49 protein-coding genes and 1 riboswitch (1 of these 50 cut by a window edge) are annotated in these 56,503 nt (G+C 72.6%); of the genes, 23 read left to right on the plus strand and 26 right to left on the minus strand.

The features are described from left to right. Window positions 1-115: 115 nt before the first annotated feature. Window positions 116-781: an MSMEG_1061 family FMN-dependent PPOX-type flavoprotein gene (locus ABD330_RS24355; RefSeq protein ID WP_344468111.1), complete on the minus strand. Its 666-nt coding sequence runs from the start codon at window positions 779-781 to the stop codon at window positions 116-118. Between the two features lie 60 nt (window positions 782-841). Further along, entirely contained in the window at window positions 842-1,090 is a 249-nt protein-coding gene (locus ABD330_RS24360) for an SCO4226 family nickel-binding protein (RefSeq protein WP_344468112.1), read from the minus strand. A 350-nt stretch (window positions 1,091-1,440) separates the two neighbouring features. After that, a riboswitch (FMN riboswitch) is annotated at window positions 1,441-1,568 on the plus strand. 222 nt (window positions 1,569-1,790) lie between these two features. Between ABD330_RS24360 and ABD330_RS24365 the strand changes: the two genes are divergently transcribed. The 7 genes from ABD330_RS24365 to ABD330_RS24395 all read left to right on the plus strand — a co-directional run bounded on the left by ABD330_RS24365 (window position 1,791) and on the right by ABD330_RS24395 (window position 6,806). After that, complete coding sequence (locus tag ABD330_RS24365) at window positions 1,791-2,453, plus strand: riboflavin synthase (RefSeq protein ID WP_344468113.1); 663 nt, start codon at window positions 1,791-1,793, stop codon at window positions 2,451-2,453. Then, entirely contained in the window at window positions 2,450-3,097 is a 648-nt protein-coding gene (locus ABD330_RS24370; RefSeq protein WP_344468114.1) for a nicotinamide mononucleotide transporter family protein, read from the plus strand. Before ABD330_RS24365 ends, ABD330_RS24370 begins: the two co-directional genes overlap by 4 nt. Further along, complete coding sequence (locus tag ABD330_RS24375) at window positions 3,094-4,380, plus strand: bifunctional 3,4-dihydroxy-2-butanone-4-phosphate synthase/GTP cyclohydrolase II (RefSeq protein WP_344468115.1); 1,287 nt, start codon at window positions 3,094-3,096, stop codon at window positions 4,378-4,380. The genes ABD330_RS24370 and ABD330_RS24375 overlap by 4 nt, the downstream gene beginning before the upstream one ends. 64 nt (window positions 4,381-4,444) lie before the next feature. Then, window positions 4,445-4,930: a 6,7-dimethyl-8-ribityllumazine synthase gene (gene ribH / locus ABD330_RS24380; RefSeq protein WP_344468116.1), complete on the plus strand. Its 486-nt coding sequence runs from the start codon at window positions 4,445-4,447 to the stop codon at window positions 4,928-4,930. 197 nt (window positions 4,931-5,127) lie between these two features. Beyond that, complete coding sequence (locus ABD330_RS24385) at window positions 5,128-5,400, plus strand: phosphoribosyl-ATP diphosphatase (RefSeq protein ID WP_344468117.1); 273 nt, start codon at window positions 5,128-5,130, stop codon at window positions 5,398-5,400. A 64-nt stretch (window positions 5,401-5,464) separates the two neighbouring features. Further along, window positions 5,465-6,313 carry an ATP phosphoribosyltransferase gene (gene hisG, locus ABD330_RS24390; protein ID WP_344468179.1) on the plus strand — a complete coding sequence of 283 codons (849 nt, stop codon included), beginning with the start codon at window positions 5,465-5,467 and terminating at the stop codon, window positions 6,311-6,313. A 52-nt stretch (window positions 6,314-6,365) separates the two neighbouring features. After that, window positions 6,366-6,806: a PH domain-containing protein gene (locus ABD330_RS24395; RefSeq protein WP_344468118.1), complete on the plus strand. Its 441-nt coding sequence runs from the start codon at window positions 6,366-6,368 to the stop codon at window positions 6,804-6,806. 18 nt (window positions 6,807-6,824) lie between these two features. Here ABD330_RS24395 and ABD330_RS24400 read toward each other — a convergent pair whose 3' ends face one another. Then, on the minus strand, window positions 6,825-7,226 hold the full coding sequence (locus ABD330_RS24400) for an SH3 domain-containing protein (protein WP_344468119.1): 402 nt from the start codon (window positions 7,224-7,226) through the stop codon (window positions 6,825-6,827). Window positions 7,227-7,573: 347 nt separating this feature from the next. Here ABD330_RS24400 and ABD330_RS24405 point away from each other — a divergent pair, with 347 nt between their 5' ends. Then, entirely contained in the window at window positions 7,574-8,935 is a 1,362-nt protein-coding gene (locus ABD330_RS24405; protein ID WP_425555627.1) for a hemolysin family protein, read from the plus strand. Further along, the gene (locus ABD330_RS24410) at window positions 8,932-9,978 is read left to right on the plus strand and encodes a hemolysin family protein (protein WP_344468120.1); all 1,047 of its coding nucleotides are present in this window, start codon (window positions 8,932-8,934) and stop codon (window positions 9,976-9,978) included. Before ABD330_RS24405 ends, ABD330_RS24410 begins: the two co-directional genes overlap by 4 nt. A gap of 162 nt (window positions 9,979-10,140) precedes the next feature. Here the strand turns inward: ABD330_RS24410 and ABD330_RS24415 are convergent, their stop codons facing one another. Continuing rightward, window positions 10,141-12,168 (minus strand): AAA family ATPase, encoded by a 2,028-nt coding sequence (locus ABD330_RS24415; protein WP_344468121.1) that lies wholly within the window; start codon window positions 12,166-12,168, stop codon window positions 10,141-10,143. A 288-nt stretch (window positions 12,169-12,456) separates the two neighbouring features. Continuing rightward, window positions 12,457-13,068, minus strand: a complete 612-nt coding sequence (locus tag ABD330_RS24420; protein ID WP_344468122.1) for a uridine kinase family protein — start codon at window positions 13,066-13,068, stop codon at window positions 12,457-12,459. A 196-nt stretch (window positions 13,069-13,264) separates the two neighbouring features. Here ABD330_RS24420 and ABD330_RS24425 point away from each other — a divergent pair, with 196 nt between their 5' ends. Further along, window positions 13,265-14,428, plus strand: a complete 1,164-nt coding sequence (locus tag ABD330_RS24425; protein WP_344468123.1) for an acyl-CoA dehydrogenase family protein — start codon at window positions 13,265-13,267, stop codon at window positions 14,426-14,428. Window positions 14,429-14,530: 102 nt separating this feature from the next. Here ABD330_RS24425 and ABD330_RS24430 read toward each other — a convergent pair whose 3' ends face one another. Beyond that, window positions 14,531-14,944, minus strand: a complete 414-nt coding sequence (locus tag ABD330_RS24430; protein ID WP_344468124.1) for a hypothetical protein — start codon at window positions 14,942-14,944, stop codon at window positions 14,531-14,533. A 235-nt stretch (window positions 14,945-15,179) separates the two neighbouring features. Between ABD330_RS24430 and ABD330_RS24435 the strand changes: the two genes are divergently transcribed. The 4 genes from ABD330_RS24435 (at window position 15,180) to fxsA (ending at window position 19,744) form a co-directional block, all read left to right on the plus strand. Then, entirely contained in the window at window positions 15,180-15,620 is a 441-nt protein-coding gene (locus ABD330_RS24435) for an Lrp/AsnC family transcriptional regulator (protein ID WP_344468125.1), read from the plus strand. 100 nt (window positions 15,621-15,720) lie between these two features. Further along, entirely contained in the window at window positions 15,721-17,319 is a 1,599-nt protein-coding gene (locus ABD330_RS24440) for an amidohydrolase (RefSeq protein WP_344468126.1), read from the plus strand. A gap of 150 nt (window positions 17,320-17,469) precedes the next feature. Further along, window positions 17,470-19,119 (plus strand): apolipoprotein N-acyltransferase, encoded by a 1,650-nt coding sequence (gene lnt / locus ABD330_RS24445; protein ID WP_344468127.1) that lies wholly within the window; start codon window positions 17,470-17,472, stop codon window positions 19,117-19,119. Between the two features lie 58 nt (window positions 19,120-19,177). Beyond that, complete coding sequence (gene fxsA / locus ABD330_RS24450) at window positions 19,178-19,744, plus strand: FxsA family membrane protein (protein WP_344468128.1); 567 nt, start codon at window positions 19,178-19,180, stop codon at window positions 19,742-19,744. A gap of 120 nt (window positions 19,745-19,864) precedes the next feature. On the opposite strand, the gene ABD330_RS24455 is transcribed toward fxsA, so the two are convergent. The 3 genes from ABD330_RS24455 to ABD330_RS24465 all read right to left on the minus strand — a co-directional run bounded on the left by ABD330_RS24455 (window position 19,865) and on the right by ABD330_RS24465 (window position 22,364). Further along, window positions 19,865-20,239, minus strand: coding sequence for an RNA polymerase-binding protein RbpA (locus tag ABD330_RS24455; protein ID WP_030396357.1), 375 nt, complete (start codon window positions 20,237-20,239; stop codon window positions 19,865-19,867). Window positions 20,240-20,491: 252 nt separating this feature from the next. After that, window positions 20,492-22,042 (minus strand): hypothetical protein, encoded by a 1,551-nt coding sequence (locus ABD330_RS24460; protein WP_344468129.1) that lies wholly within the window; start codon window positions 22,040-22,042, stop codon window positions 20,492-20,494. Between the two features lie 127 nt (window positions 22,043-22,169). Continuing rightward, the gene (locus ABD330_RS24465) at window positions 22,170-22,364 is read right to left on the minus strand and encodes a hypothetical protein (RefSeq protein WP_344468130.1); all 195 of its coding nucleotides are present in this window, start codon (window positions 22,362-22,364) and stop codon (window positions 22,170-22,172) included. A 229-nt stretch (window positions 22,365-22,593) separates the two neighbouring features. Here ABD330_RS24465 and ABD330_RS24470 point away from each other — a divergent pair, with 229 nt between their 5' ends. The 3 genes from ABD330_RS24470 (at window position 22,594) to ABD330_RS24480 (ending at window position 24,796) form a co-directional block, all read left to right on the plus strand. Continuing rightward, a complete protein-coding gene (locus tag ABD330_RS24470) occupies window positions 22,594-23,022 on the plus strand; it encodes an ankyrin repeat domain-containing protein (protein ID WP_344468131.1) in 429 nt (142 codons plus the stop codon). A gap of 63 nt (window positions 23,023-23,085) precedes the next feature. Beyond that, a complete protein-coding gene (locus ABD330_RS24475) occupies window positions 23,086-23,562 on the plus strand; it encodes a GNAT family N-acetyltransferase (protein ID WP_344468132.1) in 477 nt (158 codons plus the stop codon). Between the two features lie 220 nt (window positions 23,563-23,782). Further along, window positions 23,783-24,796: a polysaccharide deacetylase family protein gene (locus tag ABD330_RS24480; protein ID WP_344468133.1), complete on the plus strand. Its 1,014-nt coding sequence runs from the start codon at window positions 23,783-23,785 to the stop codon at window positions 24,794-24,796. A gap of 296 nt (window positions 24,797-25,092) precedes the next feature. On the opposite strand, the gene ABD330_RS24485 is transcribed toward ABD330_RS24480, so the two are convergent. The 3 genes from ABD330_RS24485 to ABD330_RS24495 form a co-directional block, all read right to left on the minus strand. Continuing rightward, a complete protein-coding gene (locus tag ABD330_RS24485; protein ID WP_344468134.1) occupies window positions 25,093-27,945 on the minus strand; it encodes an AfsR/SARP family transcriptional regulator in 2,853 nt (950 codons plus the stop codon). Between the two features lie 264 nt (window positions 27,946-28,209). Then, window positions 28,210-31,698, minus strand: coding sequence for a S8 family serine peptidase (locus ABD330_RS24490; protein ID WP_344468135.1), 3,489 nt, complete (start codon window positions 31,696-31,698; stop codon window positions 28,210-28,212). A 390-nt stretch (window positions 31,699-32,088) separates the two neighbouring features. Further along, window positions 32,089-33,288 (minus strand): AI-2E family transporter, encoded by a 1,200-nt coding sequence (locus ABD330_RS24495; protein WP_344468136.1) that lies wholly within the window; start codon window positions 33,286-33,288, stop codon window positions 32,089-32,091. A gap of 451 nt (window positions 33,289-33,739) precedes the next feature. Here ABD330_RS24495 and ABD330_RS24500 point away from each other — a divergent pair, with 451 nt between their 5' ends. After that, on the plus strand, window positions 33,740-34,960 hold the full coding sequence (locus ABD330_RS24500) for an aromatic acid exporter family protein (protein ID WP_344468137.1): 1,221 nt from the start codon (window positions 33,740-33,742) through the stop codon (window positions 34,958-34,960). Between the two features lie 130 nt (window positions 34,961-35,090). On the opposite strand, the gene ABD330_RS24505 is transcribed toward ABD330_RS24500, so the two are convergent. Beyond that, window positions 35,091-37,184 carry an alpha-galactosidase gene (locus ABD330_RS24505; protein ID WP_344468138.1) on the minus strand — a complete coding sequence of 698 codons (2,094 nt, stop codon included), beginning with the start codon at window positions 37,182-37,184 and terminating at the stop codon, window positions 35,091-35,093. A gap of 664 nt (window positions 37,185-37,848) precedes the next feature. Here ABD330_RS24505 and ABD330_RS24510 point away from each other — a divergent pair. Then, window positions 37,849-40,407 (plus strand): collagenase, encoded by a 2,559-nt coding sequence (locus tag ABD330_RS24510; RefSeq protein ID WP_344468139.1) that lies wholly within the window; start codon window positions 37,849-37,851, stop codon window positions 40,405-40,407. A 109-nt stretch (window positions 40,408-40,516) separates the two neighbouring features. On the opposite strand, the gene ABD330_RS24515 is transcribed toward ABD330_RS24510, so the two are convergent. The 4 genes from ABD330_RS24515 to ABD330_RS24530 all read right to left on the minus strand — a co-directional run bounded on the left by ABD330_RS24515 (window position 40,517) and on the right by ABD330_RS24530 (window position 43,024). After that, on the minus strand, window positions 40,517-40,804 hold the full coding sequence (locus ABD330_RS24515; protein WP_344468140.1) for a hypothetical protein: 288 nt from the start codon (window positions 40,802-40,804) through the stop codon (window positions 40,517-40,519). A 129-nt stretch (window positions 40,805-40,933) separates the two neighbouring features. Continuing rightward, complete coding sequence (locus tag ABD330_RS24520) at window positions 40,934-41,431, minus strand: hypothetical protein (protein WP_344468141.1); 498 nt, start codon at window positions 41,429-41,431, stop codon at window positions 40,934-40,936. 185 nt (window positions 41,432-41,616) lie between these two features. Further along, window positions 41,617-42,393, minus strand: coding sequence for a PIG-L deacetylase family protein (locus ABD330_RS24525; RefSeq protein WP_344468142.1), 777 nt, complete (start codon window positions 42,391-42,393; stop codon window positions 41,617-41,619). 70 nt (window positions 42,394-42,463) lie between these two features. After that, window positions 42,464-43,024 (minus strand): MepB family protein, encoded by a 561-nt coding sequence (locus ABD330_RS24530; RefSeq protein ID WP_344468143.1) that lies wholly within the window; start codon window positions 43,022-43,024, stop codon window positions 42,464-42,466. Between the two features lie 63 nt (window positions 43,025-43,087). Between ABD330_RS24530 and ABD330_RS24535 the strand changes: the two genes are divergently transcribed. Continuing rightward, on the plus strand, window positions 43,088-43,228 hold the full coding sequence (locus ABD330_RS24535; protein ID WP_344468144.1) for a hypothetical protein: 141 nt from the start codon (window positions 43,088-43,090) through the stop codon (window positions 43,226-43,228). A gap of 141 nt (window positions 43,229-43,369) precedes the next feature. Here ABD330_RS24535 and ABD330_RS24540 read toward each other — a convergent pair whose 3' ends face one another. Next, entirely contained in the window at window positions 43,370-44,596 is a 1,227-nt protein-coding gene (locus ABD330_RS24540; protein ID WP_344468145.1) for a hypothetical protein, read from the minus strand. Between the two features lie 373 nt (window positions 44,597-44,969). Continuing rightward, window positions 44,970-45,110, minus strand: coding sequence for a hypothetical protein (locus ABD330_RS24545; protein WP_344468146.1), 141 nt, complete (start codon window positions 45,108-45,110; stop codon window positions 44,970-44,972). 398 nt (window positions 45,111-45,508) lie between these two features. Between ABD330_RS24545 and ABD330_RS24550 the strand changes: the two genes are divergently transcribed. Further along, a complete protein-coding gene (locus ABD330_RS24550; RefSeq protein WP_344468147.1) occupies window positions 45,509-46,639 on the plus strand; it encodes a PLL family lectin in 1,131 nt (376 codons plus the stop codon). A gap of 358 nt (window positions 46,640-46,997) precedes the next feature. Here the strand turns inward: ABD330_RS24550 and ABD330_RS24555 are convergent, their stop codons facing one another. Continuing rightward, a complete protein-coding gene (locus ABD330_RS24555) occupies window positions 46,998-48,608 on the minus strand; it encodes an MFS transporter (protein ID WP_344468148.1) in 1,611 nt (536 codons plus the stop codon). A gap of 127 nt (window positions 48,609-48,735) precedes the next feature. Beyond that, window positions 48,736-50,847, minus strand: a complete 2,112-nt coding sequence (locus tag ABD330_RS24560; RefSeq protein ID WP_344468149.1) for an MMPL family transporter — start codon at window positions 50,845-50,847, stop codon at window positions 48,736-48,738. Between the two features lie 77 nt (window positions 50,848-50,924). Here ABD330_RS24560 and ABD330_RS24565 point away from each other — a divergent pair, with 77 nt between their 5' ends. Then, window positions 50,925-51,485, plus strand: a complete 561-nt coding sequence (locus ABD330_RS24565; RefSeq protein WP_344468150.1) for a MarR family winged helix-turn-helix transcriptional regulator — start codon at window positions 50,925-50,927, stop codon at window positions 51,483-51,485. 25 nt (window positions 51,486-51,510) lie between these two features. Here the strand turns inward: ABD330_RS24565 and ABD330_RS24570 are convergent, their stop codons facing one another. From ABD330_RS24570 to ABD330_RS24590, 5 genes are all read right to left on the minus strand, one after another. After that, on the minus strand, window positions 51,511-51,795 hold the full coding sequence (locus ABD330_RS24570) for a hypothetical protein (RefSeq protein ID WP_344468181.1): 285 nt from the start codon (window positions 51,793-51,795) through the stop codon (window positions 51,511-51,513). Window positions 51,796-52,622: 827 nt separating this feature from the next. Next, window positions 52,623-53,495, minus strand: coding sequence for an oxygenase MpaB family protein (locus ABD330_RS24575; protein ID WP_344468151.1), 873 nt, complete (start codon window positions 53,493-53,495; stop codon window positions 52,623-52,625). 513 nt (window positions 53,496-54,008) lie between these two features. Continuing rightward, window positions 54,009-54,377, minus strand: a complete 369-nt coding sequence (locus ABD330_RS24580) for a hypothetical protein (RefSeq protein ID WP_344468152.1) — start codon at window positions 54,375-54,377, stop codon at window positions 54,009-54,011. Beyond that, a complete protein-coding gene (gene scnC, locus ABD330_RS24585) occupies window positions 54,374-55,120 on the minus strand; it encodes a thiocyanate hydrolase subunit gamma (RefSeq protein WP_344468153.1) in 747 nt (248 codons plus the stop codon). Before scnC ends, ABD330_RS24580 begins: the two co-directional genes overlap by 4 nt. Window positions 55,121-55,180: 60 nt before the next feature. Continuing rightward, a complete protein-coding gene (locus ABD330_RS24590) occupies window positions 55,181-55,999 on the minus strand; it encodes an SH3-like domain-containing protein (RefSeq protein ID WP_344468154.1) in 819 nt (272 codons plus the stop codon). A gap of 299 nt (window positions 56,000-56,298) precedes the next feature. Here ABD330_RS24590 and ABD330_RS24595 point away from each other — a divergent pair, with 299 nt between their 5' ends. Beyond that, window positions 56,299-56,503, plus strand: the 5' portion of a protein-coding gene (locus ABD330_RS24595; protein ID WP_344468155.1) for an ATP-binding protein. The gene runs 335 nt beyond the window's last position; the window shows 205 of its 540 coding nt (coding positions 1-205); the start codon lies at window positions 56,299-56,301; its stop codon lies off the right edge, out of view.

Below are 56,503 nucleotides of genomic sequence, written 5' to 3' on the forward strand. Positions count from 1 at the left end.
GCGGGGAACTGCGCGAAGTCGGAAGGCAACGGTCCGCACCTTCCGACTCGCGCAGTTCCCCGCGCCCCTGGGGTCAACCAGTTGCCCGCCTCATGGTGCGCGCGAAGCGCATGCCTCACTCGTAGCGGTGGAGCAGCGAGTCCTGTTCGTCCTGCTCGATCATCTCGACGGTCAGCGAAGCGTCCCTCAGGTGGGAGAGGGTGATCCGGGCGGAGCTCGGGGCGGCGTCGGGGGCGGGCCAGTTCTCGGGCTTCCAGGCCGAGCTGCGGAGGAAGGCCTTGGGGCAGTGGCCGTAGACCTCCTCGACCCGGACGACGATCGCGCTGCGCGGCGGCTTGCCGACGGCGGTGAGCTGCCGCAGCAGCTCGCCGTCGGTGGAGACGCAGGCCCGGCCGTTGACCCGCAGGGTCGCCTCGCGGCCGGGGATGACGAAGATCAGCCCGATCCGCCCGGTCTCGACGATGTTGTGCAGGCTGTCGAGCCGCCGGTTGCCGGTGGCGTCGGGGATGGCGAGCGTGTGCTCGTCCAGGGCGGCGACCAGCCCGGCCGGGCCGCCCCGCGGCGAGACGTCGCAGCGGCCGTCCGCCCCGGCGGTCGCGACGAAGACCAGCGGGCAGCAGGCGATCAGCTGCCGGGCCACGTCGTTGACGTGGTCGACCTGCTTGCGCGAGGCGTTGGCACCGGGCTGCTCGTAGATCTCGCGCAGCTCGGACACGTCCCGGACCGCGGTCGAGGACAGGGCGTCGAAGAGTTTGGCCGTGGCAGGCGTCGAGGTGGTCACGTACCGGAAATCTAGCGGACTGTGGATCTTTACGGCAGGGGGTCCGGGGGCCGGCCCCGGTCAGACGCTCAGCGGCACGGCGTGGATCTCGTCGGCGGCGTGTCCGGCGCGTTCGTGCACGCGCTGGACGGCCTCCTTGGAGGGCGCCTCGGAGAGGCAGTACACGGTGCCCGAGTCCGGGTCGGCCCAGGCCTGCTTGAAGTGGACGCCCTCGGCGGATTCGACCGCGAGGTCGGCCTGGTGGGCCGCTGCGAGCTGGTCGGCGGTGATGCCGTTCATTCCGTGGTGGACGTCCATGAAGGTCGCCATCGTCGTCGCGCCTCCCTCGATCGGTGGCGCCGGGCCGGCTGCCCGGGGCCCTTGATATCTCTCCAGGGTGCGCCTGCCCGCCCGCCGGGCGCCAGTCGCAGCCCGGGCCGTGAGCTGGTCGGGCCCGGCTCGCCGCCGTCGACCGCAGCGCGCAGCGTCGGCAGGACGGGGCGACCGGGCCCGCAGACGGGCGGGTTACCCGGCCGCAGGGGTCGGCAATCCTCTTGGGAGCGCGGGTTCTTCACTATTCCCGGCCCGGCGGACCGGCCCAGTGAACCAGGACACAGAAATACCCCCTCCCGCGTTCGGGGCGGATCATGGCATGATGACGGCAGTAAGCAGTGACGTTCAGCGCACTCCGGGGTCGGTGAAAATCCGAACCGGCGGTTACAGTCCGCGACCCGTCCGCAGCCAGCGGCCGGTTGACCAGGTGAAATTCCTGGACCGACGGTTAAAGTCCGGATGGGAGGCGTGCGCGGGCGGTCAGCAGTACCCGTGGTTCCCCGTGGACCGCGGCAGGTGTTGCAGAGGGTGAACTCTCTTTCGGGTTCGGCGTCCCAGGGATGCCGTCCGACGACCGGCGAGGTCTGCCGTTCGGTCCCGTCCGAGGTGTCCCCTCCGGTGACTCCAGCTCTGCTGTCCGTGTCCTCTCCCATGCCACCCCCCGGAGTCCGCGCCCCTAAGCGCGAGGAGAACCCGGGTGTTCACCGGCATCATCGAAGAGCTCGGCGAGGTCGTCTCCATCGAGGAGATCGGTGAGTCCTCGCGGATCCGTCTGCGCGGCCCCGTGGTCTGTTCCGGTGCCCGGCACGGCGATTCCATCGCGGTCAACGGCGTCTGCCTGACGGTCGTCGACAGCCCGGACCAACTGGCCGCCGACACCGGCGAGTTCAGCGCCGACGTGATGGCCGAGACGCTGCTCCGTTCCAGCCTGGGCGCGTTGGCACCCGGCTCCCGGGTCAACCTGGAGCGGGCCATGGCGCTCGGCGACCGGCTCGGCGGCCACCTCGTGCAGGGCCATGTCGACGCCACCGGAACGCTGTTGGGCCGGGCGCCCGGCGACCTGGACGCCGAGGGCCTGCCGCGCTGGGAGGTGCTGCGGTTCTCGCTGCCGCAGAGCATCACCCGCTACCTGGTCGAGAAGGGCTCCATCACGGTCGACGGCGTCAGCCTCACCGTGGTCGAGGCCGCCATCGACAGCTTCACCGTCAGCCTCATCCCGGCCACGCTCGCGCTGACCACCCTGGGCACCAAGGCGGTCGGCGACCCGGTCAACCTTGAGGTGGACGTCCTCGCCAAGTACGTCGAGCGCCTGCTCGACACCCGTACCCTCCCCGCCACCCTTGCCAAGGACGCCTCGTGAACTGGCTCACCGGCATAGCCTTCACCGCCTTCGGCGAGCCGGTGAAGTGGGCCGACATGATCGGCAACCTGCTCGGACTGGGCGCACTCGCGCTCGGCTGGCGCCGCTCGGTGATCACCTGGCCGGTCCAACTGCTCTCCGGCGCCGTGCTGATCGCCGCCTACCTCTCCGGCCACGTGCCCGGCCTGGTCGGCAAGCAGCTGATCGTGATCGCCGCCGCCTCCTGGGGCTGGAGCCGCTGGCAGCGCGACCGCCGGGAGACCGGCGGGATCGCCGTCCGCTTCGCGACCTGGCGCGAACGCGCGCTGCTGGCCGGCGCGACCGCCCTGGGCACGGCGGCGGTGGCGGGCGTCTTCCTCGCCTACCCCCAGCTCTCCTGGAACCCGTGGGCCGACGCCTACATCTTCGTCGGGACGCTGGCCGCGATGTTCGCCCAGGCCCGTGGCTGGGTCGAGTTCTGGTTCGCCTGGATCGCCGTCGACATCGTCGGCGTCCCGCTCGCCTTCGACAGCGGCTACAGCTTCTCCGGGCTGACGTACGCCGTCTACTTCCTCCTGGTGCTGGCCGGGCTCCGCGCCTGGTGGCTGCGCACCCGTACCGCCCGTCCTTCGTCCGCGACCGTCCTGCAGGGAGCAACGGCATGACCATTCAGCCCGTACACGATGTCCGCGACGGCCTCCCCGGCGACGCGCTCGCACTCGACCCGGTCGAGCACGCCATCACCGACATCGCCCTCGGGCGGCCGGTGATCGTGGTCGACGACGAGGACCGGGAGAACGAGGGCGACATCGTCTTCGCCGCCTCCGCCGCCACCCCCGAGCTGATGGCCTTCACCATCCGCTACAGCTCCGGCGTGATCTGCGTGCCGATGACCGGCGACGAGCTCGACCGGCTCAAGCTGCCCCCGATGACCGCCGTCAACGAGGACCGCAAGGGCACCGCGTACGCGGTCTCGGTGGACGCCCGCGACGGCGTGGACACCGGCATTTCGGCCGCCGACCGGGCCCGCACCGTCAAGCTGCTCGCCACCGAGGCGACCGAGCCCACCGACCTGACCCGGCCCGGCCACGTCTTCCCGCTGCGCGCCGTCGACGGCGGCGTGCTGGTCCGCCCGGGCCACACCGAGGCTGCCGTCGACCTGGCCCGCCTCGCCGGACTGCCGCCGGTCGGCGCGATCTGCGAGGTGGTCAACGACGACGGCACGATGGCCCGGCTGCCCGAGCTGGTCGCCTTCGCCCGCGAGCACGGCCTGTCGATCATCTCGATCGAGGACCTGATCGCGTACCGCCGCCGCACCGAGCTGCACGTGGCCCGCGCCGCCGTGACCACCCTGCCCACCGCGTTCGGCGACTTCACCGCCGTCGGCTACCGGGGCACCATCGACGGCACCGAGCACCTGGCCCTGGTGGCCGGCGGGATCGGCGCGGACGGCAAGGTGACCGACGGCGAGGACCTGCTGGTCCGGGTCCACTCGGAGTGCCTGACCGGCGACGTCTTCGGCTCGCTGCGCTGCGACTGCGGCCCGCAGCTCCAGGCCTCGCTGGCCGAGGTCGCCGCGGCCGGCCGGGGCGTGGTGCTCTACCTGCGCGGCCACGAGGGCCGGGGCATCGGTCTGGCGCACAAGCTGCGCGCCTACGAGCTCCAGGAGCAGGGCCGTGACACCGTCGACGCCAACCTCGAACTCGGCCTGCCCGCCGACGCCCGGGACTACAGCATCGGCGCCCAGATGCTCACCGACCTCGGCGTCCGCTCGCTGACCCTGCTCACCAACAACCCGGCCAAGCTCACCGCGCTGACCGTGCACGGCCTCAAGGTCAACGCCCGCCGCCCGGTCGAGGTCGAGCCGGGCGAGCACAACGCGGCCTACCTGCGCACCAAGCGCGACCGGATGGGCCACCAGCTGCCGTGGCTCGACCCCAACTCCTGATCCCCCTGCCCCCACCACGACCTGTCCCACCACGACCTGCCCCACCACGAGAGGAAGTACGCACGTGAGCGGCCACGGAGCCCCCGAGCTGACCATCAAGAACGCCGGCGACCTGCGGGTCGCGGTGATCGCCGCGCAGTGGCACGAGCAGGTGATGGACGGCCTGCTCGACGGCGCCCACCGGGCCCTCAAGGAGCTCGGCATCGACGAGCCGACCGTGCTGCGGGTCCCCGGCACCTTCGAGCTGCCGGTGGCCGCCAAGCAGCTCGCCGACCGCGGCTACGACGCGGTGGTCGCACTCGGCGTGGTCATCCGGGGCGGCACCCCGCACTTCGACTACGTCTGCCAGGCCGCCACCCTCGGCCTGACCCAGGTCAGCGTCGACACCGGCGTACCGGTCGGCTTCGGTGTCCTGACCTGCGACAACGAGGAGCAGGCGCTGGACCGCGCGGGTCTGCCCGGCTCCGCCGAGGACAAGGGCCACGAGGCCGTCACCGCCGCCGTCGCCACCGCGGCGGCCCTGCGGGCGGCCACCGAGCCCTGGCGGTAGCGGCTCGCCGGACGACACCTCGACGGGCGCGGTGGACTGCGGCGACCCGGGAGCGGCGGTGCCGCACCTCCCGGGTCCGCGCGGTCACCGCGCCCGTTGCCGTGCTGCGGCGGGTCTTCGGAGTGTGTCCACCGGAGTGTCCACGGTCCGGGACTGTTTACCGGCCGTCGGCCCGCACCCCGTAAGGTGAGCACATCATGGCTTCGAAGACATTCGAGGAGCTGTTCACCGAGCTCCAGCAGAAGGCCGCCACCGGCGACCCCTCGTCCTCCCGTACCGCGCAGCTCGTCCAGCAGGGCGTCCATGCGATCGGTAAGAAGGTCGTCGAGGAGGCCGCCGAGGTTTGGATGGCCGCCGAGTACCAGTCGGACGCGGAGACGGCCGAGGAGATCTCCCAGCTCCTCTACCACCTTCAGGTGATGATGGTCGCCAAGGGTTTGACCCTCGACGACGTGTACGCCCATCTCTGAGCCGGCCGCCCGTACCGCCAGTACCCCCACCAACGTGATCACCGATCTGAAGGACTCGCCTCTCATGCTGCGCATCGCCGTCCCCAACAAGGGTTCGCTCTCGGGTCCCGCGGCGGAGATGCTCCATGAGGCCGGCTACCGGCAGCGCAAGGACCCCAAGGAACTGGTGCTGGTCGACCCGGAGAACCAGGTCGAGTTCTTCTTCCTCCGCCCGCGCGACATCGCCGTGTACGTCGGCTCCGGCCGTCTCGACATCGGCATCACCGGCCGCGACCTGCTGCTGGACTCCGCCTCCGACGCGGAGGAGGTGCTCGCGCTCGGCTTCGGCGGCTCGACCTTCCGGTTCGCCCGCCCGGTCGGCTCCGCCGTCTCGGACGTCCAGGGGCTGGAGGGGCTGCGGATCGCCACCTCCTACACCGGGCTGGTCGAGCAGCACCTCGCCGAGCGGGGCGTCAAGGCCACCGTCACCAAGCTGGACGGCGCGGTCGAGACGGCCGTGCAGCTCGGCGTCGCGGACGTGATCGCGGACGTGGTGGAGACCGGCACCAGCCTGCGCAACGCCGGCCTGGAGATCTTCGGCGAGCCGATCCTGGTGTCGGACGCGGTCGTCATCCGCCCCAAGGGCGCGGGCGAGGACAGCGGCGTCGAGCAGTTCCTGCGCCGTCTCCAGGGTGTGCTGGTGGCCCGCCGCTACGTGCTGATGGACTACGACATCCGGGCCGAGCACGTGACCGCCGCCGTGGCGCTCACGCCGGGCCTGGAGTCGCCGACCGTCTCCCCGCTGCACACCGAGGGCTGGGTGGCCGTCCGGTCCATGGTGCTCCGCAAGGAGGCCCAGCGGATCATGGACGGTCTGTGGGGCATCGGGGCCCGGGCCATCCTGGTCACCAACATCCACGCCTGCCGTCTCTGATCGTTGACGGGCGGGGGCCCCGGGCCCCCGCCCATTTCCCTGGAGTCCCGCCGTGTCCACCCCTGTCCAGCTCCCGGTCACCTGGGCCCCCCGGCGCAACCGCGCCGTGCTGCTCGTGCTCAGCGCCGTGCTGGTGACGGTCTTCACCGTGATCGCGTTCGCCCTGCCGGACAACTGGCAGCTCAACGACCGCGTCGCGATGGTCTTCAGCGGCCTGGTGTTCGGGGCCGTCGGCCTGATGCTGGCCCGGCCCCGGGTCAGCGCCGACGCCGAGGGCGTGACGGTGGTCAACTTCGTCCGCAGCCGCCGGCTGGCCTGGCCGGAGATCGTCCGGGTCAACTTCCGCCAGGGCGACCCCTGGGTCACCCTGGACCTCGCGGACGGCACCGCGCTGGCCGCGGTCGGCATCCAGCCCGGCGGTGGACGTGAGCAGGCCATCGAGGCCGCACGTGCGCTGCGCGACTTCGTGGACGGTCACGTCCCGGTGGCCTGAGGTCTCCGTCCGGGGCGGTCAGCCGAGCGGAGCGAGGTCCTGGCAGAAGTCCGGGAAGCAGTCCGCCGTGCCCGGGTCGGGCAGCGGGTGGCGGGTGATCAGCGAGCGGTGGATCCAGCCGGTGACCCCGGTGCGGTGGACGGTGGCCTCGCGCCACTGCGCGCCGAGCGGTGAGGTCCAGCTCTCGGCGAGGTCGACCCGGTCGCCCCGCTGCGCGATGCCGACGATGGCCGCGTCCGTGCTGTGGTCCGCCCGGATGTTGGCGGCCGTGGCCGAGACCTCCCACCGCCCGGCCTGCTCGGCCTGCTCGGCCGGAGCGGCCGGGGGTCGTGCCGAGGTGGCACTGCCGCTGACCACGGCGGGGGTGAGGAGGACTGCCAGACAGAGCACGGCCGAGGTCATGGTGCCCGCCAGGCGCATCGGTGCTCCCTCCGACAAAGGTGCGGGTACGTACTACTCAACGACGGAGGATGGCCCCGGGCATGGGGCGGTACCCGGATGGCTCCGCCCGGAGCGGGCGCGCACGCCGCCGGGGGACTCGGCTCCGGCCGGGCCCCGCGCGGGGGCGCCGTGACACGTATCGAACGGATTCGCGGCAGTCGTACGGGTATCGTCTAGGCTGGTAAAGCCGGGGCAAAGCCCCGGCCCGGTCCCCCCCCGGGACCGCTCCGCCCGCGACCTGAGGAGTGACACCTCCCCTCGATGGACGATCCGTCCGGCAGTACCCGCGCCGTCTCGCTTCCCCGCACCGGAAGGCAGGCGGCACTGTGATCACCGCCTGGCTGCTGCTCCTCGCGGCCCTGCTGCTCATCCTCGCCAACGGCCTGTTCGTGGCCGCCGAGTTCGCCCTGATCACGGTGGACCGCGGAACCGTCCGCCGCGCGGCCGCCGCCGGTGACCGGAAGGCGGCGAACGTCGCCACCGCACTGCGGCAGCTCTCCTTCCAGCTCTCCGGTGCCCAGCTCGGCATCACCGTCACCTCGCTGGTGGTCGGCATGCTCGCCGAGCCCGCGCTCTCCGTCCTGCTCGGCCCGGTGGCCACCTGGGCCGGCGTACCCGCCTCCGCCGCCACCGGCCTCGCCGTGCTGGTCGGCATGGCCGGCGCGACCGTGCTGCAGATGGTGATCGGCGAGCTGGTCCCGAAGAACTGGGCGATCTCCCGCCCGCTCCAGGTGGCCCGCGCCGTGGTCGCACCGCAGCGCGCCTTCTCCACCGTCTGCCGCCCGGTGATCGCCTTCCTGAACGGCACCGCCGACCGGCTGGTGCGGGCGCTCGGCATGGAGCCCATGGAGGAGCTGGACCATGCCCGCACGCCCGCCGAACTGGTCTCGCTGGCCCGGCACTCCGCCCGGGAGGGTGCGATGGACGAGGAGTCGGCCACCCTCTTCGTCAGGACGCTCGGCCTCAGCGAGCTGACCGCCGAGAGCGTGATGATCCCGCGCGTCGACGTCGTCGCGCTCCAGCGCGACGCCAGCGCCGCCGACGTCCTCAACCTCACCCGGGCCACCGGCCTCTCGCGCTTCCCGGTCTACGGCCACAGCCTGGACGAGGTCACCGGCACCGTCACCCTCAAGGACGCCCTGGCCGTCCCCGCCGGACGCCGCACCACCACCCGGGTCGCCGAACTCGCGGCCGCCCCCCTGCTGGTGCCCGAATCGCTGCCCGCCGAGCGGCTGCTCGACCGGCTGCGCCGCGCGCAGCCGATGGCGATCGTGGTCGACGAGTACGGCGGCACCGCCGGGGTGGTCACCCTGGAGGACATCGTCGAGGAGATCGTCGGCGAGGTGCAGGACGAGCACGACCCCGCCGACACCCCCGAACTGCGCGCGATCCCGGCCGTCGACGGACTCCCGGCCTGGGAGGCCGACGGCCGGGCCAGGACGGACCAGCTGGAGACGATCGGCCTCCAGGCCCCCGAGGGGCCGTACGAGACGCTGGCGGGCCTGCTGGCCGGCTTGCTCGGCAAGCTCCCCGCCCCGGGCGAGCAGGCCGAACTTCCGGGCTGGCGCTTCACCGTGCTCGCCGTCGCGCGCCACCGCACCAGCCGGGTACTGATCCAGCGCGTCGGGCGCGCCGCCCGTGACCGCACGCACCACCGCTTCGCGCACGACGAGGACGAGACCCGATGACCACCCTGCTCCAACTGGCCGCCTCGATCGTGCTGCTGCTCGGCAACGGCTTCTTCGTCGGCGCGGAGTTCGCGGTGATCTCGGTGCGCCGCAGCCAGATCGAGCCGCTCGCCGAAGCCGGCGACAAGCGCGCCCGGACGGTGCTGGACGCGCTCTCGAACGTCTCCGCGCTGCTGGCCGCCGCCCAACTCGGCATCACCGTCTGCTCGCTGCTGCTGGGCGCACTCGCCGAACCGACCATCGCCCACCTGCTGGAGGGCCCGTTCACCGCGCTCGGCCTGCCCGCCTCGCTGGTCCACCCGGCGAGCTACGTGCTGGCGCTCGCGCTGGTGGTCTTCCTGCACATGGTGATCGGCGAGATGGTCCCGAAGAACATCGCACTGGCCGGCCCCGAGCAGGCCGCGCTCCGGTTCGGCCCGCCGCTGGCCCGGCTGGCCCGGCTGCTCGGACCGGCCATCCGGGCCCTGAACGCCCTCGCCAACCTCGTCCTGAGGCTCTTCCGGGTCGAGCCCAAGGACGAGGTCGAGTCCGTCTACACCAACGAGCAGCTGCTCCACCTGCTCGCCGACTCGCGCGCGGCCGGCCTGCTCGACGAAGGCAGCCGGGAACGCCTGGAGGACGCGCTGGAGCTCGGCCGCCGACCGATCACCGAGGTCCTGCTCCCGGCAGACCAACTGGTCACCGTCGACAGCTCGGTGACCGCCGAGGAGATAGAACGGCTGGCCGTCCGCACCGGCTTCTCCCGCTTCCCGGTGGTCGGCCCCGACGGCACCGTGCTCGGCTACCTGCACGTCAAGGACATCCTGGAGGTCGACGACCCGACCACCCCCGTCCCCGCCCGCCTCTGGCGCCCGGTCACCGTCCTGCGGGGGACGCTGCCGCTGGACGACGCGCTCGGAGCGATGCGGCGGGCGGCCTCCCACCTGGCCGCGGTGGTCGACCAGGACGGCCGCCAACTGGGCCTGGTGGCCCTGGAGGACGTCCTGGAGGAACTCGTCGGCGAGATGCACGACCCCGACCACCGCGAGGTCGCCTTCGGCTGACGATCCCGACGCACACGGGTAACCACAGCAGGGGCGCGGGGAACTGCGCGCGCAACCGTGCACCTCCGTCGTGCCCTGGTCGCGCAGTTCCCCGCGCCCCTGGGGGTGACCCGGTCCTGAACGGTGAGCCCGCGCAGCTGAGTCCGTGGTGCTGCCGGCAGGCTACCCGCGGGCGTCGATCAGTTCGCCGTAGGCCTGGACGAGGTCGGGGAGGCGGAGGGTGGCGAGGTCTTCGCGGGTGGGGAGGCCGCGGAGGGTGGAGAGGCGCAGGTCGCGGTAGGCGCAGGCCTTCTCGTAGAGGGTGCGGATGAAGCGTCCGTTGCCCAGTTCGTCGATCCAGCCCTCGGTGACCACGTGGGCGCAGATGCTGGCGAGTTCGTCCGCCGCGTCCTCGTCCCAGCCGTCGCCGCCGGCCGCGGCCAGGGTGCGGCCGATGGCAGTGAGTTCGACGGGCCGGTAGCTGGGGAAGTCCACCCGGGTGGTGAAGCGGGAGTTGAGGCCGGGGTTGGTGGCGAGCAGGCGGTTCATCCCCTCGGGGTAGCCGGCCAGGATCACCACCAGCCGGTCGCGGTTGTCCTCGGCGCGCTTCAGCAGGACCTGGAGTGCCTCGTCCCCGTAGGCGTCGCCCTTGCTGTAGCCGGAGTTGGAGAGGCTGTACGCCTCGTCGATGAAGAGCACGCCGTCCAGTGCCGAGTCGATCAGTTCGTTCGCCTTCACCGCTGTCTGGCCGAGGAACTCGCCTACCAGGTCGGCTCGTTGGGCTTCCACCAGGTGGTCGCCGGAGAGCAGGCCGAGTGCGTGGAAGACCTGGCCGAGGATCCGGGCGACGGTGGTCTTGCCGGTGCCGGACGGGCCGGAGAAGACGAAGTGCCGCTTCGGCGGCTGCACCGGCAGCCCCTGGTCGGCCCGGAGCCGGGACATCCGCAGTTGGGCCGAGAGTGCTCTGACCTGCCGCTTCACCGGGTCGAGGCCGACCATCTGCTCCAGGGTGGCGAGCGCGGCCTCCAGGCCCTCCCGCCCCCGCACCCGGTCGATCCCGGCGGGCACGGCGACCAGCGGCGCGGGCTCGCCCCCGGCCCGGGCGCCGGGCGCCGGCAGCCCGGCGGCCGACTGGCCGGCCGCGGCCCCGGACCGCTCGGCGGCGGCCCGGGGTGCGGGCGCGTCCAGCTGTCCGGCGCCGTCCTCCGCCGAGCCGTCCGGCTGGTACCCCGTCCGCCGGTCACTGGCGTACCCGGGGTCGTACCCCGTGTCGTAGCCGTAGCCCTGGTCGTCGTCCTCGGTGTCGTAGCCGGCGCCGTCCTCGGTGCCCTCGGGCAGGCCCTCGTCGGCCCGGTCGGGTTCGAAGTCGCTTTCGGGGAGCAGTAGTTCGGGTACGGAGCCGTCGTCGTCCGGGTCCTCGGCCAGCAGGAGGCCGTCCATCACCCCGTCCTCGGTGGAGATCGCCGCCAGCCGTGCGGCGGTGTCCATGAACGCCGGGTCGGCCCGGTGCACCGCCCGGTACAGCGGCAGCGCCGCCGCGCTGCGCCCGGCGCCCTCGTAGGCGCGGGCCAGCCAGTAGCGCAACTCCTTGCGCTGCGGCTGCTCGGAGCGGCAGCGGGCCAGCGAGGCGGCCAGCGGGCGCTGGGCCTGGGCGCACATGTCCAGCCGGACGCGGGCCATGCCGCCGAACAGGCCCGCCTCGATGCCGAGCAGCGGATCGTCCAGCAGCCGGTCGGTGTCCCGGATGAGCTGCTCCCAGTCCTTCAGCAGGTAGGAGCGGCAGGCGTGCAGGAAGCGCACCGAGGGATCCTGGCCGGGGGGCGGGCACTCGGCGAGGGCGTGGTCCAGTTCGGGCAGATGTCTGCCGTCGAGCCAGTGCGAGGCGTGCGCCAGGGCCAGGTCGCGGCTGTCCTCCAGTACGGGTTGCACCCACCAGCCCAGCCAGTACCAGGAGCTGAGCGGCCGTCGGTGCCGTTCCCGCTGTTCGCCGAACCGGGCCTGGTGCCGGTGCATCGCCAGCAGCGCGCCGGAGGTGTCGCAGCGCAGTGCGTGCAGCCCGAGCCAGGCGTCGGCCATGCCGGGGTCGAGCTGGACGGCGGCCCGGAACTCCTCCTCGGCCCGTGCGTACGCACCCGCCGCGTACGCGTCCATGGCGCGCAGCCAGGCGCGGTCGGCCAGTCTGTTCGACCCGGTCGTACTGGAACTCTCCATCGTCACTCACGCCCCCCGGTGTGTGATTCGAGGACCGGCCGAACTCGTCGACAACAGCGCCTGTCAGGAATCGTACCGGCGCCGGGCTGATCCGGAAGGGTGCCGCGCGAGGCCAAATCGAAGCAGCCGCCGGGTTGTTGGGCTTCGCCGGAGCGCAGTGCCGGCGCGCGGGACGCAGAACGGCATCTTCGGCTCACGGGGGAAGGAGTCGAAGATGCCGTGTCTGGGTTGTTGCGGGATCAACGAATCTCGCCACGTCCCGAACCTATTTCTTCGCGACAACCCTGGTCAAGGGTGCGACGCGACTTTGCCGGATCGCCGGAAGATGACAGCTCCTGTCACTCCGTCAACTCGCAGATCGGCCGACGGACGGCTCGGATCGGCCCGGAAGTGGGCCTGCTCCGCCCGCGCCCAGCCCGCCCAGAACTCCGCCAGCGCCGGCCCGTCGCGCAGTTCGCCGCGGGCCCGGGCCTCGGGTGCGTCCAGCTCCATCCAGACCAGCCGGGCCAGCCACGGGCGCAGCTCCCGCCGCCCGGCGCCGACCCCCTCGATCAGCACCACGGGGGCCGCGGGCACCGCCCGCTCGGTGGCGAAGCGCCGCGCCGTCCAGTCGTAGACCAGGTGCACGGCCTGCTCGCCGCGGGCCAGCGGCTCCAGCACCTGCCCGCGCAGCCGCCCGACCCAGCCGAACGGTTCGGCGTGGGTGGCGAGGTCGTCCAGGTGCACCACCGGCGCCCCGCCGAGGGCCGTCGCGAGCCGGCCCGCGAAGGTCGTCTTGCCCGACCCGGCGTGCCCGTCCACCGCGACCAGCCGGACCGGTCCGCAGGACGGCGCGAGGGCACTCAACTCCGCCGCGAGCGCGCCGTACGCCCGTCCGGCGGCGCCCTCCGGATCAACCATGGGCCCCACTCTACGGGCGGCGCCGACCTGGCGGAGACGGCCGCCGCCCCGTGACGGACCGGCCGCCATCAGGCATACTCGCATCGCCACGCCTGTGAACGACCGTTCACCGCAACCCGGTGCCGGTCGGGCGAAACCGCCGTGCCGTGCCTGCTCACCCCAGGGACCGGCGCCCGATCGAGGAGCCCGTACCCTCATGAGCCCCGCCACCGCCAAGCCCGTCGACCGCCAGCTGCCCAGCGACGAGGCCCGAGAGCTGCTCGGCCTCACCCGGGACCTCGTCCAGCGTGAGCTGAACCCCCGCGCCGCCGAGGACGAGGCCGCCGGGCGCTTCCCCCGCGAGGTCTTCCGCACCATCGGCGAGGCCGGTCTGCTGTCGCTCCCGTACGGGGAGCAGTACGGCGGCGGCGAGCAGCCCTACGAGGTCTACCTCCAGGTCCTGGAGGAGCTGGCGGCCGGCTGGCTCGCCGTCGGCCTCGGGGTCAGCGTGCACACCCTCTCCTGCCACGCGCTGGCGACCTTCGGCACCGACGAGCAGCGGGACCGCTGGCTGCCCGGCATGCTCAGCGGCGAGCAGCTCGGCGCCTACTGCCTCTCCGAGCCGCAGTCCGGCTCCGACGCGGCCGCACTGCGCACCAAGGCCGAACTGCAGGGCGAGCAGTACGTGGTGAACGGAACGAAGGCGTGGATCACCCACGGTGGCTTCGCCGACTTCTACAGCGCGATGGTGCGGACGGGCGTGGAGGGCTCGCGCGGCATCAGCTGCCTGCTCGTCGGGGCGGACAGCGAGGGCCTGACGGCCGCGGCGCCCGAGCACAAGATGGGCATGACCAGCTCGCCCACCGCCCAGGTGCACTTCGACGGCGTCCGGGTGGACCGCGACCGGCTGCTCGGCGCGGAGGGCCAGGGCTTCCAGATCGCGCTGTCCGCGCTCGACTCGGGCCGCCTGGGCATCGCCGCCTGCGCGATCGGCGTGGCGCAGGCCGCGCTCGACCTCGCCGTCGACTACGCCGGCACCCGCCAGCAGTTCGGCCGGCCGATCGCCGACTTCCAGGGCCTGTCCTTCATGCTCGCCGACATGGCGACCCAGATCGAGGCCGGCCGCTCGCTCTACCTGGCCGCGGCCCGCCGCCGCGACGCCGGGCTCGCCTTCTCCAAGGAGGCGGCGATGGCGAAGCTGTTCTGCACCGACGCCGCGATGCGGGTCACCACCGACGCGGTCCAGGTCCTGGGCGGCTACGGCTACACCCAGGACTACCCGGCCGAGCGCTACATGCGCGAGGCCAAGGTCCTGCAGATCGTCGAGGGCACCAACCAGATCCAGCGCCTGGTGATCGGCCGCCACCTCTCGGGCAAGTAACGCAACCGGGTACCCCCAGGGGCGCTTGACGAACTGCGCGCGCGACCAGGGCTCTACGGAGCTGCACGGTTGCGCGCGCAGTTCCCCGCGCCCCTGCTGTGGTTACTGTCGGATCATCTGGCGAGGTACGGACCCCGGTCCGCCCGCGTGGGAGAAGGGCTGGGTGCGCCAGTCGAACGCCGTCCGGGGTGCGAGCAGCGCGGCCAGGTCCGGGTCGCCCGCGTGCTCGGGCGCGTCGCACTCCGGGAGGTCGTCCGCGGGCGCGCCGGAGCCCGGGCAGAGGCTGGGGGAGAAGGGGTGCCAGGCGGTCGGCAGCACGGCGTGCTGCGGCAGCCGCTCCTCCTCGCCGACCAGGGCGATCGGGCGGTCGCACGCGGGGCAGTGGACCCGGAAGATCTCCCAGGTGTCCATCTCGCCCGGGTCGACGCCGGGGTAGTCGCCGGGGTCGCCCGGGTACTCCGCGTCGAGGCGTTCGGCGCCCTCCGTGCTGCGGGCACGCTGGTCAGCAATAGGCATGTGATCCCCCTCGGATCGGGCCGGGACCGCGTCGGACCTGGCCACAAGCAGCAATTCCCTTCGTCGCGGGGTCATAACCCTGCGGTCGGGCGTGCGCCGATGCATTCGGTGTGTCCTTCGCCACATTCCACCGGCACATGCCACCGTCGCGCGCCCCCTCGGCCGCGGCCGCCCCCGGCGCCGCCCGCCACCCCTGGTCGGCGACCGGGTGCCCGGGGCAGTAGGTTGGCCAGTTGTGGAGGACCTCGATCAACGCATCGTCCAGCTGCTCCTTGAGGACGGCCGGATGAGCTACACGGACCTGGGCAAGGCCACCGGCCTGTCCACCTCGGCGGTGCACCAGCGGGTGCGGCGCCTCGAACAGCGCGGGGTGATCCGCGGGTACACCGCGATCGTCGACCCGGACGCGGTCGACCTGGCGCTGACCGCGTTCATCTCGGTCAAACCGTTCGACCCCAGCTCGCCGGACGACACCCCGGAGCGGCTGGCCCCGCTCCCCGAGATCGAGGCCTGCCACAGCGTCGCGGGCGACGAGAACTACATCCTCAAGGTCCGGGTCTCCGCCCCGGGCGACCTGGAGGACCTGCTCGCCCGCATCCGCAGCGCCGCCGGTGTCTCCACCCGCACCACGGTCGTCCTCTCGACCCCGTACGAGGCCCGCCCCCCGAAGCTCTGAGCCGGGCCGGGGGCGGGCCGCGCGAACGACCCGGTACGGGCGCGGCGCCCCGCCCGCACCCGGTCCCCGGGCCCCCGGCGGGTTGCTTAGGCTTAGCGCCATGACCACTCGCACCGTGCTGCTCCGCGGCGGTACCGTCCACAGCCCCGCCGACCCGTTCGCCACCGCGATGCTGGTCGAGGGGGAACACATCGCCTGGGTCGGCAGCGACGGCGCCGCCGAGTCGTACGCGGCCTCCGCCGACGAGGTGATCGAGCTGGCCGGCGCCCTGGTCACCCCCGCCTTCGTGGACGCCCACGTGCACGCCACCTCGACCGGTCTGGCGCTGACCGGCCTCGACCTCACCGACTGCACCTCGCTGGCCGAGGCCCTGCACCGGATCGCCGGGCACGCGAGCGTCAACGACGGCGTCCTGATCGGCCACGGCTGGGACGAGACCAAGTGGCCCGAGGGCCGCCCGCCGACCCTGGCGGAACTCGACGGGGCGGCCGCCGGCGCACCGCTGTACCTCTCCCGCACCGACGTGCACTCCGCCCTGGCCTCCACCGCGCTCCGGGAGCTCACCGAGGGCCTCGCCGGGCTCCCGGGGTACGACGGGCACGCCCCGCTCACCCGGGACGCCCACCACGCCGTCCGCCGGGCCGCGCTCGCCCACCTCACCCCGGCCCAGCGCCGCGCCGCCCAGCAGGCGACGCTGGCCCGCGCCGCCGAGCTCGGCATCGCCGCCCTGCACGAGTGCGCGGGCCCGGACATCTCCTCCGAGGAGGACCTGGCCGAGCTGCTGGCGCTCGCGGCCACCACCGACGGCCCGGAGGTCTTCGGCTACTGGGGCCAGCTCGCCGAGCAGGGCGGCGTCGAGACCGCCCGCCGGCTGGGCGCGGTCGGCGCCGGGGGCGACCTCTTCGTGGACGGCTCGCTCGGCTCGCACACCGCCTGCCTGCACACCACGTACCAGGACGCCGCGCACACCGGCACCGCCTACCTGACGGCCGAGCAGGTCGCCGACCACGTCACCGCCTGCACCGAGGCCGGGATGCAGGCCGGCTTCCACGCCATCGGCGACGCCGCGCTGACCGCGGTGCTGGACGGCGTCCGGGCCGCCGCCGACCGGGTCGGCCTGGCCCGGGTCCGGGCGCTGCGCCACCGCGTCGAGCACGCCGAGGCGTTGGACGACAAGGCCGTCGCGGCCTTCGCCGAGCTGGGCCTCACCGCCTCCGTCCAGCCCGCCTTCGACGCGGCCTGGGGCGGCCCGGACGGCATGTACGTGCAGCGCCTGGGCGCCGAGCGGGCGGCCGGGCTCAACCCGTTCGCGGCGATGCTGCGGGCCGGTGTGCCGCTGGCCTTCGGCTCGGACGCCCCCGTCACCCCGCTCGACCCGTGGGGCACCGTCCGCGCGGCGGCCTTCCACCGGACCCTGGAGCACCGGATCTCCGTCCGGGCCGCGTTCGCCGCCCACACCCGGGGCGGCTGGCGGGTGCTGGGCCGGGACCAGGACGGCGTGCTCGTCCCCGGCGCGGTCGCCAGCTACGCGGTCTGGGCCGTCGAGGAGCTGGTCGTGCAGGCGCCCGACTCCCGGGTCGCGGGCTGGTCCACCGACCCGCGCTCCGGCACCCCGGGGCTGCCCGACCTCACCCCGGGCCTCCCGCTGCCGGCCTGCCTGCGGACCGTCGTCCGGGGCCGGACCGTCCACCAGGCGTGATCCGTCCGGGGCCGGGCGGCCCACCAGGCGTGATCGCTGCCACCCCCTTTCCGTCCGCCCGATGATCCGGGGTACCGTCTTCGCACGGTGCCCGGACCCGGGCGGCCGGGAACGCGCGTAGAGCACACGGACCAGAGAGGTGGTGCGCAGGTGGCACTGCCTGACGACCAGGAGCGCTCCGCGACCGAGCCCGGGGCCCCGGCCCCCCGCCCGGGGCGCCTGACCCGGATCAGGGGGGGACTGCCCAGAACGGGCCTGGCGGTCGTCTGCGGCCTGCTGCTCGGCCTCGCCTTCCCGCCGTTCGACCTCTGGCCGCTCTCGATCCTCGGCGCCGCCGGGCTCTCGCTGCTGGTCCGGGGCCGGACGGTCCGTCAGGGCGCCTGGACGGGCTTCGCCTTCGGGTTCCCGTTCTTCCTGCTGCTGCTCGACTGGCTGCGGGTGATCGGCACCGACGCGATGATCGGCCTGGCCGCGCTGGAGGCGCTCTTCGTCGCCGCCATGGGCGCCGGGCTCGCGCTGACCTCGCGGCTGCGCGCCTGGCCGCTCTGGGCGGCCTGCCTCTGGGTCGCCCAGGAGTGGGCCCGCGACCGGCTGCCGTTCGGCGGCTTCCCGTGGGGCCGGCTCGCCTTCGCCAACACCGGCAGTCCGTTCACCCCGCTCGCCGCCCTCGGCGGCGCACCGCTGGTGACCTTCGCCGTCGCACTCTGCGGCGCGCTGCTGGCCTGGGCCTCGCTGCGCGTGCGCGGCCCGCTGCGGGCCCGCCGGATGCCCCGCGCGGCCGCGTTCGCCGGGGTCGGGGCGGTCGCCACCGTCCTCGCCGGGTACGCCGTCCCGGTGCCCACCGCCGCCGACGACACCGTGAAGGTCGCGCTCGTCCAGGGCAACGTCGCCCAGCCCGGGATGGACTTCCTGGGCCGTCCGATGATGGTCCTGAACAACCACGCCGCCGCGACCGAGCGCCTCGCCGCCGACGTCAAGGCCGGCAAGGTGCCCAGGCCCGACGCGGTGATCTGGCCGGAGAACTCCTCCGACCTCAACCCCTTCCTCGACCCGGCCGCGTACGCCCGGATCAACCAGGCCGTCCAGGCGATCGGCGTGCCCACCCTGGTGGGCGCCCTGATCGACGGCCCGGACAACCAGCACGTGCAGAACGAGGGCATCGTCTGGGACCCGAACACCGGCCCCGGCGCCTCGTACACCAAGCAGCACCCGGTGCCGTTCGGCGAGTACGTGCCGTTCCGGGCGGAGCTCTCCACCGTCATCACCCGCCTGCAGCGGATCGCCCGCGACTTCTACCCGGGCACCCACAGCGGCGTGATGCAGCTGGGCCCGGCCCGGATCGGCGACGTGATCTGCTTCGAGGTCGCCTACGACGAGATCGTCCGCGACACCGTCAACCAGGGTGGCCGGGTGATCGTCGTCCAGACCAACAACGCCACGTACGCGCTGACCGGCCAGCCCGAGCAGCAGCTCGCGATGTCGCGGCTGCGGGCCGTCGAGCACGGGCGGGCCGTCCTGATCGCCGCCACCAGCGGCATCAGCGCGGTGGTCGCCCCGGACGGCACGGTGCTCCAGCACACCAAGGAGCTCACCGCCGCCGAGCTGAGCGCCACGGTGCCGCTGCGGGACGGCAAGACCGTCGCGGACCGGGTCGGTGCGGCTCCGGAGTGGGCGCTCGCCGTGGCGGGCCTGCTGGCCTGCGGCGCCGCCCTGCTCGGCGGCGTCCGGCGGCGTCGGTCCGGCGGGATCCCGGACGGAACACCGGCCGAGTCCGAGTCGTTGACCCCAGTGGCGCCGTAGCCGGTCCGGATCAGCCGACCGGCGCAGCGAGAGCGCCGCGATGGAGTGGATTCGTACCGTGAGCCAGCAAGCTACCCCGGCCCCGCCGGCCCCCCGCAGCCGGGTGCGCCGGGTGCTGCCCCTGCTGATCACCGCCTGGCTGGTGCTGGAGATCTGGCTGTTGACGGTGGTCGCCTCCGCGCTCGGCTGGTTCGCCGTGCTGATGCTGCTGGTCGGCGGGGCCTTCCTCGGCGGCTGGCTGATCAAGCGGGCCGGGCTCCGCGCCCTGTCGGCGGCCCTGGAGCAGAGCCGCGCCCCGCAGTCGCAGCAGCCGCAGACCGGCACCAGCCTGACCGTGCTGGGCGGGGTGCTGCTGATCCTGCCGGGCTTCCTCTCCGACGTGCTCGGGCTGAGCCTGCTCTTCCCGCCCACCCGGGCGCTCTGGCGTGCGGCGGGGCGCCGGGTCACCCGTTCCGCCCTGCGGTCGGCCTCGCCGGCCGGGGCGGCGCCGTTCGCGGACGCCGTCCGGCTCCAGGAGCAGATCCGGATCCACCGCCCCGACGGCAAGGTCATCCAGGGCGAGGTCGTCGACCCCGGCACCGGCCCGCGCCCCGACACCGACCACCGGCCCCCGATCTCGGGGTAGGGCCCTTGGGACGTGCATGGCGGGCGAGCTGCGCAGCTGCCCGGCAGGGAGACGACGAAGGGCCCCCGGCTGGTGCCGGGGGCCCTTTCGCTGACCTCCGCCGGGGCGGAGGTGGTGGTGTCAGGCGCTCTTACGGGTGTCCCGCGGGTGGACCGCGAGGTTCATCCCGCCGGAGCGGAGCACGGCCAGCCGTTCGGCCAGCACCTCCTCCAACTCCTCACGCGTACGGCGCTCCATCAGCATGTCCCAATGGGTGCGCGTCGGCTTGGTCTTCTTCTCTTCCGGCTCGTCGCCGTCGAGCAGTACTGCCTCCTGGCCGCAGAAACGGCATTCCCAGGCCGAGGGGATCTCCGCCTCAACGGAGAAGGGCACCTCGAACCGGTGTCCGTTCTGACATGCGTACTCGACGGTCTGGCGGGGAGCCAGATCGATTCCACGGTCGGTCTCGTAGCTAGTGGCCCCGAGTCGCGTGCCGCGGAGAGCTCGCTCGCTCATGAATCGTGCCTCCCGGGCTTATGGCCCACAGGACTAGTGGTCGCTGTCATCGTCGTTCGGTCAACGCTCGGCCTTCGACGAAGATTCCCGTCCCGGGATATGCGTCGCCTGTCGTGCCGCCCCTGTTTGTACCCATCGTGGTCCGATTTGTCACATCTGAGGCAAACTATCACCCTGCGTATCACGGATTGTGCACACAGCGATCAAATTCGCTCGGGGGTCACCCAGCTTATCGGCGCGCGGCCGTCCCGCTCACCACACCGGACCGGGCCGGCCCGCCGAGGGCTCCTTGCTGAGCCGTACGGGGTGCACCGGTGCCTCCGTCCGGGTGTCCCGGTGCGGCAGCAGGGCGATCACCGCGTCCCGGTGCCCGGCCTGCGCCTCGTCGTCCAGCGGGTCCACCGTGACGGGCACCTGGAGCCGGACCGGCGTGGCCGCGCCGAGCCGGGCGTAGCCGCGCCCGGCGGGGGTCTGGGCCGCCGGGGCGATGTCCAGCGGGACGCCCAGCGCCTCCTGGGCGACCTCGGGGCCGGCCGGGCCGAGCAGCACCCGGGCCCGGGTGGTGGCGCGGACGCTGGGGGAGATCCGGTCGCGTGCCTCCAGGTCGTCGGCGATCACCACCGTCACGCGGGCCGCCCGCCCGTGCCGCAGCGGGACCTCCAGGAGGTCCTGCGGGTCCTGGCGGCCCTCCGCGTGGGCCAGCTCGCTGAGCTCGGTGGGGTGGTCGAGCAGCAGCCAGAGCGGGCGGGTGACGTCCGCCGGGGCCGGCACGCCGTGGTGCCGGGCCGCGTTGAGTGCTGTCAGGCGCCGCTCGGTCTCCTTGGCCGCCCACTCCAGCGCGGCCAGCGCGCCGTGCAGGCTGGTCTCCACGGTGTGCACGCCGGGCCGGTTGACCAGGCAGGCGTGCTCGCCGGTGCCCGCGCCGTCGATCACCACCAGGTCGCCGTGCGGCAGGGCCTGGAGGGCGATCGAGCGGAGCAGGCTGGAGGTGCCGTACCCCGCCGCCCCGAGGGCCAGCAGGTGCGGTTCGGCGGCCCGCGCGCCGGTGCGCCAGACCACCGGCGGCTGCTGGGCGGTGGTGCCGCCCTGGCTGACCGGGATGGTCCGCCGGCTGCCGAGCCCGTCGGTGAAGCCGAGCACGATCTCCCCGGGCGCGGTCACGAACGGCTGGGCCACGATGTCGGTGGCGAGCGGGGCCAGCGCGCCGATCTTCAGGCGGTTGGACTCCTCGTCCCAGTCGAAGAGGTACTCCCGTGCCCGGCCGGCCTTGCCCTGGACGACCTGCTCGATCCGGGCCCGCGCGCCCGGCTCGGTGTCGGTGAAGTACGGCGGGTAGCGCAGTTCCAGGGCGGTGAGCCGGCCTTCCTCGTCGAACTGCCAGGAGTCGAAGGCCGTCTTGTACGCGCCGTCCAGGCTGTAGAGCGGCGCGGCGTCGTCGAACCCGCCCAGGTACGGGGTCAGCGCGGCGTAGAGCGCGGTCAGCTTCAGGTCGGCGACGTCCGGCGCGGGGGCGGGCGCGGCCTTCGGCTCGCGGCCCACCCAGGCGGCGCTGGCCATCAGGGCGATCAGGGCGAACAGCGGTCCGTGCGGCAGCAGGGCGATGCCGAGCAGGGCGGCGGCGGTCAGGAAGACCGTCGGCCCGCGCCGTTCCTTCGGGGTGGCCGCCCACCGGCCCTTCGCCCAGTCGGCGTGGCTGCGCAGACCGCGTCCGATGAGGGTGACCGGTGCGAACATGTCGCCGGCGTGGTCGCCCGCGGTGCGGGCGAGGTCGCGGCCTCGGCTGAAGTGACGGGTGAGGGACATTTCCTGGACTCCCCGGGCGGGTGGGACGGCGGGTGGGACGGCGGGCGGGACGGCGGGCGGGACGGGGTGTGGCAGAAGGCCCGGGGCGGTGGGATCCGCGCCCGGGCCGGTGGTGCGGGTGGGGAGCTCAGAACTTGAGGCCGCCGAGCAGGCTGGCGATGCTCGCGCCGCCCGCCTGGATGCTGGGGGCGATCGAGGAGCCGGCGATGTAGAAGCCGAGGAGGGCGCAGACGATCGCATGCGAGACCTTGAGGCCGTCCCGCCGGAAGAAGAGGAAGGCGATGGTGCCGAACAGGACGATGCCGGAGATGGAGAGGATCACGCGTCTGCTCCTCGGAGAGGGGGGACAGGGACAAAAGAGAAAGGTGTTACCGAAAGTGTCCTAATCGTGACAAAAAGTAATAGATGATGGAACGTGGCGAACGGGTGTTTCGCTCCGGAGCTCGGCCGGTCGCGGCGAAGTTCGCCCGAACGGATGCGTTACCCCCCGGCAGTCGTGTCGTCCGCTACGGTGCGATACGGCACGCACCAGACCCGAGAAAGGCACCGTCATGGCAGATTCCGCCGAGCAGACCCCGACCCAGACCCCCGCCGAGACGCCTGACACCGACGTCATCGAGCTGGCCGCCAAGCTCTTCGGCGCGGCCCGCACGGGCGACACGGCGCTGCTCGCCGCCTACCTGGACGCCGGGGCTCCGGCGAACCTCTCCAACGACCGGGGCGACTCACTGGTGATGCTCGCCGCCTACCACGGCCACGCCGATACCGTGCGGGCCCTGGTGGAGCGCGGTGCGGACCCGGACCGGGTCAACGACCGGGGGCAGAGCCCGCTCGCGGGGGCCGTGTTCAAGGGCGAGGAGACGGTGATTGCCGCGCTGCTGGCCGGCGGCGCCGACCCGCTCGCCGGTACGCCGTCCGCCGTGGAGACCGCCCGGATGTTCGGCAAGGACGACCTGGTGGCCCGCTTCGAAGCCCGCTGACGGCAACGGCGTGCCGACCGGGCCCGTCCCGGGCCCCGGGGGGCGCGCCGTACGCTGTCGGCCATGGAGATACGCACGACCGGGTACGGCCACCCCGATGCCGAGAAGCTGACCGCCGAGGTCCAGCAGGAGTACGTCCGCCGCTACGGCGACGTCGACGTGACCGCGATGCACCCCGACCACTTCGACCCGCCGGACGGGCTCTTCGTGGTCGCGTACCTCGACGACGAGCCGGTGGCCTGCGGCGGCTGGCGGGCCAAAGACGGCGACGGCGTCGGCCTGCTCGACGGCGACGCGGAGCTCAAGCGGATGTACGTCGTCCCGGCGGCGCGCGGCCGCGGGCTCGCCCGGGCGGTGCTGCGCCACCTGGAGGTCACCGCCGAGCAGGCCGGCCGGACCCGGCTGGTGCTGGAGAGCGGCACCGAGCAGCCGGAGGCGCTGGCCCTCTACGCCTCCGAGGGCTACCTGCCGATCACCAAGTTCGGCGTCTACCGGGACCACCCGCAGAGCGTCTGCCTGGGCAAGGCCGTCCGGGCCTGAGCCTGCTCCCCGATCCGCCCCGGAGACCGCCGCCGCCGGGGCGGCCGGGCGGGGAGGGGGACGTCACACTTTCGTCCGTATGCGTTCGTATCCGGGCCCGGCTTGCGTAGCCTCGCAGCTGGTGGCGCTGTCGATGGTCCTGCACCATTTCACCCTTCGGGTCCCCGGCCGTTCGGGCCGGACCGTGCGCCGCACGCCGTCCGACCCCAGGAGACGCCGCATGCGTGACCGCCGTACCGCCACCGCCCCCGCCACCGACCGTCCCAAGCGCACCCGCCGCCGCACCGCCGCGGGTGCCGCGCTGCTGGCCGCCGGGGTGGCCGTGGTCGCCACCGGGTGCGGGCCGACGCACGGCATCTCGCAGGACGCCGCCGCGCCGGTGGCGGAGGTGGCCCCCGCCGCTCCGGCGAGCCCGTCCGCCGCCTCCCCGGCTTCCCCGTCCGACACGGCCGGCCCGGGATCCGCGCTGCCCTCCGCCTCCTCCGGGGAGTCCGGGCCGTCGGCGCCGGCGACCTCCGCCACGACGGCACAGGCCAACCGGATCCCGGCCCCCCGGGTCCCCGCCGCGGGGGCCTCGGCGACCGGTTCGCCGACGGCCGGTGCGACGGGAGCCACGGGTGCGACCGGCGGGCCGGTGATCCCGGTCATCGGGCACACCGCCTCGGGCGGCCGGACGGTCGCGCTGACCTTCGACGACGGGCCGGGGCCGTACACCGGCCAGATCCTGGACGTACTGGCCCGGTACGGCGTCAAGGCCACCTTCTGCGAGATAGGCAAGCAGGCCGCCGCCGACCCGGCCGCCGTGCAGCGGATCGTCGCGGCGGGCCACCGGCTCTGCGACCACACGGTGGACCACCCGCAGCCGATGCACACGCTGCCGCACGACCGGCAGGTGTCCGAGATCGACGACGCCGCCGCCGCGATCACCAAGGCGGGCGGGGCCGGCACCAGGATCGGCTGGTTCCGCGCACCCGGCGGTGACTTCAGCGCCGAGAACAAGCAGATAGCCGCCCGGGCCGGGCTGAAGTCGCTCGGCTGGACGGTGGACACCCGCGACTGGTCCCGCCCCGGCGTGCCCGCGATCCTGGCCGCCGTCCAGCAGGAGCTGAAGCCCGGCGGAGTCGTCCTGATGCACGACGGCGGCGGCGACCGCAGCGAGAGCGTGGCGGCCCTCGAACTGCTCATCCCGTCGCTGATCGCCCAGGGCTACACCTTCGACTTCCCCGCGGCGTAAGCGGCTGCCCGTCCGGGCCCCGCGCTCCGGGCCCCGGACCGCAGGTCGCGTGTCGCAGGCCCTGCGCTCCGGGCCCCGCGCTCCGCTCGGGAGCCGTCCGGGGATCAGCGAGGCCCACCCCCGTGAGGCCTCGCTGATCCGGCGGTTCCTCCGCCGTCGGTCCGGCGACCGGGGCGGGGAGTCCGCGCCCGGGGGCCGTGAGCGTCGGCGTCCGGGCGGGAGGTGCCGGCCGGGCCCGATGGGATCCGGCCGGCCGGTGATCACCATCCTGTACCGGTCCGCTACTCACCTGCTGTTCACTCGCTATCCGGAGCGGACGAGGCCAGCCGCGACGCCACCAGCTCGGCCTGCGGGCTGCCGATGGCGGAGAGCACCTGCGCCGCCTCGGTCCAGGCCTCACGGGCCTCGGCGGGCCGGCCCAGCGCGGCGAGGGCGATCCCGATCTCGTCCAGGTTGTGGCCGACCCGCATCGGGTTGCCGTCCCGGCGGGCCGCCGCCAGCGACTGCCGGCCGAGCGCCAGCCCCTCCTCGTACTCGCCCAGCCGCACCAGGACCAGGGCGAGCTGGCCCCGGGTGGTCTCCACCATCTGCTCGTTGCCGTCGGCCTCGGCCACCGCCAGCGCCTCGGTGAGCAGCTCCCGGGCCTCCTCGTGCTCGCCCAGGTCCGTCCGGGCCAGTCCCAGGGCGCCCAGAGCGCGCAGCAGGAGGTAGTCGTCGCCGAGCTCGCGGGCGGCGGCCGTGCCCTCCGCGAGGATGACGGCGGCCTCGGCCAGGCGTCCGAGCATGTACTCCAGGTTGCCGAGGTTGAGCCGTGCGCCGACGGCCCGGCGCAGATCCCCGTGCCGGACGAAGACCGCGATGGCCCGCTCGTACGGCTCCCGCGCCTGCGGGTCGTGCCGCATCGAGAAGGCGATCGCCAGGTTCACGGCGAGGCTGGCGGCGGCGAGTTCGTCGCCCAGGGCCAGCGCCGCGTCCTCGCCGAGGCGCTGGGTCTCGACCATCGTGTCCAGGCGGTGGCGCCGCATCAGGTAGCGCGGGAGCGCCGCCGCCAGCTGCCACACCACCCGGTGGTCGTCGCGCGCCGCGGCCAGCTGGATCAGCGCCGTCAGGTTCGCCAGTTCCTGGTCGAACCAGTCGAGCGCGCTGTCGTTGTCCGTGAACGGCATCGGGCCGGACCAGAGGGTCCGCAGGTCGTTCGGCAGCTGCAGGCCGCCCGGATTGACGGCGACCTGGGCCGCCGAGCCGACGCTGATGTACCAGTCGAACAGCCGGGTGAGCGCCGCGTCCCGCTCGGCGGCGGTGAGCAGCTCGGACTCCCGGCTGTAGAGGCGGACCAGGTCGTGCATCGCGTAGCGGTCCTGCGCGACCTGGTCCAGCAGGTGCACGGTGTCCAGCGCGCGGAGCGCCTGCCGGACGAGGGGCGCGGCCGTGCCGCGCAGCGGTCCGTCCCGCTCGGCCAGGGCCCCGGCCGCCGCCGGGCCGATGCTCGCGCCCGGGTGCAGGCCGAGCAGGCGGAAGAGCCGGTTCTGCTCCGGCGTCAGCCGCAGGCAGGTGTGGTCGAGCGCCCGCGACACGGTGTGGTCGTCACCCGGCAGCCCGAGGCCCGCGAGCCGGTCCTCCTCCGGCGTCAGCTCGGCGGCCAGCCCGGAGACCGGGACAGCCGGGTCCTCGACCAGCCGGACGGCCGAGATCCGCAGGGCCAGCGGCAGCCCGCCGCACAGCCGGGCCAGGTCCCTGGCCGCCTCCGGCGTGGCCGCGACCCGGTCCGTCCCGGCGATCCGGCCGAGCACCTCCACCGACTCCTCCAGCGGCAGCATCCCGAGCGGGACGGAGGCCGCGCCGGTCTCGGCCACCAGCCCGCCCAGCTTTCCACGGCTGGTGACGAGGGTGAGGCAGGTCGCCGACCCCGGCAGCAGCGACCGCACCTGCCGGTAGTCCTGTGCGTTGTCGAGGACCAGCAGCACCCGCCGGTCGGCCATGCAGGAGCGGTACAGGTCCTCGCGCTGCGCCGGGTCGGCCGGGACCTGGTAGCCGGGGATGCCGAGGGCGATCAGGAACCGTTCGAGCACCCGGCCGGGCGCCTCCGGGTCCGCCCGGTCGTAGCCGTGCAGGTCGACGAAGAGCTGCCCGTCCGGGAAGTCGCCCAGACGGCTGTGCGCCCAGGACAGCGCGAGCGCGGTCTTCCCCACCCCGGCAGGGCCGTTGACCACCGCGATCCGGGCGCCGCCGCCGCTCGGGTCCAGCAGGCGGGAGAGCTCGTCCAGTTCGGCCGCACGCCCCACGAACCCGGCGGGCGGGCGCGGGAGTTGAGCGGGGAGCGGCAGGTCGGACCCGGTCCGGGGCGAGGCCTGCGGGGCCGGTGCGGGAGCCCTTGGGGCGGGGGCCGCGGCCGGCTCCGGCGCGGGCTGGAGCACGGGGTCGCCGCGCAGCACCGCGCCCTCCAACTCGACGATGCGGCGGCCCAGATCGAGGCCGTACTCCTTGGCCAGGTGCTTGCGCAGCGCGCTCACCACGGCCAGTGCGTCGGCCTGCCGTCCGCTGCGGTAGAGGGCGAGCGAGAGGCGCTCGGCGATCGACTCGCGGGCCGGGTACTGGTTGGACAGGGCGGTCAGCTCCGGCACCAGCTCCTGGTGCCTCCCGGCTCGCATCTCCAGGTCCGCGAGCAACTCGTGCGCCGCGAACCGCTCCTCCTCCAGCTGCGCACCGGCCGGCCCGGCGAACGGCGCGTCCACCCCGGTCAGAGCCGGCCCGCGCCACAGGCCCAGGCCCTCGCGCAGCACCCGGACGGCCTCGACGGACTGGTGGCGTCCGGCGAGTCCGCGCGCCCGGGCCAGCCGCGACCGGAACTCCGCCGAGTCGAGCGCCCCCTCCGGGACGTGCAGCCGGTAGCCGGCGCCCTCCGAGGAGAGCTGCCCGGCCAGGTCCTCGGGCAGCCCGGCGCGCAGCGTCGAGACGGCGGTGTGGACCTGGGCCCGCGCCGTCCGCGGCGGCTCCTCGGACCAGAGCGCGTCGACCAGCTGCTCGATGCTCACCCGCCGGTCGGCGTGCAGCAGCAGGAAGGCGAGCACCGCCCGCCGTCTCGGCCGTGCCACCTCCACCGGCCGCCCCTGGGAGCGGACTTCGAGCGGCCCGAGAATCGCGTAGTTCATTGCAGCCATCCGTCACCTGGTCAGCCCGTGTGCCGTGGTCCTGGACACCGGCTGTCCGGCGGCGGTCGCGAGTGTAGCCGCCAAGGGGGGTGGTACCGCTGACGGGTCCACGGGGGAGCGGGGCCACCGCGCCGCCCGCAGTGCGCGGCAGGCGTCGGCCGCCCGGCCCTCGCGCGGGCGGCGGCGGGGGAGACGGGCCGAGGCCGCCCCGGGATCGGGACGGCCTCGGCCTTCGGTGCTGTGGAGCTGTGGAGCTGTGGAGCGTCAGTTCACCGTGTAGGTGTACGGGATCGCGGCCAGGACGGAACCGGTGGTGCCGATCTGGTTGTTCGCGGTGGCGATGCCGGTCGGGGCCGACACCAGGTACAGCACGCCGCTGACGACGCTGCCCTTCGCGCCGGTGGGCGTGATGGTGACCTGGAGGCTGCCCTTCGCGCCCGGCTGGACGACGACCGGCGTGACCGCCGGGGCCTGGGCGTTCACCGCGAGGGCGAACGGGTCACCGGTGCTCGACGTGAGCGCCGGGTCGAAGGCCAGGGTGTGTGCCGTCGCGGTGACCGTCGAGCTGCCGGCCGGTGCGCCGGTGGCCGGGAACGGGCCGATCTGCTGGACGTAGGTGCCCCAGAAGCCCGAGACGATCGGCTGCTCGGCGGTGCCGGCGTCCTTGGCGACCGAGATCGTCGAGCCGCCCTGCGCCTTCCTGAGGTCGCCGAACAGGTCCGGCGAGCCCGTCGTCCCGTTGATCTCCAGCTGGGCCGGGACCGTGGAGGCCGACACGGCGGTCAGCCGGTCGGTGCCCGGGGGGACCAGGAAGCCGGGGATCGCCGAGCTCGGGCCGAGCGGCAGCGCGACCGTGCCGGAGGCGCCCTGCGGCACCAGCGGCAGGTCGGCCCGGGTGGTCAGCCGGCCGTCGGCCTGGACGAGCTGCGCGGCGGCGGTGTTGTTGGTGTAGCTGACCGTCAGCGCGGTCGGCCGTCCGGCCGACAGCTTGGTGTGGGCGCTGTTCGGCAGGCCGGGAGCGGTCGCGACGTTCTGGTCGAGGCCGATCCGCCCGGTGAACGGCCGGCTGAGCTCGGCGCCGCTGACCGGGTTGAGGACCACCAGCGCGAAGCGCCAGCGGCCCGCCGCCGGGTTCACCGCGGTGACGGACAGGCCCGCCCCCGTACCGGTGTTGGTGCCCTTGGCGTCGAAGAGCGCGTTGCTCTCCACGTCGGCGGGCGTCCCGTTCGGGCTGATCAGCACACCCTGCATCAGCAGGTTGGCGTCGTGGCCGACAGTCAGGCCGACCCGGAGGTCGCGCTTGCCCTTCGGCACGTCGAAGGCGTAGGTGAAGCTCTGCGCCGGGGAGGACGCACGGGCGTTGCCGCCGGTGATCGTCCCGGTGAAGGTGCCGTTGTCGTGGGCGACCTCGACCAGGCTGCGCAGGATCACCGGCACGCTGGTGGTCGAGCCGTTCGAGCTCGCCACGGTGACCGACTCGGCGGCGTCGCCGCTGTCGGCCGGGGTGGTGAGCTGCACGTGCAGGGTCTTGGACGCGCCGGGCGCCAGGTCCGCCACCTGCGGGCTCACGTTGCCCGCCGGGACGGCGCGCTGGGTCGCGGTGTCCAGGATGACCGGACCGGTGAAGCCGTTGGTGCCGGCCGGGGTGTAGAGCACCGCCGTCCAGTCACCGGCGACCGGGTGCGGGACGTCCACGATGCCGAAGTTCGGCGAGACCGCGCCGCCCTGCGGACGGGTGTTGGTCTCGAACCGGCCGGACGGGTCCAGCAGGGTCATCCGGACGACCGGGGTGACCGTGTTGGCGCCGGACTTCTGTGCCTTGCCCTGCCAGGCGATCGAGGCCGCCAGGCGGTCGGCGCCGGCCGGGACGGTGAACTTCACCTGCTGCTGGACCCAGGTGGCGCCGTTGGTGGCGTACTTGAAGGTCTGCTTCGAGGAGGAGTCCAGCGCCACGGTCTGCTGCGCGTCCCCGAGCGGGGCGAAGCTGCGGGTGGCGGCGCTGACGGTCTGCGGCGCGGAGCTGGTGTTGACCACCGTGACGTCGGCGGTGTGGTTCGAGCCGGCCTTGCCGGTGACGTCGATCTGGGAGGTCGTCACCGCCACGGTCGAGCTGTGCTGCGCGCCGGAGCCGTTCTGGTAGCCCTCGGCCGCCTCGACGGCGGCGCGGACGTTCAGCAGGCCCGCGCCCTGCTCCTGGGCCGGCAGGCCCAGGTCGTGGGCGGTGCCGGTGAGCAGCTTCTTGACCAGCGCGGGGGCCGGGGAGGCGCCCTTGTGGGTGTTGCGGTACGCCTCGATGACGACCGCGGCGGCGCCCGCCGTCATCGGCGCGGCCTGGCTCGTCCCGCCGAACGGCTGGATCGGGCTGGGCGCACCGGCGTAGTTGGTGCACTCGGTGTACTTGGTCACGTCGGGCGTGCAGAGCGCCCAGTCCGACTCACCGGGGGCGACCAGGTCGACGGTGCGGCCGGCCTGGGTGATCCCGCCCGAGGAGAGCGCGGAGACCGTGTTGTTCGCCCAGGTGCCGTTCGAGAACTGCGCCGCCGCGTACCCGGTCTGCTGGTACAGCTGCGAGTCCGTGGACGCACCGGCCGAGATCACGTTCGGGTCGGTCGAGGGCGCGCCGATGGTGCCGTTGATGCCCGCGTCGCCGCTGGACACCGCGACCGTCACACCCGCCGCGACCGCCTGGTCGTTGAAGAGCGAGATGGTGTCGTGCGCCCCGCTGTCGGGCGCGATGTTGCTGCCGAACGACTCGTTCAGCACGTCGACGTGCGCCACCGAGACGGCGTAGTCGATCGACTGCAGGATCGCCGAGTTCGGCAGCGTCTCGCCGCCGGCCTTCAGGGCCACCAGCGAAGCGCCGGGCGCGATGCCCTTGATCCGGATGGTGCAGCCCTTGGGCAGCGGGTGCGTGGGGTTGACGAAGTCCGACAGGTCGTAGGACATCCGGCCCTGCGCGATCATCGCGGAGGCGTCACCGAAGGCCTCCGCCGCACCGGTGGGTGCGGCCGTGCCGTCGCCGGAGAAGTCCTGGTAGTCGACCACCGCGTGCGAGCCGTCGGGCCGGATGAAGTCCGGGTTCAGCGGGTCCAGGCCGTCCGCGATGTAGGCGACCTTCACCCCCGTGCCGTCGGCCAGCTCGTGGGCGCCGGGCGCACCGGGGGTGCTCTCGGTGTGGGTGGAGTAGAGCGCCTCGGGCTCCAGCAGGGGCTTCGAGGGGTCGCTCGGGCAGATCGCGTTCGGCTGCTCGGTGGTGCCCGAGGCCTGCGGCGCGGTCTGCGCCTTCGGGGCCTTGGAGACCGGCGCCGGTGCGGCGGGCGAGCCGGAGCCGGCCGAGCCGGTGCTCGGCGGCGCCACCCGGACGGACTGGTCGGCGACCACGGAGGCCACCGACGGGTCGGCCTCCAGAGCGGCCCGCAGGGCGGGGCTCACCGTGGCGGAGAAGGCATTGCCCACCACGAAGCTCTTGATGTCGCGGCCGCCGTTGGCCTTGACCTTCGCCAGCAGCGGGGCCTGCGCGGAGGCCGTCCGCTGCTTGCGTGCACCCAGGTGAGCCGAGTCCGCGGGGGTGGCCGGTATCTGGTCCTTGAGGATCACGATCACCGCTGCGGGGGCGCCGCTGTCCGAGAGCGCCAGCGCGTTCGGAGCCGGAATGACCGTGGTGCCGCTCGCGGTGGTCCCGAAACCGAGGACCAGCGAGGCGGCGGTGATGGTGACCGCTGTGGTGAGCTGCGCTTTACGCCAGCCGATCATGAACATCCCTTCGCCTGATAAGACGTCAGGGGGCAGGCCAGGGCGCGCGCTCCGGGGTCGGACGCGTGCATGATCCCGGAACGCCGGTCCCGACAAGCTCACGCATTCCAGCGCATGTGGTGCCGCCGGGACAAGGGGGTTGGCGTACGCAGGATGTTCAGCAGCCCAAGCCTTCCCTGGTCGATGCCGGGTTTCCGCAGCTCGCCGGGGGTGGACGGCCCGGGACGCACTGCGAAAGCTTGATCAGTTCGAAACATTCCGCACTGGTCGACAATCGTGTGGACAGAGCCTGACGATATGTCATGATGTCGATAAAAATGCGGTAGCGACACGACGGCGCCGGAATTCCGGGCAGGGCGGTTCCGGTGTCCTGACGCCCGGTCCGCTGCGCTACGCGGAGTCCCCGTCGGCGCGCAGTTCGAGCACGACGGCCCACAGGACGGAGACCAGGGGCAGCGCGACGGCCGCGCCGATCACGCCCGCCAGGATGCCGCCGGCGGTCACCGACAGCGCGACCACCACCGGGTGGATCCGCACCGCCCAGCTCATCACGATGGGGTGCAGCAGATGCCCCTCGATCTGCCCGATCACCACGATCAGGGCGAGCACGATCAGGGCGGTCACCGGCCCCTTGGCCGCCAGCGCGACCACCGCCGCCACCGCCATCGCGATGGGTGAGCCGATCAGCGGGATCAACGTCGCGAAGAACTCCAGGACCGTCAGCGGCAGTGCCAGCGGGACGCCGAGGACGGTGAGCGCGATCCCGACCAGGACGGCGTTGCTGGCCGCGACGATCATGATCCCCCGGGTGTAGCCCGCGAAGCTCCGCCACGCCGCCCGGCCCGCCCGGCCCCAGACCGGCCGGGCGTCGGCGGGCAGCTGGCGCTCGCCCCACCGCCACATCGCACTGCCCGAATGGATGAAGAACACCGAGCAGAACAGGGCCAGCGCCGCCCCCGTGACGGCCTCGACCACGCGCCCGGCCTCGCCCACCGCGGTGCTGATCAGGGTGGACCGGTGGGCGGAGAGGAACGAGCCGAGCTTGCTCTGCAGGTCCGACACGGCACTCGGCCGGACGTGGAACGGCGCACCCTCCAGCCAGCGTTCGATCCGGTCCAGGCCGCCCCGGAACTCGTGGCCCAGGCTGCTCCACTCCCCGGCCACGGTCTCGCCGACCAGACTGAGCAGCCCGGCGAGCAGCAACAGCGCGCCGAGGACGGTCAGCAGGACGGCGACCGTCCGGGGCATCACACGGCCCAGCAGGTCGGCGGCCGGCCGGAGGATCGCCGTGATCACCAGCGCCGCGAACACCGCGACCACGGGCAGCACCAGCCGGCCGAGCAGCACCAGGACGGCGTAGAGCGCCGCCCCCACCACCAGCAGCCGCCAGGCGTACCCCGCCGCGCGCTGCAGGCCGGGCGGCACCCGGGAGCCGCCCGGCCGCGGGCGGGCCGCCGCCACCGTCAGCGCCGCCGACGGGTGGCGGCGCGGGGGGACGGCGCGCGGACGCGCGGCCCGGCGGGCGGTACGCCGACCCGGGGCGGGCCCGGAACGGCGGGCCGGTTCACCGTCCACTGGGTCACCTCTCATGCGGCGGACCTTCCGTGCGAAGCGGCCGCGTACCCGCGGCCCGGGCGGTGCTCGTCCTGCTGTCGCCGCTGCCACCGCGGCTTCCGCTCCCGTTGCCGCCGCTGCCGCTCTGCGGCCGACCCCGGTCGCGTGCCCCGTACGCCGCGTTCCATGTCCTGCGTGGGCTCTGCGTGCTCCGAGCGCCGTGCGGGCCGGGGCAGCGGACCGGGGCACAGGCACCACAGTAGGCCGGACAGCCCGCCGGGGCGCCGTAGGCGGCCGTGGCGTGGCGCGGCCGGGCGAGAGCGTGCGCCCAGATGATCCAACCGGCTCCGCCGCTACGGCTCCGGGCGGCCCCGGGCTGGTATCTGTGGGGACGGCGGTTTCGTACGGCAGAGCCCGGGCAGGCGCCACGGTGTCGGGCCGGGTGGTGCGAGGGTGACCGCGGGTCATGGGTGGGAAGGCTGGGACGATGCCGGATGTCCGCGCTGTGATCGGCTCGCTGCTGGAGCGCCGCAAGGACCCGGTCGTCGTCCAGACGGTCCGGGCGACCGTGGCCGCGACGCTCGCGTACGCCGTCGCCGTCCGGCTCAGCTCCGAGCCGGCCCCGCTGACCGCGCCGCTCACCGCCCTGCTGGTCGTCCAGGTCACGCTGTACTCGACGCTCACCACCGGCATCCGGCGGGTCAACTCGGTCGTGGTCGGGGTACTGATCGCGATCGGGTTCAGCTCGGTGGTGGGGCTGTCCTGGTGGAGCCTGGGCCTGATCATCCTCGCCTCGCTGACCATCGGGCAGTTCGTCCGGGTGGACGAGTTCGTCAACGAGGTCGCGATCAGCGCGATGCTCGTGCTCGGGGTGACCCGGCTGGCCTCGCAGGCCTGGGACCGCGTGCTGGAGACGCTGATCGGGGCCGGGGTCGGACTGATGTTCAACTTCCTGTTCGCACCGCCGGTATGGCTGGACACGGCCGCCGAGTCCATCGAGGACCTCGCCCGCCGGACCCGCCACCTGCTGCTGAGCATCGCGGAGGAGCTGGGCACCGCCGTCCCGGTGGCCCGGGCCGCCGTCCGGCTCCACGAGGCCCGGCAGCTCGACCAGGCCATCGCCGAGGTGGACGCCGCGCTCCGGCAGGCCGAGGACAGCCTCCGGCTGAACCCGAGGATCACCGAGGGGCTGCTCTCCCGGCTGGTGCTGCGCACCGGGCTGGACACGCTGGAGATCTGCGTGGTCGTGGTGCGCGTACTGGCCCGCTCGCTCACCGACCTCGCCAAGCGGCGCGAGCAGGACGAGCCGCTCTTCCCCGCCGAGGTGGCGCTCGCGCTGGAGGAGCTGCTCACCCACATCGGGGCCGCCCTGGTCAGCTTCGCCGTCCTGGTGACGACCCCGGTCAGCAGCAGCGCCGACGAGGCCGAGACCCGGTTGGCCGCCGAGCTCGCCGCCGCCTGGAACAGCCGGGAGAAGGCGGCCCAGATGCTGCTGCGCCGCGTCCAGGAGCACCCGCACGCCTGGCAGTTGCACGGTTCCCTGCTGGCCGAGGTCGACCGCATCCTGGACGAGCTCGATCTGGAGCACCGCTCCCGCCGCCTGATGGAGGAGCTGGACCGGGCCTCCCGGGCGCAGCACGAGCGGTTCACCCGGCTCGGCCGGCTCCGGCGCTTCGCCCGCGGCGAGCAGCTCGGCCGCAGGTCCTGAGGCCGGCCGGCCCCCGGTCCCGGACAGGGCCCCCGGCCGCTCGCGGAGGGGAGTCCGTACGAGCGGCCGGCGGCCCTGTGGTCGTCGGGGTGTGCGGGTCCGGTCCTGACGACCGGTAAGGGACGGCGGATCAGGAGGTGACGGTCCAGGCCTGTCCCGGGGCGGCGCCGTTCGGCTGGTTGGTCACCACGGTGGAGCCGGGGGTGGTGCCAGAGGTGTCGAGGGTCAGGCCGTTGCCGACGTTGGTGATGGTCAGCGTGCCGGTCGTGGTGTTCTGCAGGACCCGCCACTCCTGCCAGGGGTTGCCCGGTGAGGCGTTGAGCAGGTAGGCGCTGTTGCCGGCCGCGCTGCCCGCGGCGAGCACGGTGTGGACCTGGGTGCCGGTGTCGCAGTTGTCGCTGATCCGCACCGTGCCGTCGGGGTTGGGGGTGAAGGTCCACTGCTCGGAGGTGTGGGTGCTCCACCAGGTGTTGGTGTCCGCGAGCGAGCCCACGGCGGAGCTGCAGGTGCCGGAGACCTCCAGGACCTGGCCGCCGGTGCCGCCGGTGCCGCCGGCGCCGATGGCGTGGTACTTCCCGTCGCCGACGACGGCGGCCGGGACGGTCGTCGGCAGCGGGGTGAGGCGGTAGAGCGCGACGCCGTGCGGGGCGACGGAGGCGCCGACGGTGTCGGTGAACCGGCCGGTGCCGCCGCCCCAGATGTCCTTGTACGTGTAGCCGGGGCCGGTCAGGCCGAGGGCGGCGAGGCTGGTGGAGACCGTTCGGGCGTTGGCCGGGTCCTGGTTCACCAGCAGGACGGCGGTGTCGCCATCGGCCAGCCGGCGCTTGAGCACCACCGGTGCGGTCGGCGAGGCCGGTGCGGCGCCGACCAGGGTGGCCGGCTCGGCGAGGGTGTCCTGGTCGATGGCGATGACGCCCGGGTTCTTGAGGACCGCCAGCGAGCCGGCGTCGATGCCGGTGCTCCAGTTGACGCCGTTGTAGCTGTGCTGGGACTGGGCGGCGGTGCGCAGGTCGGCGCCGGAGATCAGCGGCGAGGCCATCATGGAGAGGACGGAGGTCTCGGTGCGCGACTCGTCGTCGGTGAACGACTTGGCGCACACGCAGGTGGTGGTGACTCCGTACACGCCGTAGGGGTCGTTCCAGCCGGTGAACATCATGTCCATGTCGTTCCAGCTGCCGGGGTGGACGTTGCCCGGGTACTTCAGGGCCGTCTGCAACTGGCCGTTGTAGAGCACGCCGTCCAGTTCGCTGTCCCGGTCGCCGCCGATCCGGCACAGGTTGGCGACCTGGCCGCACCAGACGCCGGTCGGCGAGTAGCCCGGTGAGCTGTACTGCGGGGTGCCGGCGGCCTGGATGACCGGGTCGGTGCGGGCCGGGTCGTCGGCGTCGAGCAGGTACGGAACGCCGCTGTGGACGGGCTGCGCGGAGACGCTCAGCGTCACCTTGCCCTTGCCCTGGGCGGCCGAGGCCGCGTCGAGGGCCTTCTGGAAGGTCTGCACCCGGGCGTACATCGACCGGGTGAGCTCCTTGCCCTCGCCCTGGGTGTAGTAGTTGTGCCCGTCCGGGCCGATGATCTGCGGCCCGTACGGGCAGTCGTCGTACTTGACGTAGTCGACGCCCCAGGAGACGAAGTCGTTGGCGTCGGTGGTCTCGTGGCCCAGGCTGCCGGGGTGGCCCTGGCAGGTGGTGTACGTGTCGGTGGCGTACAGGCCGAACTTCATGCCCTTGCTGTGGGCGTACCGGGCCAGGTACTGGATGCCGTTCAGGGTCTGCCCGTTGACGGTCTGCGCGGGGAAGCCATCGGGGTCGGGGAGCAGGTCGCCGGAGGTCGGGTCGATGCCGGTGCCGTCGGTGCCGCTGACCGGGTTGCCGTTGATGTCGTAGAGCTGGAGCGAGCCGTCCGGGTGCTTGACCAGGTCGGTGCTCTGCCCGCTGCGGTGGCTCAGCGACCAGCCGTCGTCGATGGTGACGGTGTTGTAGCCGGCCTGCACCAGGCCGTTGGCCGACATGAAGTCGATGGTCTGCACGACTTGTTGCTCGTTCACCGCCGTCCCCAGGCTGTTCCAGGAGTTCCAGCCCATCGGCGGGGTCAGGGCGGCCCCGTTCCCGACGGCGGCGGCGGGGGTGGCCGCACCGAGGGCGAGGACGCCCAGGCCGGGGGCGGTGAGGGCCAGCGTCAGGAGGAGGCTGGGCAGACGGGTGGTGCGTCGCTGTTCTGCGCGCATGGCTGCTACTCCGGAGGGGCGCGTGGGGGAGGGGGGATCCAACAGAAAGCAACAGGTGTCGGGGGCGCCCAGGCGCGGCCCGACGGGGTGGATGCGGCGCCGACCTGGAATGCCGCCGTGGTGGCACTGGTGGGGCGCCGGTGTGAGTGTAATTGCACATGCGACATATCCCATAGCCCTGCGTGCAGGATTTTGTTTAATCATGGTGGATATCCAAGGAACGCCAGCCCGCTCGACCGGGTGTCGGCCGACCCGCGGTGGGGGCGGGGTGGACTCCTCGGGAAAGCCGGGGAGTGGGGTCGCGCTCCGCGCTGTCGTCGTCATCGCCGTGAGCTGGGCGGTCGGCTGATTTCGGGTCAAGCCGCCCGATTCGAAGCCGTGGATCGGCCGGGGGGCTTGACGCGGCCTCGGTGCGGCGCGAAGGTGAGCGGCAAGGCCTGACATGCCACGTGTGATATTGCATAACCCGACCGCCCGACACCCAGGCGCGGTCGCCTCGTGACCCAGAGTCGTCAACCGGCTACGAATTGCCCATCGTCCGGCTCGGCAAAGTTATATGACGTGTGACATTGTTCATTCGCTCATCCGGTGGCAGGATGCATGACAACTCCCCCTCGCCGCGCTTGACGCTCAGTTAACTCCCCCACAGGAGAAGGACCCAGCAGTGAGTCTGCGAATATCGCTCCCCTCCCTCATGGCCGGCGTCGTCGCCGCCGGCTGTGCCGCCGCCACCCTGCTGCCCGCGCCCGCGCTGGCCGCACCCCGTCCGGCCACCGCCAAGTCGGCGGCCACCACCTCGCCCGCCGTGCCCCGGCCGCTCGGGCCGATCGTCGCCGCCGGCTCGCAGGACGTCGCCCCCACCGCGGCCCCGCTGCCGCCGGCCCTGCTCGGCCAGGTCGTGATGGGCCAGCCGGCCGGCACGGCCGTGCAGACCACCCCCCGCCCGGCCCAGCCGGCCACGGCGAGGACCGCCCCCCGCCCGGCCGCCGCCGACGCGCAGACCTGCACCCCGGCCGACTTCGGCAGCCGCAGCGGGGCCGCCCTGGTCTCCTTCATCCAGGGCTCGACCACGACCTGCGTCAACACGCTGTTCAACGTCACCGGCACCGACGCGGGCAACATCTTCAAGGAGCAGCAGATGCTCACCGTCGCCAAGGCCTTCCAGGCCCTGGCGGCCAACTACACCGGCGACGACTCGACCGGGATCTGGCAGCTCGCGATCTTCCTGCGGGCCGGCTACTACGTCCAGTCCTACAACGCGGGCGCCGTCGGCCCGTACTCCGCCGCGCTCACCAGTGCCACCAAGGCCGGCCTCGACGCGTTCTTCGCGGGCAAGCACTGGACGGACGTCAGCGACAACAACGGCAGCGTGCTCTACGACGTGCTGGTCCTCACCGACAGCGCGAACCTCCAGGGCAGCTACCTGAACGTCTACAAGCAGACCCTGAACGGCTACAACAGCACCTACAACGCGTTCCCGAAGCTGGTGAACGCGGTCAACTCCGTGCTGTCGGCGCCGCTCTGGCGGGCCAACTGGAACCCTGACTTCGTAGGCGCGGTCAGCGCGGACCCGAGCATCCTCAGCACCCTGAGCAGCTTCGCGATCAACCACAAGGACCTGCTCGGCGGGGCGAACGCCTTCCTCGACGTCAACGCGGGCAACGACCTCGCCCGGATCGCCGGTGACAACGCCACCATCGAGGCCGTGGCGAAGCCGCTGGTGAAGTCGGTGCTCGACTCCGCCCAGATGACCGGTGTCACCGGCCCGCTGTACGTGCACACGGCCTACCAGGCCAACGCGTACGACGCCGCCCAGTGCTCGTACTACGGCACCTGCAACCTGCCGGCGAAGCTGACCGCCGCGATCCTGCCGCACCAACTGGTCTGCGGCAACCGCACCTTCGAGACCGAGTCGCTCTCGCCGGCCGACCTGGCCGCGGTCTGCGCCAGCCTCCAGGGCGAGGACACGTTCTTCCACAACATGGTCAAGGACAACGGCCCGGTCCCCGGCCAGTACGACAAGATCATCACGCTGGGCGTCTTCAGCAACAACGCCGACTACGTCAACTACTCCTGGGCGATCTTCGGCAACTCGACCGACAACGGCGGCCAGACCGTCATGGACCCGACGGACCCGAACAACCAGGCCGTCTCGGTGATGTACCAGAAGTCCTGGAACGACGGCTTCACCGCCAACGTGTGGAACCTCAACCACGAGTACACGCACTACCTCGACGGCATCTACGACATGAAGGGCAACTTCGGCACCGAGATCTCCGTCCCGGACATCTGGTGGATCGAAGGCGTCGCCGAGTACGAGTCGTACGCCTACCGCGGCACCACCGACACCCAGGCGATGTCGGAGGCGGCCAAGCACACCTACAAGCTCAGCACGATCTTCCAGAACACCTACGACAACTCGGACTCGACCCGGGTCTACCCGTGGGGCTACCTCGCCGTCCGGTACATGTTCGAGAAGCACCCGGCCGACATCACCGCCATGCTCGGCCACTTCCGCGCCGGTGACTACCAGGGCGCCTACGCCGTCTACAACAGCATCGGCACCGGCTACGACGCCGACTTCGACAGCTGGCTCGGCACCTGCGCCGCCGGCTCCTGCTTCGCCGCCGGCCCGACGGCCCTGTTCGACCAGTCGGTCAGCGGTGCCACGGTCAGCCTGACCGACAGGTCGGTCGAGACCGCCAGCTCCGCCAAGCTCTCCGCCTGGCACTGGACCTTCGGTGACGGCACCTCGTCCGACCAGCAGAACCCGACCCACACCTACGCCGCCGCCGGCACCTACACGGTCGCCCTGACCGCCACCGACAGCGCGGGCAAGAGCGCCAGCACCCCGGCCTCGGTCACCGTGGCCGTCGGCGCCGGGACCACCCTGCCGGCCTGCACCGACGTGCGCACCGACGCGATGGGCCAGAACTGCTCGCGGACGGGCCGTACCGAGGCCGCCGGCAACACGGACTACATGTACGTCTACCTGCCGGCCGGCACCAGCACGCTGAAGGTCTCCACCTCCGGCGGCACCGGTACCGCTTCGCTCTACTACAACCCGACCGGCTGGGCGTCGCCGAAGGCCTTCACCGCCTCGTCCACCAACCCCGGCACCACCCAGGCCATCACCGTCACCAACCCGACGGCCGGCTACCGCTACATCAGCCTCTACGCCAACACCGACTTCAGCGGCGTGACGGTCAGCACCCAGTTCTGACCAGGCGCCACACCCACCCGGGCAGCCACGCCGACGGCACTGTGCCGTCGTCGTGGCTGCCCCGCGTCGTCCGGCGGGGCCGCGGTGACGGGCCCGTCCGGACCGGCCGTCAGCCGGTCAGGCCGTTGCTCAGCAGGACAACGGCACAGAAGTAGAGCACGACCGTGGCCAGCAGGACTCCCAGCATCGCGAGGACCTTCAGCGGAGCGCCCAGCCGAGTCTTCGCGATCGCCACACTCGCGAGCATGCCCAGACACCCGAATCCGCCTCCCACGGCACCTCCGAGGAACAGCAGCGCCAGCGGGAGCAGGCAGAGCGCCTTCTGCCAGCGTGTGAGACCGTCGAAACGGTTGGGCCTGGGGGGCTTCAGTGCTCTGACCTGCAACGGGTCCTTCATGCGGGGACCTCCTTTCGTCGAAGGAGTGTCCCAGACCGCCGTCGTCGCAGAGTCGACGGGGGCAGGTGGACAGGGCGGCGGCCGCCACGGCCCGGGCCTCGGCCGGCCCGGCTCGTCAAGGCCAGGAGGCTAGTCCCGCAGGTCGGCGAGGCGTGGATCCGTGAGGATCCGCCGCATCTCCACGCGAGGGAGCCCGAGATGACCCGCCGCGTGGATCTCGCCGCCGACCAGGCAGAAGGCCGCGCGGATCTCCGCCTCCCAGGCCTCCGGGTCGCGCTCCCGCTGTGCGGCGAACTCCGCCACGCGGGCGTCCTGGGCGGCGAACGCTTCGTCGACGAGCTGCTCGCGCAGGCTCGGGCGCTCTCGCACGGTCTTCACGGACCACCAGTAGGGCCGGTCCTCCTCGGGCCGCGTGTCCTCGTACACGGCGACCAGGCCCAGCAGCTCGATCGGATTGTCCCCCCAGAAGGTGAACCCGTCCTTCTCGGCGAGCCAGGCGTCCTGTCCGGTCTCGTCCTCCTCGTCCTCCTCGTCGGACAGAAGCTCCACCTTCAGGTGGTAGCCCCGACGGCGCAGGAGCTGGAGGCAGGTCTCCCACACGTTGGCGTGACTTCCCAGTGATGCCATGCGGTCACTCTAGCGAGCCTCGCCCGGCGTCGGGCGGCCGACCGGTGCGGCGCCTCACCCGGTACGACCGGACCCGTTCGACCCGCTTCCGCCGCCACCACCCGGGCCGAGCCACCGCCCTGACGGAGCGGGAACCCGGCCCCACCGCCCCTCCCGGCGCGGTGCCCCGGGGCCAGGCGTGCCGGTCAGGTCGTCAGCCCGGTCAGGCCGCCCGGTACGGGGTTGATGTCGAGGCGCGTGTAGTACTCGGTGGAGAGGATCCGGTCCCGGGCGTCGGCCGGGAGGCGGGCCAGGATGCCGGGCAGCGAGCGTTCCCGGGCCACTTCGCTCCGGTGCGCGAGGACGGCGTCCCACTTCTGCCGGAGCCACGGCCGTACGTCGACGGCCGCGGTGACCTGCTCGTCCGGCACGCTGAGCACCTTCTTACCGACCCGCGCCAGGAAGGGGCCCAACTCGCCGACGCCCGCGTGCGGATGAGTCGCCAGGTAGACCGCCCGCGGTCGCCAGGGTGCCCCTGCCTCGGGGTAGAGGTGCTCAAGTCCCGCGGCATGTGCGGCAAGGAGGGTCACCCGGTGGGTGTGCACGTGATCCGGGTGGCCCGTCAACTGGCCGTAGGCGTCGTGGGTGACGACGACATCGGGCCGGGCCGTACGCAGGTGCCGGACAACCGACCCGACCGCCTCGTCGAGCGGGGCGTCGAGCAGCCGCGCCCGGCCGGGCGCCGACTCGGGGATGCCCGCGTCGGCGTAGCCGAGCATGCGCGGCTCGCCCGCGCCGAGAATCCGGAGGGAGTCGGCGAGTTCGGCGGTTCGGTGACTGTCCGGCGACCAGGTGGCGGTGACGACGGCGGTGCGCGCTCCCGCCGCCGCGTGCCGGGCCAGGACGCCGCCGGCGAGCAGGGCTTCGTCGTCCGGGTGGGCGCACACCGCGAGCAGGCTCGGCAGGGATGAGGGCGTCGTCATGGCGGCGGCCCTTTCTCGGGAAGCGGACCGGGATGCGGGTGGTGGTGTGACGGCCGGTGCCGGCACCGTCCTACGGGTGGTAGAGCTCTCGGGCGCGGGCCAGGTCGACGGGCCCGTCCTGGTGCAGGTGCAGGAAGAAGCCCAGCTGCCACGCTTGCGTGCTGCCGGCCTGGCGGTTGGGAGGGGTCACCCAGGGCGGGTAGATGCGAAAGGCCCGCTTCCCGCCCGCACCGTCTGCCGAGACGACGCCGTGCCGGCGGAGCGCGTCCACGGGGAAGACGAACTGGCCGAAGTCGTGATCCTCGCGGGTGCTGATGACGAACAGGTCGACTGGATCCGTGACATCGAAGGGCTGGATGGGCCCGGCCGGGGACCTCTTCCAGACGGTGACGAACTGGCCGGCCTTGGTGGGGGTCGTCCTGGCGGCGCGGAACCGGACGGCGCGGCCGTCGAGGGTGAACGCGCAGGCGGCGTACTCGGCACTCTCGGCCTCGGGGACCGGCTGCGAACACGTGAATCCGCAGCGGTCGTAGACGAGCGCCTTCGCCGCGACGAGATCTCCGTGGGCCGGCGCGGTGCCCAGCCAGGGTTCCGGGCGGAGGCCGGCTGAGTGCTCGCGGTCCGTGGTCATCCGCCCACTCTGTCACGGGCGGTCTGACGTTGGCCGCTTGATGAGCAGCACACCGGTGGGGGCGTGATCGGGGGTGTACTGCTGCAACGCCGTGCAGCTCTCGACCGGGCGACGCCGCTCCGCGCCGACGGCGCCTTCGATGTGTACGACTTCGCGGGCACCTCGCAGGTCGCCGCCGACCTGTTCGGCTCCTTCTCGAAGTAGGCCCGTCCGGACTGTCAGAAGGCCGATGGGTCGGGCGAGGTGGTCGGCCGGGTGGGGTGACCGGGCGGTGGCGCGCACGGGAGTGGGCCCGGCCCTGGGTGGGAGGGCCGGACCCACGGGACTGCTTCCGTGCCGCTGTGCTCAGGCCCGGGGCTGGCAGCTCAGGTCGATGTGGGTGAAGAAGACGCCCAGGTTGTAGCCGTCCTTGACGGTGTCGAAGGTGACGGTGATGGTGTCGTCACCGACGTGCAGGAGATTCGAGATGTCCCAAGTATCGGAGTCGTAGCCGAAGTTGTTCCGGTTGTACGGGTTCCGCTTGAACCGGTCGATCGGGTCCAGCTCCTCGATGGTGGAGTTGAACGCGTCGTCGGCTTGGTGGTTGATGTCGGTGAAGTGCGTCATCGGGCTGGTGTTGGTCCGGACCGCCACGGTGTCGCCGGTCCACTTGAGGTCGCCGTCGTAGACCACGTACCCGAGCTTGCCGCGCACGTCCGTGTCGGCGGTGCCCGGGGTCTTCAGATCGGTCAGCTCGATCGTGCGGGACGGGGTGTCGGGCAGCTCGACCTGGAAGCCGTCCCAGAGGTGGATGTTGCGGTACGGCAGGCAGGGGTTCTCGTACGCGACCACGATCGTCCAGCCGCCCCAGCTGTGGGGCTGGACCACGGAGTTCATGTTGCCCACGGTGTAGGTGCCGTTGCCGTGCGCCTTCACCAGGTCGGTGACGTCGGCGGAGGCCTGGTAGCTGCTCTCGTCGGTGGTGGTGATGTACCCGATGGAGGGCTGGTCGTTGGCGATGTTGGTGTACTGAGTGTTGCCCGGCAGCTTGAGGTAGACCTCGTCGATCTTGCTCTCCGGCAGGACCTTCGTGCCGATGCCCCGTGTCCCGCCCCAGTAGAGGCGGGCGTACTTGACCTCGGAGCCGTCCAGGAGATGGAGGTCCGCGGAGCTGGCGGAGTAGATCGGGTCACCGGACGGGCCGACGCCGTTCGGGTCGATGTTGATGTACTTCATGAAGAAGTTGTTGTTGATCGGGAGGGGGCCGTCGCCCTTGCGGGCGTCCACACATGCCGCCTGGTTGGGATCCAGCGGCGGCACCTTGGTCTCGTCACAGGTCATCAGACTGTTGCTGATCCGGGTGATCGAGCCGTGCATGTCGTGCTCGTACCGGGTGGTGAACGGCAGCTGGTTCTCGCCCAGCGTGATGGCGTTGGGCGCTGCGGTCTGCGGGGTGGCCGGCCCAGGGCCCCTGGAGCCGGCGACCGGGGCGGCCAGCAGCTGGGCGGCGGCCACGGCCAGCGCGGCACCGGCGACACCGAGGCGCCGGGCGAGGCGCCGGCCGCAGGTGCTGCGACGTGCGGTGGGGAGCATGGGAACCTCTCGATCGAAGGGACGGACGCCGCTGGGGACGGCGTCCGGGAGGGGTTGTGATCATCCGATCACAACCCTCCGCGTCCCTCTCCTCACGTTGAGCCACCGGAGGTGGGTGATGGGCCGGTCGGCTGCTGTGCCGGGCCGAGCATCCGTCAGACGGCCGTATCCGGGCCGCCGGGGTCAATGCTGCCGTGCTGTGCGCTCGTTCGGGTGAACGCCGGGCAGGGAGGTGCCGGGGCGCGGACACCGAGCAGCCGGAGCCCGTCGGGCCGCCACGGCAACTGCTGCACCGGCCCCCGCCGCTTCCATCGTGGCCTGTCAGGAGTTGGGTGAACTCGCGGACATGGCAGACCAGTTCGGCCATCTCGGCTCAGGTGGCGGTGAGGTGCCGCAGGAGCTCGACATCCTTGGCACGTGGATTGTCGGGCCGGGTCAGCAGGAGCCGGGCCGGGCGGCCGGTGGTGGTGACGGGCCGGTCGCCCTCGGCGCGGCCCTGGGTGAGGTGGCGCACCAGCGGGTTCGCGCTGCCGCCGTAGCCCTTTTCCTTGATCTCGCACGGTAGTTGGGTGACGGGGACGGCTGAGTCGGCGGCTCGGCGCTGCCGCAGGTGGTCCCGGTAGGGGTCCGTCGGTGTCGCCCGGTCCGATGTGGCCCATGGCGGGAGCCTGGCGTCGCCGGCTGCTCGACGTCACGGTGCTGTCCGAGGTGTGCGGCAGTGCCGAGCCGCATCCGGCGAGCTGCCGCCACGCACCGGAACTGCCGGCTCTGCCAGGTGAGGCGTGCGTATTCGTGGACGACCAGAAGTTGGGACGGCGCCGGCCGACGTCGGAGTGTTTGGGTCGGCCGGAACCAGTGTGGAGGGGCGAGGCCCGGAGGTCGACTGCCGGCGCTCGCGGGGGCCTCCCCTTCATGCCGATCGTGACGTTGCGTGGCACGATGGGAACTCTGGGTGACCAAGCTAGCAAGGGATCGACTATGCCAAGGCTTTTCGGTGCACCGCAGGTGGCCGCCAGCGGGGATGGACGGCTGGAGCTGTTCGTCTTCGGGATCGACGGATCGCTCTGGCACATCTGGCAGACGGCGTGGAGTAACGGCTGGTCGGGGTGGGAGCGGCGGGGAGTCGGTGGGAGTTGGCCGGCGGCGCTCGCCCCGAGTGGCGACGGAAGGCTCGAACTCTTCGTTGCCGGGGACGGCTTGCAGCACGCATGGCAGACGGCGTGGAGCAATGGCTGGTCCCAGTGGATCAGCCACGGCTCACCGCCGGACCCCTCCGGCATCGGCTTCTCCGCTCCGGGGATCTCCGCGAACGCCGATGGGCGGCTGGAGCTGTTCGTGGCCGGCGGCTCGCTCTGGCGGCTGGAGCAGACCGCATGGAGTAACGGCTGGACCGGATGGATCGGCCACGGCCAGCCACCCGGCAGCCTGCTCACCGGCCCGGTCGAGGCTTGCCGGTCCGGGGACGGCCGCGTCGAGGTCTTCGTCGTCGACGCCCAGGCGGCGCTCTGGAACATCCACCAGACGGTGGCCGGCGGTGGCTGGTCGGGCTGGACGTCCTTCGGCAAGCCCGGCAACGGACTGGACGACCGCCCCGCCACCGGGCGGAATGCCGACGGACGCCTGGATCTGTTCGTCCGTGGGGCCGACAACACCCTGTGGCACCGTTGGCAGACGGCCGTCGGTACGGCCGCGCCGTGGTCGAACTGGGTCTCCGAGGGAACCGCCGGCGGCGGACTCCTCGACCACCCCGTCGTGGGCAACAGCGCTGACGGGCGCCTGGAGCTGTTCATGACCGGCCTCGACGGCAACGTCTGGCACCGCTGGCAGACCGCGGCCAGCAACGGCTGGTCCGATTGGGTGTCCGAGGGATCGGCGGGTGGAGGCTTCACCGACGCCGCACCGGCCCTCGGGCGCAGCGGCGACGGCCGCCTGGAGCTGTTCTGTGTCGGCCGCGACGGCAACCTGTGGCACAAGTGGCAGCCGGTGGCCAATGTCAGCGACTCGTGGTCGGCGTGGGTCTCGCACGGGCAGCCTGTGCTGTAGTCGTCAGACGACCCAGGGGTTCGAACTCGGCTGTCCGTCCCCCGACCTGGGCAGGAACCGGGATGGCATCCGCGTCCACAGCGACAGGGGACGAAGGTGGTCTCGGACGGCTACGGGGCCCGCGGCGGCCGGCAGAACCCAGCGCCGCGCTTCGCCGCGAGGGCGGACGGCACGGGCGATACGCTGCGGGCCGCGCTTGGCGTTCCCGCCTGCGGACCTCGTCAGCCACAGGTGCGGTGCTCGGGTCACGGGCGTCAGCTCCGAGCTGGGAGGCGGCTCCGGCTTTGGCGGCCCGCCCGGTCGGGGCGAGCACCGAAGCGTGTGTCCGGGCAGGGCAGCCCGGGCAGGAGGCGGGCGTTCAGCCCGCCATGGTCCGCTTGAGGCGGAGGGCGGCGAGGAGGCCGAGGGACAGGGCGCCTGCTGCCGTGTACGCGGCGAGGGATGTCGCCTGGGTGAAGGATTCGCGGGCCCGCTCGCCGACCTGATGGGTGGCCGGGTTGGCGAGCAGCGGTTGGATGGCGGTTCCGGCGCTGGCCTGGACGGTGGAGGCGATGGCGGTGGCCTGGGTGGGCGGGAGGCCGTCGGACTGCAGGGCGTGGGAGAGGTCGCCGGCGAGGTTGGTGAAGAGGACTGTTCCGAGGAGGGCGATGCCGAGGGCGGAGCCGATCTGTCGGGTGGTGCTCTGGGTTCCGGAGCCCTGTCCTGACTGTGCGACGGGGACGTCGGCGAGGACGACTCCGGTGATCTGCGCGGTGGCCCAGCCGACGCCGATCCCGTAGACGAAGAGGAAGGGCAGTACGGGCCAGCCGGGGCCGTCGGGGGCGAGGACCAGGCCGATGCCGGCGACTCCGACGACTTCGCAGGCGATGCCGGCGACGACGAGGTTGAGGGTGCCGATTCTGGGAGCGAGGGCGGCGCTCAGGCCGCTGGCGGCGAAGCTTCCGACGGCGAGCGGAAGCAGGGCGAGGCCTGCGTCGAAGGCGGAGTAGCCGAGGACGTTTTGGAACCAGAGGGGCACGGAGAACAGGATGCCGAACTCGCCGAGGCTGACGATGCCGGCGACGGCGTTGCCGTTGCGGAAGGAGGGGATGGAGAAGAGTCGGAGGTCGAGCAGGGCGGTGCGCCCCTGCCTGTTGCGGCGCAGTTCGACCGTCACGAACAGGGCGAGCGAGGCCAGTCCGATCGCGAAGGCGACGGGCACGGGGGAGAGCCCGTGGTGGAGGTTCAGGCCCAGGGCGGTGAAGGGTTGGCGCAGGGTCCACCAGCCGTAGGTGCGGCCTTCGATGAGTCCGAAGACGATTCCGGTGAAGCCGGTCACGGACAGGACCGCGCCGGCGAGGTCGGCTCCGTGCTCGGCCCGTTCGTCGCGGCTCTCGGTGACGAACAGCAGGGTGCCGATCGCGACCAGGAGTCCGAGCGGCAGGTTGATCGCGAACGCCCAGCGCCAGGAGAAGTGGGTGGTGAGGTAGCCGCCGAGGAGGGGGCCGAGTGCGGCGGTGCCGCCGATGGTGGAGCCCCAGATCGCGAAGGCCTGTCCGCGCTCACGGCCGCGGAAGGTGGCGTTGATCAGTGACAGGGAGGTGGGCAGGATCATGGCGCCGCCGATGCCCTGCAGGAGGCGGCCGGCGATCAGCAAGGAGCCGGTCGGGGCGATAGCGGCGGCGGCGCTCGCCACGGTGAACACGGCTGTTCCGGCGAGGAAGACGCGGCGTCGCCCCAGCCGGTCGCCGGTTCGTCCCATCAGGAGCAGGAGGGCGGCGAAGACCAGGGTGTAGGTCTCCTGGACCCATTGGGCGCCGCTGGAGGTGATGTGCAGGTCGTCGACGATGCTGGGGATGGCGACGTTGACGATCGTGGAGTCGACGATGATGAGGGAGACGCCGAGACTGATGGCGACCAGGCCCCACCAGCGGTGGCGTGAGGCGGGGGCCCGGTCGGCCGTGGGAGTGGTCGCGGGGGGTGTGGGCACGATCGGCTCCTTGGGGCGGTCCGCAGGCAGGGGGGCTGGTGTGCCCGGGATGTGACGGGGCGTCGACCGGCCGGGCGAGGGTGCGGGACGACGCTCCGCCGGAGTGGTGGCACGCCGTCCCGTCGGCTCAGGTCGCCGGAATCTTCTCGGCGGGGCGGACGCTCTCGGGCCGGCCGGGCCACCAGAAGCGCCGCCCGGTGAGCAGGACCAGGGCGGGGACGAGGACGGTCCGCACCAGGAGGGTGTCGAGGAGGACGCCGGTGCCGACGATGATGCCGATCTGGGTGAGCGTGATGAGCGGCAGGACTCCGAGGACGGCGAACACGGCGGCGAGCAGGATGCCGGCGCTGGTGATGACGCCGCCGGTGGAGGCGAGGGCGCGCAGGACGGCACCTCGGGTGTCGTGGCCTGTGACGGTGTCCTCGCGGGTGCGGGCGATGAGGAAGATGTTGTAGTCGACGCCGAGCGCGACGAGGAAGAGGAACGACAGCAGGGGGACGTTGGTGTCCACGGCCGGGAAGTCGTAGACCGTGCGGAAGATCGTCCAGCTCGCGCCGAGGGCGGCGAAGTAGGACAGGATGACGGTCACCACGAGCAGGACCGGTGCGACGAGGGCGCGCAGCAGGGCGATCAGGACGACGAGGACGATCACCAGGACCAGGGGGACGACGACGCGGGTGTCGTGGGCGTTGGCTCGGGAGGTGTCATAGGCCTCGGCGGTGGTGCCGCCGATTAGGGCGTCGGCGCCGGGGACTTGGGCGACGCGTTCGCGGAGCAGGCGGATGGTGCGGTCGGAGGCCGCGGTGCCGGGCGCGGAGTCGAGGATGACGTCGGCGCGGGCCCACCGGTCGGTGTGCGCCCCGGAGGTGACGGCGAAGACGCCGGGGACTTGGCGGGCGGTTTGGACGATCTGGTCGCCGGTGGCGGCGGTGGACAGCAGCGTGAGGGGGTCGACGGCGCCGGCGGGCCGGACGGCGGCGAGGGTGCGCTGGCCGAGGACGGCCTCGGGGGTCTTGCGGAAGGAGTCGGCCTGGGCGAGGCCGGTGGTGAGGCCGAGGGCTCCGGAGGCGAGGAGGAGCAGGACGGCGGTTCCTGCGACGGCGACCTGGGCTGGGCGCTTGGCGACGGCTTGGCCGATGCGGGCCCACAGGCCCCGGCGGTCGGCTGTGACGGGCGCGCCGACCTTGGGCACGAGCGGCCAGAACAGCCACCGGCCGGGAAGCACCAGGACGGCGGGCAGGACGACGAGGCCGAACAGCATGGCGGCGAGGATGCCGATGGCGCCGGCGAAGCCCAGGCCGCGGTTGCCGGTGAGTTCGGCGGCAAGCAGGGTCAGCAGGCTGAGTACGACGGTGGTGCCGCTGGCGAGGACTGCGGGCGCGGTGCCTCGCCAGGCGCGGGCCATCGCGGTGAACCGGTCGTCGGTGAGGTGGAGTTCGTCGCGGTATCGGGAGACCAGGAGCAGGGCGTAGTCCGTGCCGGCGCCGAAGACGAGGACGGAGAGGATTCCGGCCGCGGAGGCGTCGACCTGGACTCCGGCGTGCGGGGCGAGGACACCGACGAGGATGCCGGCCGTCCGGTCGCCGGCGCCGACGACCAGGAGGGGCACCAGCCACAGGACGGGGCTGCGGTAGGTGATCAGGAGGAGGACTGCGACGACCGAGGCGGTGGCGATCAGGAGGTTGGTGTCGGCGCCGGCGAAGACCTTGGTGACGTCCGCACGGAAGGCGGGTCCGCCGGTGACCTGGGCCTGCAGGGGTGCGGCGAGGTTCGCGGAGGCGGTGGCGCGGATCCGGTCGATGGTGGGGGTGTTCTGGTCGTCGCCGGCGTCCGTGGGCAGCAGGACCGCGACGGTGGCGGCTTTGTCCTGGAGGACCTCGGGGCGTGCGGCCCGGGGTGCCAGCCCGAGCGCGCCGAGCGAGGAGGAGTGCTCGGTGACGAGGGCTTGCTGGGCGGCGGTGAGGGGGCTGCCGTCGGTGTTGCTGTAGACGACGATCGCGGGTGCGACGGCACCGGTGGGGAAGGTCTTGACGATGGCGGCGACCTTGGCCGACTGGGAGGAGGCCGGGAGGGAGGTGCCGGTGGCCTTGGTGGTGGTGGCGTCGGTGGGGCCGAGAGCGGAGGCGGCGCCCAGGCCGATGACGGCGAGAAGCAGGACCAGCCAGGCGATCGCGCGGGGCCGCTTGGGGGCCTCGGCGGAACCGGTGCTGGGGGCGGACCGGCGCGGGCGGCCGGTCATGGTTCGGGATACGGGAACGCACCCTCTGGGGAGTCGTTAAGTAGCTTAGCGATTTCTACCGTGTCAGAATTGCCGTCATGGCGCAACATCACTCCTTCGGAGCCGGCCGCGAACCGGATGGGACCAGTGGACTCTCGGGGTTGCGTGCCGGCGAGAAGGCGGGCGACGTGCTCTCGAACGCGTTGCGCGAGGTGCTGACCCTCACCCAGCTGGCGCGCGCCGCACTCGCCCAGCGCCTGGGCATGCCGCTCACGAACGTGGAGGCGGTCGAGCACGTCATCATGGCCAAGGGCGCCGGGCAGCCGATCGGGCCGGTGGAACTCTCGCGCAGGCTCGGCGTCACCAGCGCCGCCGGTACGCAGTCGGTGAACCGGCTCGTGTCCGAGGGCCACATGACCCGAGGCCCCCACCCCGACGACCGGCGCCGCCAAGTACTGGACGTCACGGAGAGCGGTTTCGACCATGTCATGGGCCAGCTCGCACCGCTCCTCGGCCTCGTCTTCGCCGCTTCCGACGACCTCTCCGAGGCCGAGCGAGCCGGCGCTCAGCGCTACCTCGAGAACGTGGCCTCGGCCTGCCGCCGCTACCTCGACCAGGACACGGGCGACGTTAAGGCTCCCGGGCCCGGCGTGCAGTAGAACGGGCCCGGTCGGGTGCCGGCCCTCAGTCCGGCCCGGCCCCCGCCCGGCGGTCGACCCAGGCGCCGCGACGGTCATCCGCATCCTCCGGAGCCTTCTCGTACTGCGCGAGGGCCAGGCCGAGACCGAAGAACGTCGGCGCCCACTCACCGACGAAGATGCCCCACCGGTCTGCCCGTTCCACTCCGGCGTGCTCCGCCCTCATCGAGATGATCCAGCTCAGGAACGACAGGCCCACCGCGCCGAACGCTGCCGCGTAGGCGTGCTCACTGGTGATCCCGGCCCCGTGAAGCCTGCGGACGATCGCCATCGCCATCACTCCCTCCACCTCGTACCAGTGCCCCGTTGCCAGCCTGCGCGCAACCGCCCACCTGACCCGAACTCGCAACGCTTGCGCACCAAATGGGTCCGCCCGTCTGCCCGGTCCCACCAGGAAGGCGCGGACAGCACCAGCTGCACACAACTGCCGAGGGCACCACCTCGCCGACGGCACTGCGCGCAGGCCGGCGTGCAGAACCTGCAGCGGGCAGAGCCTGACCGCACTGCCCGGACAAGCACCACCCCTCCTGGCGCCGCGCTACACCGGAGCGCCCTCGCTCGGCACGCGGCGTATCACGTGCGGCAACCGGTCGGCGCGGGCCCGCTGCGGTTGCCGCCGCCCACGCGATGCCAGGCAACGAAGGGTGAGGCAGGAAGCCGGAGCCGGCCGGCTCGGGAAGGCTCCAGGATCATCACGGCGGACGCGCCGATCTCGATCGGCAAGTCCGAACCGACTCCCGTTGGATTGGTGCAGCATGCTCTCGGCGAGGCCGGACTGCCCCCGTGAAGGCCTGACTGGCTCAGCTGACGCTCCCCCACGAGCACAGCCGAGCCCGTTGCCGGCGGCCAGGTCCGAGGCGTGCTCCCCCCACGGAGCAGTGTTCGGCCTTCATGCGCTTCTCCTACCAGCACTACGCAGCGTAGATGTCATATCTACGGATTGCTATCGCGCAGAAGCACCGACGGCCACTCCACCGGGCTTCTTGCAAGGCGCGTTGAGAGGGGCGCCGGTCCCTCTCGGGCCGACGGCCCCTCGCAGGTCTCGCGGCCCGGGTCGCTCCTGACACGGTCGGCACTTTCCCCGGTCCCGTGTCTCGGTCAGACGGCCTCGCCCGGCGCGGGCAGCGCCCAACGGATCGTCTGGACGACCGCGTGGCCGAGCGGGCGGGCCGCAGCCGTGACAAGCGAAGGCAGTGGCAGGCCCAGGAGGCGCCGGTGCTCCGGTGCGATGAGATCGACTGCGGCGACGGCCAGCGCGCCGTGGGCGGGGCGAGCCGGCCAGGGGATGGGCGGGTGCAGGAGCAGGAACCGAGCGGCGTCCCCGGCCTCCCTCGTCCGGGCGAGCTCGGGCAGGTACGACCTGACCACGGCGGTGAGATCCGCCCGGGTCCGGGGCGGGTCCTGCACGCCGAGCGCGGCGCCCACTTCGGCCATGTCCGCCACGTACGCGTCGCAGCCCGCCGCGTCCAGCGGTTCCGCCCCGTAGGCCTGGTGCGCGCGCAGGAAGCTGTCGGTCTCGGCCGCGTGGACCCATGCGAGCAGGTGAGGGTCGTCCGCCCGGTACACCAGACCGGCCGGGGTCGTACCCCGGATGCGGGCGTGCACGGCACAGACCCGCTCGACCGCTGCCCGGGCGTCCTCGGCGGTGCCAAAGGTGGTGACCGCGAGGAAGGTACTGGTGCGCTGGAGCCTGCCCCAGGGATCGCTCCGGTAGCCCGAGTGGCCGGAGACGGCCGCCATGGCGGCCGGGTGCAGCGACTGGACCAGCAGGGCGGCCAAGCCGCCGACGAACATCGCCGCGTCGCCGTGAACCGTCCTGATCGCCCGCTCCGCGGTGAACCAGCGCGGCCCGGGGGTCTGGTGGATCCGCCGCCGCACCGCCGCACCGTCGGGGCCGGCGACCTTGGCGAACAGCGCGGCCCCCAGCCGCTCCCGCGGACCACAGGGCAAACGTTGGCCGTGGACGTCCATGCACTCAACAGTAGGAAGGGCCGGCGACGGCCACAACATCCAGTCAACCAGCCGCCCCGTCGGCGAGGCCCCGTACGCGGGTGCTCGATGCTGGTAGCGCCGCTGGATCACATTGGTGCAGACCGCGGTCCAGGTCGCCACGACGGCCGCACGCCAGGTGCCGGTGCTGTGACCGTGATAGGCGCCCGCGGCCAGCGGATTCGCAGTCGGCCGTCCAACCGTCGGGGACGGACAAGACATCGGGCGTGGCACTCCTCGACGCCTGTGCCCCGGACGTCGGCGGCTTCTGCGGCCCTCCACGCAGGCAGCCGTCACGCCGGCGCCCGATAGCCGACACGTCGGCCGGGACGCATTCATCGGTCTGCCCCTCGACCGCGGGTACGACTGCACCACGCCGTCACCACGCCGAAGTGAACGCTGACTCGGGGGCGGCGCGCCTGCAGCGGCCCCCAACCACCCGGCACGCACACAACACCCCGCCCCCGGACCGCGTCCTCCCGGGACACCGAGCGGTCAGCCGCAGGTGTCGTGGGCGTCGAGCCGCGCGCGCACGGTCTCCATCCGGGCGGCCAGGGCCTCCTCGTCGACGACCCCTCTCGTGATCAGGGAGTGGGCCAGGGCGACGAGCTGGCTCTCGGGGAACGGCAGCGCCTGGTACGCCCCCTGGGAGAGCTGATCCTCGTCCTCGCGCCGGGAGAGCGGCGGCAGTGCCGTCGCCTCCCGGTCGAGCGCGTCACACATCCCGTCGAGGCTCGACTTCCACGGCGGCACGGGATTGGTCACGCCGTACTTCTCCGCCATCCGTGGCCAGACCTGCCCCTGTGCCACGATCCTGTCGAGCGTCGACACCGTTGTCCCGCTGACGTCCTGAGCGGTCGTCATCTGATCTCCTCGGTGGGCTGGTGGCCGGCGATCGGCCGGGCCGCCGCGTGCTCGGGGCGGGACGGATTCGACGTCACGCCGGGCCTGGGCAGTGCGACCCCGATCATGCAGTCGCGCGTCACGATCTCCGCCAGCTGGTCCTCGGTCCAGCCCTCCGTCCCGTCCGGCCGGACCGGGAGCACGAGGAACCTGTGCTTCGAGTTGGAGTCCTCGACCCGGACCTGGACGCCCTCGGGGAGGTGGAGTCCGAACTCGGCCAGCACCTGGCGGGGCCAGCGGACGATGCGACGCCGGTAGTTCGGCGTCCGGTACCACTCGGGCGAGTTCCCGAGGATCGGGCGCGGGTAGCAGGAGCACAGCGTGCACACGACCACGTGGTGCAGGGTGGGGGTGTCTTCGAGAACGTGCAGCAGGGTGAAGTCGCTGGGAGACCCGAAGCCGGTCGGCGGGTCGTGCAGCCAGTCGATCCCGACCTCCCGGCTGGCGGCGAGCGCGTCGGTGAGCGCCAGTTCCTTGAACCCCGGATCGAGCCAGGCCCTGGCAACGAGGCGGGCGGCGGGAGCCGGCCCCATCTGCTCGGCCCACTCCGTGTAGTGGCGGTGGTCCTCGGCGGTGAACAGGCCCTTCTCGATCGCCAGCTCACGGAGCGCGATCTCCAGCACCTCGAAGTCGGTCACCTCCTGCACCATCGGTGCATGCGTGCCGTCGTGGGCCGTGTCGTCGTGCCCGGAACTCTTGCCCATCTCGCTGATCTCAGCTCCCGTCCGCTCGTGTCTCTCGTCCGATGGTGTGTGATGACGCCGTCAGTCGGCCGGCTCGAGCCACATCTCCGACAGCTCCGCCTGCAGCGTGTCGCCCGGGAGGCCCGCGTACCCCTCCCACAGGTCGGTCATCTCGAAGCGCACGATGTAGTACCACTTCGGGCGCAGGTCCTCACGGTCGAACGCCTCGTCCTCCGGCAGGACCGTCTCGTAGGAAACCTTCGCCACGGTCCCGCGCACGCCCCTCAGGTACTCCTGGGTCCGGGTGTAGAAGAGCGTCGGCAACTGCCGCACCCGCACCGGGTCGCCGACCGCGAACCGGGGATCGCCCGCCTGGCCGGCGAAGCACTGCGGGTCGCCCTTGCCCACCGCCTCGGCGTGATGACGGTTCCTCACCACCGCCGTGCCGTCCCCGGTCGTCCGCGGATCGGCGGTCAGCGCGCCGTCGACGCTCTGCCGCTGCCGTACCTCGGCGACCCGCTCGATCAGCTCACCGAGCGTGATGTACCGCTTCTCGACGAGGATGCGCGAGGCTGCCAGCGCCCAGCGGCCGTAGTAGGGCAGCCCGTGGTACTGCGTCCTGCCGACATCGACGTTCCCGAGCCTGCGACGCTCCTCGGAGGTCCAGATGCCCCTCCAGGCGAGAACCTCGCACGTCACGAACGTGTTGAGCTCCCACTGCTCTTCCTGCTTCTCTTCGAACACCGCCGGCGCGTCCGGCTCGCCGCCGACGTCGTGCGGATTCTTCATGAACGCTTCGAAGAGTGAGTGGGCGAACCCGTCGGGGTAGACCCAGTCCTCGAACTCGTGGAGCGCGGGACGCAACTGACTGACGTGGTCCCCCATGGCAGAGTTGGGCACAGCCAGTCCCTCCTGCAGGAAGTGCTATGCGTTCGTGATCGGGCAGAGGCTATGCCGGTTCGTGACGCGTCCACCTCCACACCTCGACCCTTCGCACCGAAAGGTCCGGAAAACCCGCTGCTCAGAGCAGTTCTCATCAGGATTGATTTCACCGTTTCGGTGGTCGCCCAACTGGCCCAGCCAAGTCAGTCCGGCCGGCCTGCAGCCGTCCGGCCATCCCCAAGCACGCAGAAATGACCAGCTGTTCACGCCTCCGAGGACATGTCGGTTTCCGCGCTCGGGCAGCAGACTCCTCTGGGTTGCTGGCCGCCGCTCTCCACAGCCACAGCCAGCGCACCGGGAGAGCAGCGGTCCAACGTGAATCGGCCGCAGCCCAGTTCGAGGATCACCCCGAGGCCCCGCCCGTCACCGTCGGCGGCGACGGCGTGGCCGTCGGCGTCTCCGCCGCCCTCATGGAGCGCATCCTCACCCCGTTGCTCGACAACGCCCGCCGTTACGCGGTGC

The organism is Kitasatospora kazusensis (assembly GCF_039529945.1).
Lineage (GTDB): Bacteria > Actinomycetota > Actinomycetes > Streptomycetales > Streptomycetaceae > Kitasatospora > Kitasatospora kazusensis.

Coding starts and splice junctions, on each gene's coding strand:
- ABD330_RS24550 (WP_344468147.1), top strand. CDS start 45,509: ATGCCGATCGTGACGTTGCGTGGCACGATGGGAACTCTGGGTGACCAA.
- ABD330_RS24470 (WP_344468131.1), top strand. CDS start 22,594: ATGGCAGATTCCGCCGAGCAGACCCCGACCCAGACCCCCGCCGAGACG.
- ABD330_RS24560 (WP_344468149.1), bottom strand. CDS start 50,847: ATGACCGGCCGCCCGCGCCGGTCCGCCCCCAGCACCGGTTCCGCCGAG.
- hisG (WP_344468179.1), top strand. CDS start 5,465: ATGCTGCGCATCGCCGTCCCCAACAAGGGTTCGCTCTCGGGTCCCGCG.
- ABD330_RS24505 (WP_344468138.1), bottom strand. CDS start 37,184: ATGCGCGCAGAACAGCGACGCACCACCCGTCTGCCCAGCCTCCTCCTG.
- ABD330_RS24440 (WP_344468126.1), top strand. CDS start 15,721: ATGACCACTCGCACCGTGCTGCTCCGCGGCGGTACCGTCCACAGCCCC.
- ABD330_RS24430 (WP_344468124.1), bottom strand. CDS start 14,944: ATGCCTATTGCTGACCAGCGTGCCCGCAGCACGGAGGGCGCCGAACGC.
- ABD330_RS24415 (WP_344468121.1), bottom strand. CDS start 12,168: ATGGAGAGTTCCAGTACGACCGGGTCGAACAGACTGGCCGACCGCGCC.
- ABD330_RS24410 (WP_344468120.1), top strand. CDS start 8,932: ATGACCACCCTGCTCCAACTGGCCGCCTCGATCGTGCTGCTGCTCGGC.
- ABD330_RS24400 (WP_344468119.1), bottom strand. CDS start 7,226: ATGCGCCTGGCGGGCACCATGACCTCGGCCGTGCTCTGTCTGGCAGTC.
- ABD330_RS24475 (WP_344468132.1), top strand. CDS start 23,086: ATGGAGATACGCACGACCGGGTACGGCCACCCCGATGCCGAGAAGCTG.
- ABD330_RS24495 (WP_344468136.1), bottom strand. CDS start 33,288: ATGAGAGGTGACCCAGTGGACGGTGAACCGGCCCGCCGTTCCGGGCCC.
- ABD330_RS24360 (WP_344468112.1), bottom strand. CDS start 1,090: ATGGCGACCTTCATGGACGTCCACCACGGAATGAACGGCATCACCGCC.
- ABD330_RS24480 (WP_344468133.1), top strand. CDS start 23,783: ATGCGTGACCGCCGTACCGCCACCGCCCCCGCCACCGACCGTCCCAAG.
- ABD330_RS24420 (WP_344468122.1), bottom strand. CDS start 13,068: ATGGTTGATCCGGAGGGCGCCGCCGGACGGGCGTACGGCGCGCTCGCG.
- ABD330_RS24490 (WP_344468135.1), bottom strand. CDS start 31,698: ATGATCGGCTGGCGTAAAGCGCAGCTCACCACAGCGGTCACCATCACC.
- ABD330_RS24525 (WP_344468142.1), bottom strand. CDS start 42,393: ATGACGACGCCCTCATCCCTGCCGAGCCTGCTCGCGGTGTGCGCCCAC.
- ABD330_RS24580 (WP_344468152.1), bottom strand. CDS start 54,377: ATGACGACCGCTCAGGACGTCAGCGGGACAACGGTGTCGACGCTCGAC.
- ABD330_RS24425 (WP_344468123.1), top strand. CDS start 13,265: ATGAGCCCCGCCACCGCCAAGCCCGTCGACCGCCAGCTGCCCAGCGAC.
- scnC (WP_344468153.1), bottom strand. CDS start 55,120: ATGGGCAAGAGTTCCGGGCACGACGACACGGCCCACGACGGCACGCAT.
- ABD330_RS24520 (WP_344468141.1), bottom strand. CDS start 41,431: ATGGCATCACTGGGAAGTCACGCCAACGTGTGGGAGACCTGCCTCCAG.
- ABD330_RS24565 (WP_344468150.1), top strand. CDS start 50,925: ATGGCGCAACATCACTCCTTCGGAGCCGGCCGCGAACCGGATGGGACC.
- ABD330_RS24460 (WP_344468129.1), bottom strand. CDS start 22,042: ATGTCCCTCACCCGTCACTTCAGCCGAGGCCGCGACCTCGCCCGCACC.
- ABD330_RS24385 (WP_344468117.1), top strand. CDS start 5,128: ATGGCTTCGAAGACATTCGAGGAGCTGTTCACCGAGCTCCAGCAGAAG.
- ABD330_RS24515 (WP_344468140.1), bottom strand. CDS start 40,804: ATGAAGGACCCGTTGCAGGTCAGAGCACTGAAGCCCCCCAGGCCCAAC.
- ABD330_RS24485 (WP_344468134.1), bottom strand. CDS start 27,945: ATGAACTACGCGATTCTCGGGCCGCTCGAAGTCCGCTCCCAGGGGCGG.
- ABD330_RS24575 (WP_344468151.1), bottom strand. CDS start 53,495: ATGGACGTCCACGGCCAACGTTTGCCCTGTGGTCCGCGGGAGCGGCTG.
- ABD330_RS24570 (WP_344468181.1), bottom strand. CDS start 51,795: ATGGCGATCGTCCGCAGGCTTCACGGGGCCGGGATCACCAGTGAGCAC.
- ABD330_RS24375 (WP_344468115.1), top strand. CDS start 3,094: ATGACCATTCAGCCCGTACACGATGTCCGCGACGGCCTCCCCGGCGAC.
- ABD330_RS24500 (WP_344468137.1), top strand. CDS start 33,740: ATGCCGGATGTCCGCGCTGTGATCGGCTCGCTGCTGGAGCGCCGCAAG.
- ABD330_RS24455 (WP_030396357.1), bottom strand. CDS start 20,239: ATGAGCGAGCGAGCTCTCCGCGGCACGCGACTCGGGGCCACTAGCTAC.
- ABD330_RS24540 (WP_344468145.1), bottom strand. CDS start 44,596: ATGCTCCCCACCGCACGTCGCAGCACCTGCGGCCGGCGCCTCGCCCGG.
- ABD330_RS24530 (WP_344468143.1), bottom strand. CDS start 43,024: ATGACCACGGACCGCGAGCACTCAGCCGGCCTCCGCCCGGAACCCTGG.